This window comes from Pseudoalteromonas sp. CST2 (genome assembly GCF_028599385.1).
GTDB lineage: Bacteria > Pseudomonadota > Gammaproteobacteria > Enterobacterales > Alteromonadaceae > Pseudoalteromonas > Pseudoalteromonas atlantica.
The window spans coordinates 1-57,671 of the sequence record NZ_JAQREO010000019.1 but is presented as its reverse complement, the minus strand read 5'-3'; the positions used below and the strand labels follow the sequence as shown (position 1 = coordinate 57,671).

Below are 57,671 nucleotides of genomic sequence, written 5' to 3'. Positions count from 1 at the left end.
GTTTGCGCCACACTTTAAAACTACCCTTTGAAATATGCTCTCGCATAAACACGACCAGCTGTGAATAATTAAGCCCGTATAACTGCTCTATAGCCTCAAAGGGGGTTCTGTCTTCCCACGCCATTTCTATAATTCGCGATTGCTGCTCTGCGTTAAACATGGTTATCTCTTAAAATTTAAACTTATACGAGAAGAAAAAATACATAGATCATCACCTCAAAACCGAATATCGCTGTATAATAAACACACTAACATAAGAAAAAATCGGATTTACATTTATGCGCACATTACTGCTGCTTTTAGCTTTTAGTTTTTCTTCGCTATTATTAGCAGCGCCTAATAATACGCTGCGCTGTGCAACTACCCATTACCCGCCTTTTACAATTTATGACGATAAAACACATACCTTTACAGGCATAGATATAGACTATTTAACTTTTATAGAGCGTAATTTGGAAGTAACCATTGAGCTGGTGCATTTACCGTGGGCTCGTATTAAAAAAGAAATGAAGTTAGGTTACTACGATTGTTACTTTGCGCTGGCAAATAATACCGAGCGTGCGCAATATTTAGAATTTACCACTGAGCCACTACACACCACCCAATTTGGTTTATTTAGCACAGAAAAAGCAAACCTTAATAATGACTTATCAAATTCACGCATTGCTATGCTAAGAGGCGTTAAATTACCCAGTGTACTGACAAAAGAATACAAGATTAAACAAAGCAACTTTATGCATTCACTCTCCACTAAAGCCACGTTTGATTTGCTTGATAAACAGCGTGTTGACTACGCTATAACTAATTATCAAGCCGGCTTATGGTACTCAAAAGGCTATAAAAACATACATGCTAAGCAGCTTGAAGGCTATGCCCTACCTGTTTATATTGCTTTTAAGCATGGCGTGGTCGACACCACACTCGTTGATGAGCAAATAAAACGCTATAAAGCGCAATTCGGTGTGCATTAATAAGGTAGGCAATGTTAACTAAATTACCAAATTGGGTTGAGTACGGCGCGTTTACACTCGCCTTTATTGCTGGCATTGTTAACGCTATTGGGTTATTAGGGTTTGAGCATCAGGCTATTTCGCACCTTTCGGGCAGTGTAACGCTACTTGGCATTACATTAATGAGTAACATCTCTAGCGCACTATTGCTATTGGCTGTAGTCCTGAGCTTTATGCTTGGCTCTGCCCTTTCTGGTTTTTTACTTACCGGCGGCTCGTTAAAGCTGGGGCGCCATTACGACACCCTATTATTTATTGAAGGCCTATTGCTGCTTTTAAGCGCCTATTTACTCAGCCGCGCCCATGTTTATGGCATTACGCTTGCCTCTGCTGCCTGTGGTTTACAAAACGCCCTTGCCACTAACTACAGCGGCGCAGTAGTGCGCACCACTCATTTAACCGGTATTTTTACCGACCTAGGTTTAATGATAGGCAAAGCGCTAAAAGGTGAACCCTTTGATACCCGCAAAGGCGTAATATTTATACTTATTATTGCCGGCTTTTTATTAGGTGGAGTGTGCGGGTTTATGCTTTATGAGCACTTAGCCCTACTTGCTTTAACCGTGCCCGCTGGGGCTTGCTTTATATTATCGCTAACTTATCGGGTATATAGAATACGCGCACTTTAACGCAACCGGTTTAAAAACTGTTTAAAACACCTTACCATGGCGTTAATAAAGCGTTACTCACCTTAAAGGAATGTATGAAACCTTATATTTTGCCGCTGTTATTGCCTCTCAGCCACGTTGCAATTGCTGATAATAAAAACGATGATGCAATAGAAACCATAACAACCACCGCATCACGTACAGAAGCACTGGCTACCCCCTATCCACTTACTATTAGCACCTTATCTGAAGCGCAGTTAAATAGCATTGCGCCTACTCATGTTGAAGAGTCGTTACAACGTATTGCAGGTGCTAACGTACAGCGCGGAAATGGGCAAGAATACCTACCGGCCCTTCGCTCGCCGGTGCTTTCGGGCGCGGCAGCCTGTGGCGGCATACTAACCCTTGAAGATGGCATTCCACTGCGTGCTGCAGGCTTTTGTAATATTAACGAGCTATTTGAAGCGCATAGCGAAATGGCGCAGCGCATAGAAGTACTCAAAGGCCCCGGCTCTGCACTTTATGGCTCAAATGCTGTGCATGGTGTTATTAATGTAATAACGCCCGATACCACGCAAGGCGGTGGATTAGTCGGGCTTGATTATGGCTCATACGGATATGCCCGTTATAAGCTTCGCGCTGGGCAAGACTACGGCAACAGTGGTATTGGCATAAACGCCAGTGTTACCGACGATACTGGTTACCGTGATGATGAAAGCGTTAAACAGCAAAAAATAAATATTCGCCACCGCTTTGAGCACTCAAACCTATTGCTTACCTCTGGCCTTACATACACAAATTTAGATCAGCACACTGCGGGCTTTATTACCGGTTTTGAAAGCTATAAAAACGAAGACATAGCACAGCAAAACTTTGACCCCGATGCATTTAGAAAAGCCCGCTCATTTAGAGCGTGGAGCAACGCCCAGTGGCAATTAAAAAACGGCAATGTGCTTTCTATTACGCCTTATGTGCGCGACCAAAGCATGGACTTTTTTAAGCATTTTTTACCTGGCACCCCGCTTGAAACCAACAGTCAAACAGGCATAGGTGTGCAATCGCTTTATCAACATAACTTGCAAAGTAATGTAAAAGTAAACCTAGGGCTTGATGGCGAATACACTCGCAGCGATTTTACTCAAAGCCAAAACGAGCCAACTCAAGGCTCTGCATTTTTAGTAGCCACAGTACCGCAAGGCAAACACTACGATTACGACGTAAACGCAACTCTATATGCGCCGTTTGCATCAGTTGAGTGGCAATTAAATAAATGGTTTATTAGCGCCGGCCTCAGGTATGAGCATATGCAGTACGATTACACTAATAATATGCTCACAGGGCGCACAACAGAAGACGGCACAGAATGTGGTTTTGGCGGTTGCCGTTATAGTCGCCCAGCCAGTGGTAAAAATAGCTTTAGCAATACCTCACCTAAATTTGGCGTGAGCTACAAGGCCAACAAAAATAATACGCTATACGCTAACTTTTCGCGTGGCTACCGAGCGCCGCAAGCGGCAGAGCTTTACCAATTACAACGCGAACAAACCACCGCCGATTTAAACCCCGAAATAGCCAATAATGCCGAGCTTGGCTTAAAAGGATATTACAGCAATGTAAGTTACGCATTGGCTGTGTATGCTATGAGCAAACACAATACTATTTATCGCGATAGCGACTTTTTTAACGTTAATGATGGCAGTTCACGTCACAGAGGTATTGAACTTGAAGTAGATTATGCATTAAGCAAAACGCTTAACTTACAATTTGCAGGTACACATGCAAAGCACACGTATACCAATAATCAGTTAATTAATGGGCTAAATATAAACGGTAACAACGTAGACACCGCGCCTCGCAATGTGGCTAACCTTGATTTAACTTGGCAAGCCTTTAATAACCTAGCGCTTGCACTGCAATGGCATAGCGTAAGTAGTTACTATACCGACCCAGAAAACCTACATAGCTACGAGGGGCATGATATTTTAAGCTTACGTGCAAAGTGGCAAGTTACCAATAATTTAGAAGTGCTTGCACGTATAATTAACCTTACCGATGAAGCTTATGCAGAGCGTGCTGATTACACCAGCTTTACTGGCGATAGGTACTTCCCGGGTAAACCACGTAACGCCATGCTTTCGGCTACGTACACGTGGTAAAACCATGTATGAAGGTTAATTTAAATCGCCCATATATTTAGTGGGCGATTTTCCCATTACCTTTTTAAACATAGTTATAAACGCACTCACCGATTCGTACCCCAATAATGCCGACACTTGCTGTACACTTTGTCCATCTGATAGTGCTTGCAGCGCTGTAATTATATGTAATTGCATTCGCCACTTACCAAAGGTCATACCGGTTTGCTTTTTTATAAGCCGTGCCAACGTACGTTCGGTTAAAGCAAAATCGTGTGCCCATTGCACAAGGGTTTTACGATTATTTGGCTGTGCGAGTAACTGCTGCCCCATAGCTTGAATAACCGCATGCTTAGATAGCACAAAGTCGAGCGGCTGGGCGGGCATTTCAATTAATAAATCAAACAGTACCTGAGCTAAACGTGCTGTTTTAGTGTCTTCATTATAGGCTTGGTGTTCGCTTGCTAGTTTTAGCATTAAACTTTTTACCAGCCCCGTTATTGCTAATGTACAGGTATGCTGTGGCATGCCGTGCTTATTGGCATCAATAAATACAAAACACAATTTGGCGTTATCAGATGCGCGATTGCTGTGTAAGGTATTTGCAGGTACCCAAATAGCACTGTGCGTTGGCACCATCCACATTTTGTTAGCCGCTTCGCAGGTAACATAACCATCAAGCGCTAAAATTAGCTGCCCCTTAGGGTGAGTGTGTAACGGGTATTCTTTGCTGCCTTGCGCGGTATCTACTTTGGCAATTATAGGCTGTGCCATGTGCTCGTAGTTTTGTAGGTATCCCCACCCTTTAGGCTCAAACATATTTTGTCAGTTTTTAGTTATTTAATGTCAGTATAGCTAAATTATAATACTGCTGATTTGTTTATACTAGCGCCAATAATTAGCTAACTTATTTTGTAATAATGACTCAAACACCTCACAGTAATGCTGGTATGTCGCGCTTTTCAAGCGTATTACTTGTTATAGGTATTTTACTTATTGCTGCCAATTTACGTGCGCCTTTTACAGGGGTTGCCCCTGTGCTTGAACAAATAATTGCGCATTTTAATTTAACCGCTTCGCAAGCAGGCTTTATTACCACCTTACCGCTAATTGCCTTTGCCATTATATCGCCTATGGCTGCAAGCCTGGCTAAACGCCAAGGGCTTGAGCGCACATTGTTTTTTGCTGTATTTTTAATATTACTGGGTATTGCCGCACGGGTGGTTAATTCATCCATTATGCTCTTTGTAGGCACAGCCATAATAGGCGCAGGTATTGCCATAGCTAACGTATTGCTACCAAGTATAATAAAACGCGACTTTGCGGAAAAAGTGGCGGTAATGACCTCTGCTTATGTACTCACTATGGGCATTGCCTCGGGTGGCTTTTCAGCATTAGTTTATCCGCTTAGCCAATATGAAGGGTTAGGCTGGCAGTTTGCATTAGGGGCAAGTGCACTGATTACAATTACCACTTTAATTGTGTGGATGGCGCAATTAAATAAACACACAAAACCGGCACAAACAGCACAGGCCTCAACACTTAATAAAAGCGTATGGCGCTACCTACTTGCTTGGCAAATTACCTTGTTACTGGGGCTAAATTCATTTTTAAATTACATCATTATTACTTGGCTGCCTAGCATACTCACCGAAGCGGGCCAAAGCGCAACGCAAGCAGGCGCGTATCATGGTGCTTTTCAAATTGCGACCGCCATACCTGGGCTTGTGCTTATACCTTTACTAGGAAAATTAAAAGATCAAAGTGCGCTTAGCTTTATACTTGCATCACTGAGTGCGTGCTGTGCGCTAGGGCTACTTTATATGCCAAGCTTTGCATTAGTGTGGACGCTACTACTTGGCTTTAGCTCGGGGGCGTGTTTTATTTTAGGGCTGTCGTTTATTAGCCTACGTACCGATAACTCCACGCAAGCGGCTTCGCTTTCGGGTATGTCACAAAGTATTGGCTATTTGTTGGCGGCTATTGGCCCTATGGTAGCTGGGGCGCTACATACAAGTACCGGCAGCTGGAGTGCGCCGCTTTGGTTATGTGCAGGTGCAGGTGTGTTATGTGCTACATGTGGATGGTTTAGCGGCAAAAACACCACGCTTAATAATAGTTAACTTACTAGCTGCTGTAACCATGAAAACAAGCCCGTTGCTGGCTTTTTAGCGGGGCGATGCTTTTGCTCAAAACGCTTATTAGCGGCTTGACGTTGCTCGCGGCGCAGCTGTGCTAAATTAGCTTTTGCAGCAAAACGCAAACGCTGCTCTTGAGTTAGTTCGTCATTAAAGTTAATAGCTGACTTTTTAACTGCTCGGCTACTTTTCGGTGAACTACACATATTTTTCTCCAAATGACTGTCTTATAAATAGACAGTCATTTGGAGAAAAAAATTTCACACAAATTTAAAGCGCAACGTTATCTTTATAAAATTACGCAACCTAAAATTACTTACACCAATCGTGTTAAGTTATTAGGCATTTATAGCGACAGATAAATAGCGTGATAACAAGGCATGAATATCGACATACAGTTGTTCTACATAAGAAATTTACAACGCTGTTAGCGCTCTATTTAGCACGTTAGAATGATTAAATATTTAAGTCGATTGGTATTATACAGCACCAATACACTCTACTTCTACTAACGAATCAAGGGCTAACGCGTTTACTGCAAATGCACTACGTGCAGGATACGGCGCACTAAAATATTGCGTATAAATAGCGTTAAACGCTTTAAAATCATTAATATTGGTAAGCATAACAGTGCACTTTACAATATTGCTCATGCTGTAGTTATGCTGCTCTAAAGTGCGCTTAATGTTTTCAAGGGTTTGCTTAGCTTCACCTTCAAAACCACCCGCTGCTAACTTACCGGTTGCAGGGTTAATCCCTATTTGCCCCGACATATAAAGCGTATTACCGGCTTTTACTATTTGCGAAAATGGTAAGTTAGGATTAGCTTTGCCTGTATTTAAAAAGTCGACATTACTGGGTTTTGCCTGCGCAAAACTCGTCAGTAGTACACTTGCTAATAAGGCTGTTTTTGTCAGTGTTTTCATTAATAGCCTACCTGTTTATTTAGGCGTAGTTTCAAAAGCCGGCACTTGGTGTAAATCGTTTAGCCATGTAAGCGTTGATTGCGACCAAATTTGCGCAGCTGGGGTAAACTCATCACGCTGATCAACTGCCCCTATGCGCAGGCCGTACACTCTATCGGCTTTTGCTTCGTTGGTTGCGTAAAGTGTAGTGCCGCACGTACCACAAAAACCTTGTGCGCGTTTATTACCGCTTTGTGCTGTTTTAACATACTCTTTTGGCTCGCCTTTAGTAAATACCACCGAGTTTGGCTCAGCCATAATTACGGCTCTAAATGGCCCACTCGACATGCGTTGGCAATCGCTACAATGACATACAAGTACGTTATTATTTTGCGACTGAGCTTGGTATTTAATTTCACCACAATAGCAGCTTCCGGTAATTTTCATTTTACTCTCCTTGAGTATGTTTAAAGGTGCTTAACCTAAATAAGCTAAAATAATTTTAGGTAGTTCTTGCGCGTATTGCTGCGCCGATAAATCACAGGCTATCGCAGGGGTTAAATCGTGATACAGCACTTTATCAAGCAATGAGCTGACAATTAAAAATACTGCAGTACCTGCCGCCGTTTCGCTCACTTTGGTATCTGTTTGGCTAATTAGTTGCGCTAACCGCTGATAAATTACTCGCCTGTTTATGTGTTTATCACTGCCTAATAACTCACTGTGTAAACGCGAATTTAAATGCAGGGTTCTAAATACCCCCTGCTGTGATGATAAAAACACATAGGTTTTATGGCATAAAGTGTTAACTACATCGTCTAAGTTTTTATAGTGCTGCGCCTCAAGCTCACTTACCCAGTTATCTAATGCAATACCAAAGTCTTGATACAGCATAGGCAGCAGCGACTCTTTATTTTTAAAGCGACGGTAAAACGTACCTACCGACACCTCGGCGTAATCGGCCAGCTCTTTTATACTTATGTGCTCAAAAAACTTACTTTTTAAACTGTGATGCAGCGCTTTTACTAGTTTTTCTTGGGTTTGTTGGCTGCGTTGTTGCTTAGGCGCCAAAAAAGGGTGTTCAGACATAAATTCAAACATGTTGAGTTGTAAACGCACGTACTGTGCAGCTTGTTAATATAAACAACAATACCCAGCCAACAATTACATTACTCGCTGGGTAGTTATGTCGTTATTTTTGGCTATTTAAATAATCTACCGCTAATTGGCTAAGCGCTTTGGTACCCACTTTAAACGATGACTCATCGGCGTAAAAATAAGGTGAGTGGTTACTTGCTACCGTTTTTAAGTCTTGTTCTGCAGGCGTTCCACCTAAAAATACAAATACACTGGGTATTTCTAGGGCATAAAACGAAAAGTCTTCTGCGCCGGTTATTTTACCCATTTCTTGCACGTTTTGTTTACCGGCTGCTTTTTCAAGGCTAGGTAACATTTGCGCAGTAAGTTCAGGGTTATTAACCGTTACTGGGTAACCTTCGTGAATATGCACATCGGCCGTTGCCCCTGATGATTTAGCAATATGTGTAGCGGTTGTTTTAATATTTTCAAAGATTTGCGCGCGATTATCCATATCAAAATTACGAATAGTGCCAACCATTTCAACTTCTTCAGGAATTATATTATTACGCACACCACCGGCAATTTTACCAAACGACACAATAGCAGGCTCTTTGGTTATATTTACTTGGCGGCTAACAATATGGTTAACGCCCGTTACAATTTGCGCAGCGGCAGCAATAGGGTCAACGCCTGTCCACGGTGCTGAGCCATGTGCTTGGCGACCATGTACAGTTATTTCAAAGCGATCGGCACTGGCCATAAACGGCCCACTTCGATAGCCAATTTTACCCGTATGTAGGCTCGATGTAATATGCAGACCAAAGGCTACGTCAGGTTTGTATTTTTTAAATATACCTTCTTTAAGCATTAGCTCTGCACCGCCCTCTTCGCCTAAAGGTGCGCCCTCTTCAGCAGGCTGAAACACAAACATGATGTTGCCATGCAATTCATCTTTCATATTTGCTAATACTTCGGCTGCGCCCATTAGCATAGCTACGTGCGTGTCGTGGCCACAAGCGTGCATTATGCCTACATCAACGCCACGGAAGTTTGTGGTTTTGGTTGATTTAAATGGCACATCTGTTTTTTCTGTTACCGGTAGTGCATCCATATCGGCGCGTAGCATTACTGTAGGGCCAGGCTTTGCGCCTTTTAAAATACCAACAACACCGGTGTAAGCAATATCGGTTTGTACTTGCATACCTAACGACTTTAAATGTTTAGCCACAATGCCTGCGGTACGCGTTTCGCGATTACCAAGCTCAGGGTTTTGGTGAAAGTCGCGTCGCCATTCAATTACCTGCTGCTCTACATTTTTAACGTGTTGTTCAAGGTTTGCCTGCGCGTTAAACGCACCAAGTGCAGCAAAACCTAATGCCACTGAGAGTAATGATTTTTTCATCCTGTTTTCCTTTATTATTTTAATGAAGCCCAACAACCGATTTAGTGTTATCGAAAAGTGCTGTTGAGTTATAGCCTACACCATTTTTAAATACAGTTTCCATATTACGGATAGCCGACGCATCTTTAGCAAAGTCGCCATTAACAATAACCAAGTCGGCATGTTTACCTACTTCAATACTACCTATTGTATTTTGCTTATTTAAATACTGCGCTGCATTTAACGTAGCTATTTTTATTGCTTGTGGCTGCATAAACCCAGCCTCTACGAGTAATTCAATTGCACGTTGGTTGGAAAAGCCAGCAATAACGCCGCCATAACCTGTTGGGTCGGTGCCCAACATTAATTTACCACCAGCGGCTACAAACATTTTTTCTAGCTGCATCATTTTTTTAAATACTAAAGGCCAACTAGATTCGCTCTGCTTTGCTATTTTTTCAAAGCGCGACTCGTACTGATCACGTACTTGCGGTATTAATGCATCAAGTGCTTTTGGGTAGGCTTTAGGGCGACCTTTAGTAAAGGTTTCAAATACAGTAAGTGTAGAGGTAAGTACTACATTTTTAGCCACTAAGTAATTTATTAGACTCGTTACTTCTGGCGAGTTTATATCTAACTCAACAAACGATTGCTGTACGTCTTTATTACTTGGGCATACATCTTTTTGTTTGTTTTTAACAAAGTCGGTGGCGGCAAAAAAGCCATGTTCTAGGTTATCAATACCTAAAGCGGCTGCTTCGCGGTATGTAACTGAACATAAATGAGCCGTTACTTTGTTATTTTGCTCGTGCGCTTTTTTAATAACAACATCAAGCTCATTTTGATTAATATGCATATACGCTTTATATGAGGTAACCCCCTCTAAGCCCCAGTAGTCCATCATTTTTTTAGCATCGTCTGCATCGCGTAGCGACTTTATTTTTAAAATAGGTAAACCGGGGCCATTTAAATACGGCGCCGTTACATCTATATCTGGGCCTAAACTTTTACCTGCGTTTATATCATCTCTTAATTTTAAATCAGCATATGGTGCAGTGGTGCCAGCAGTACGAATTGTGGTTGCACCGCCTGCTAAATATAGGCGAGGAAAGCTGTAAAGCATTTCGGTGTAATGAGCCTTGCCAGTTGGATAAAACATGTGCTCATGCATCATCACCAATCCCGGAATTAATGTTTTTCCACTACCGTCAATAATATTCACACCTTTAGCGACGCCTACTTCTGCTGTGGCGCCTATATTCACAATTTTATTTTTATTTATTACAACCGTTTGATTAGTTTGTGCCGGTTTGCCGGTGCCATCGATTAACGTGATATTTTTAATTGCATAACGCCCCGCTTGATAACGTACAAATTGCTCATCAACTGCATAACTTGTAAAGCTAGTTAAAGCGCAAGCAATTAATAATAAAGATTTTTTAATTTTTTTAAATGCGTACATAGATATACTCATAGTGTGTGCTCATCTTGGCAGAAGACATTACTATAAATGCACCACCTAAAAATGTAAATCAGGATTCACATTTTAATTCATCATACTTTAATAAATCTTTTTTACTGTACTCTTTTTAAATTACACGGAATGACCATGAAAAATCGAATCGCTAAAAAGCACGTTTTAAAATCAACATTGGCACTGACTATTGCACTCGCATTGAGTGGCTGCGACATTGATGATGACGATAATAACGACCCTGTCGTTGTAGAAACACCAGAGCCTGCACCGGTTACTTTGCGCGTGATGGAAACAACCGACATACACATGTATTTATCTAACTACGATTACTTTGCACAAGCCCCCTCAGAAACCTTAGGGTTTGTTAATACCGCTACCCTAATTAAAGAAGCCCGCAATGAAGTGCAAAACAGTGTACTTGTTGATAATGGTGATTTAATTCAAAACAGCCCGCTTGGCGATTACGAAGCGATTGTACGTAAAGACGATATTTTAAATGGCGCAACCCATGTGGCCTTTAAAGCAATGAACTTGCTTGATTACGATGTTGCTAACTTAGGAAACCATGAATTTAATTTTGGCTTAGAGTTTTTAGATGCCACATTAAGTGGTGCCGACTTCCCGTATATTAATGCCAATGTATACGTTGATGATGGTGATGATGACGACAGCAACGATGAAAACCGTTACACCCCGTACTACCTTCAAGATAAAACCGTATTTGATATAAACGGCAACGAACAAACAATTAAAATTGGTTACTTAGGCCTTACCCCACCGCAAATTATGCAATGGGATAGCGCGCACTTACAAGGTAAGGTCATTGCAAAAGATATTGTTGCTACTGCTGAAAAATTCATTCCACAAATGAAAGCACAAGGCGCCGATATTATTATTGCCATTCCTCACTCTGGGTTAACAGCCAGCGCCCAAGAAGACCTTGCTGAAAATACGGCCCTTTACCTGTCTAAAGTAGATGACGTAGATGCCATATTGTTTGGTCATAACCACCGTTTGTTTCCGGGTGATTCGTCGTACGATGACTATGAATCGGCGGGTATTGATAACGTAAACGGTAAACTTAATGGCGTACCGGCTGTTATGCCTGGCTTTTTTGGTAATAACTTAGGGGTTATTGATTTAATTGTTGAGCCAAACGATGAAGGCGGCTGGGAAGTAACCAGCTCAAAAGTAGAAACCCGCGCCATTAGTGGTACAGATGAAAACGGCGACTTTGTTGATTTAGCTGCTGTAGATACCGATGTAGCTGCCGCAATTGAGCTTGAACACCAAGCAACGATTGATTGGGTGAGCGAACCATTTGCTGAAATTTCAAATCCAATTTATAGCTTTTTTGCTTTGGTGCAAGACGACCCGTCAATTCAAATAGTATCAGATGCACAAATAGCGTGGGGTAAAGCATTTATTCAAGGCACTGAGCTTGATGGCTTACCCGTGCTTTCGGCAGCAGCCCCTTTTAGAGCTGGCCGCAATGGTATTGAAGATTACACCAATGTAAAAGCAGGCGATATTACCTTACTAGATACCGTTAGTTTATATGTGTTTCCAAACACTATTCGTATGGTAAAAGTAACAGGTAGCGATGTTAAAGAGTGGCTTGAACGCTCTGCGGGTCAGTTTAATCAAATTGATGTAAACAGCAGCGCTGAGCAAAACCTACTCGATACCACCTTTCCTACTTTTAACTTTGACATTATTGACGGCGTTACCTTTGAAATTGACGTCACTCAGCCAAAACGATACGACAACGATGGCGTATTAATAAGTGAAAACAATTCGCGAATTACTAACTTGCAATACCAAGGTGAAGCGATAGATTTAGAGGCAGAGTTTTTAATTGTAACTAATAACTATCGTGCATCGGGCGGCGGTAATTTCCCAGCGATTGACGGTACTAGCCGTGAAACATTTGAAGGCCCAGATGAAAACCGCGGTGTGCTGCGTAGTTATATTATTAGCGAAGCCGCTAAAAGTAGCACGGGCAGTATTGACCCTTCGGCCGATAATAACTGGCGCTTTAGCACCGTGACCACCAGCACAGAGCTAAACGTTGTGTTTAGAACATCACCGCTTGATGAAGTAGCTACTATAGCACAAACACTCCCTGCAGTTGCGCCTACCTCACCACTTAAAACAGACGAAAATGGTTTTGCGCTATACACCATAGATTTAAAGCAATAACCTTTAAGGCATAAAAAAGCCAGCTTAGCAGCTGGCTTTTACTTAACCTAAACCCTTAATTATTTAGCAATATACACACTATAGCTTAGCCCTTTTAAAGTGACCGTTAACTTGCCATTTTGTTGCTCAAGTTGCTCGGCAGCTACAAGAGGCGAAAAGTGTTTATACGGGCTATTAAACTCTATTGTTTGTGGCGTTTTTTCGCTATTAAACACAATAATATACGCCTGCTCTGCACCTTTTACTGTGCGTGAAAACGCAAACATGCCAGTGTTTTTAGCAAAAAATAAGTCGTTGTATTCACCGCGGCGAAGCCCTTCGTGATTTTTTCGTAACTTACTTAATTGCGCAATAGTTTTAAATAATGGGTGCTGCTGGTTAAAGTTATTATCGGCCGTTGTTTGCGTGGTGCCTATAAGGTTATTGTCGTTATAGCTTGCAACATTTGATGCAAACATATCTTCGCGTGCATCAATATCGTGGCCATCGCCTGTAAAACCTTGTTCATCGCCATAATAAATAACCGGTATACCGCGAGATAAAAACATAAATGCATGCGCTAATTGGCTGCGCTTTAATTTAAGCTCATCACTTTCGTGATCAAATGTTTGGTTTATAAATAAGCCAGGTCTGCCCATGTCGTGGTTCCCTAAAAAGGTCATAAGTAAATCGGCTTGGCTGTCTTCATCTTGGTATAGTGAGTCTTGTGCAAATAGCTCGCTAATGGCGCTTGGGTTCTGTCCTTTAAAAAACACATCGGCCGCTATTTTTTGAAATGCAAAATCAAGCACCGATGGAATTTTACCTTCTGTAGTAAATACACTTAGGTTTTTAGGATTAGGGTCGTACACCTCACCAAACACATGAAAATTTGGAATCCCTTGCGCTTTAGCGTAATCAATAATAGCGGGTGTAAATGTTTGCCAAAACTCGAGATTTACATGGCGTACGGTATCGATTCTGAAGCCATCGGGCTTAAACTCTTTTATTAAATTTTGATAAATATCGACCATGCCGCTCACCACCTGCGGATGCTCTGTTTTTAAATCGTCTAGGCCGTTAAAATCACCATTAAGTGAGCTTTCACCACTAAAGGTGCTGTCGCCTTGGTTGTGATAATAATCGACATTGTTTAGCCACTGTGGGTACTTAACATTTTTTAAGTGCTCAGGAATAAATGGGCTATACGGCTTAGGGTTATTTAGCGCTTTATACTCACAATGCGTTAAACCTGCTTTAAATTGACCGTTTGGCATGTGGCATTCGTCGTAACGAATAATATCGGCTGTGTGGTTAGTAATAATGTCAAAAAATACTTTAATGCCTTTTTTATGAGCTGCATCAATTAGCTTTTTTAAAGAAGCATTCCCACCAAAATGCGGATCTATTTCGCTAAAATCGACAATCCAATAACCATGGTGCGCAACACCGTCTGATTGAATCGCTTGGTTGCGTAATAAAGGCGTCATCCAAATTGCTGTAACCCCTAGCGCTTCTAAATAGTCGAGCTTTTGTTCAATGCCTTTTATATCTCCACCATGAAAACCACTGGTGGTTGTTAAATTTAACCCACCAGCCGAAATAGCATGCTCATTGCTGCCATTATCGTTTTGCGGATCGCCATTATTAAAACGATCAGGTAATACAAAATAAAATATATCGTCGCGTACATCGCGCTGTAAATAATTATCAGTGCTTGCAGTGTTTGCGTTATCGGCCGCTGGTGGCTGATTACTTTTACAGGCCGTTAATGTCACCACAGTGCTTAGTAAAAATGTTGTTAGTGTGTTTTTTATCATTTTAGTGCTCCTTTACTAAACTATGGCAACTCGCAACCTTTTACACTTTCGTAAAGTGCATACCAATGAGCGGCCGTTAATTGTATTTTGTTTACTTGTGCACACGCTTTAATACGCGCAGTGTTAGTAGTCCCTATAACAGATTGAATGTTTGCAGGGTGCCTGTTTAACCATGCCAGTACAATGGCTTCTGCACTTGTTTCGTACTGCGCAGCTAAGCTTTGTACTAATTGGTACGTGTTTTTAATACGGGTTTCAGCGCCGGTTATATCAGCACCCGAAAACAACCCTTGGCATAAACTTCCCCACGCCTGCAGCTGTATATTTTCGTGCTGGCAAAACTCGATTAAGCCCGGCGTAAAGTTAATATTTGCGCCTTTCGCGTTACCAGCATATATGCCCTCTTCAACCCAGTCATTTTTTAATAAGCTCATTTCTATTTGATTCAAAATAAGTGACTCTGACAGGGCTTGTTGAATGGCTTTTATTTGATGTTGCTGCATATTAGACACCCCTAAAAAACGTACCTTGCCTTGGCTTTTTAGTTTTTTATAAGTGCTAGCAATTTCCTGAGGGCACATGAGTGGGTCGGGTCTGTGCAGAATAAGTACATCTAAGTAGTCTGTTTTTAGCTGCGCTAAACTTTTATTTACACTTTGCTCTATCCACTGTCCTGAAAGGTCATAACGCTTTGGGCCATGCTCATCTTCAAAGCGAATACCGCATTTAGATTGAATAATTAACTTATCACGGTCGGTGCGCGTTTTTAAAACTTCACCAAATGCCTGCTCTGCTTTACCAAAAGTATAAATATCAGCATGGTCAAAGTAATTAATGTTATTTTCAAGCGCTGCCTCTACTACTGTATGTGCTTGGTTTATATCGGCTTTGGTTATTGGGTTGTTATTCCAGCCACCACCCAAGCCCATACAGCCATAAATAAGTTCGCTAGCATTGGGTATAAATTGAGAAATAGTTTTATTGGTCATGAGTTATCGGTATTAAAAAAGAGTGACTTGTAGTTTACCGATTAAATTATTCAACTAAATACTAAAAATAAAACTCATTATTTGCTATAACAAACAATAAAAACACAGTGCTCATTTAAATGCTGAGAGAACATAAAAAATTTGAACGGTTATTTTTGTTTAACGAAGTAGCCAAACACTTAAGCTTTTCAAAGGCAGCTTTAGCGCTTGGGATCTCCCGAGGGTATTTGTCTGAGCAAATAAAAGCGCTCGAAAAAGAATACCAAAGAGCTCTACTTATTCGCACAACCCGCAGTGTAAAGCTCACCCCGCAGGGAAAGCATGTGCTTAGTTGTATGGGAAATATTAAAACCACATTATTAGAGCTTGAACGAACCTTAGCCCATGAACACGAGGCTATTGCCGGCAACATTAGAATTACCGCGCCGAGCCAATTTACCAATAGATACCTGCTAACTATTTGCGAGCAATTTAACCAAGAGTACCCTGATGTTAAATTTAATATAGACTGCAGCTACACCCCTCACAATTTGATTCAAAGCAATTACGATATTGCATTTAGATCAACCCTTAATCCGCCCCAAAACATGATTGCCAAAAAGCTATTTAGTTATAAACAGGTGTGCTGTGCCTCGCCTAGTTATATTGCTAAAAATGGTGAGCCAAGCGACGTTGAAGATTTATTAAAGCATAGCTGTTTAACCAGCACGCAATTTAGCCTGTGGCATTTTTCCGATAGGGCCATTGAGCTTGAAGGAAAGCTAAGCATTAACGATAACCACATGCTTAAAAACCTTGCACTGCAAGGTCAAGGAGTTATATACACCCCGGAGTATTTAGTAGATTTAGAAATTAACGCGCACACTTTAAAGCCGCTATTAACGCAGTTACAGTATCCGCAATCTGATGTGTATTTAATTCACCCTCAGCTAATTAACGAATCAGCACGTATTAGCCATTTTATTAAATTTACCACTAACTGGTTTAGAAACTAGCTTACCAATTACTTTGATATTGAGATAACTGGTTTACTAAATAATCTACTAAAGCTTTAACAGTTGGGCTTAACGATCGTTGAGACGGATAAAGTAAATTAATAGGCAGTGGGCTTGGCGCGTATTCACTTAGCACCTCTACCAGCTCACCGCTTTTAAGCGCTTGGTTAACGTAAAAATTAGGTAATTGCGCTACACCTTGGCTTGCTAAAGCAAACGCTTTTAAACTTTGTGAGTCGTTAACCTCTAAACTACCTGAGACTTTTACAATGGTATTCTTACCATCAAGCCTATAACTCCAACGCTTCGCGTTAGCGACAACCGTGTTTATAAGGCAATTAAAATTTTTTAGATCATATTAAAACAATTAAGCCTATTTCAGCACCTGAAAAATAAACATCTTTACCTACCTAACTAATTAAGTGCTAGGATAATGGCTTGAAATACTGATAACTTGCAAACCTAACTATGAATTTAAATCAGCTCGATCTAAACCTTCTTATTATTTTAAAGCAGCTTTTAAACGAAAAACATATTAGCAATACCGCCTTAACCTTAGGCATGAGCCAACCTTCTATAAGCCGCTCGTTAAGTAAATTGCGCTCCTTGTTTGACGATCAATTATTAATAAGAATGGCTGGAGGGTATGAGCTAACACCAAAAGCGCAATCAATTCAGCAAGACCTAAATTCTATTTTAAATATGGTAGAAACACTGGTTAACAAACAAACCTTCGACCCTAAAACCAGCACTGCCACCATAAAACTGTTTGGCCTACCGCCGCAAATGCATTTATTTATAAAAACAATAATTAAAGATGTTCGCGAGCAAGCGCCTAATATCACCCTTGAAATAGACACCCTGCCTAAGCCGCAGTTTTCTGATTTGCTTAAAGGCGATACGCACTTTGTGATTACTGGCCACAAGCCCGCTAATTCAGAGGGTAAGTTATATCAGCAACCGTTGTTTGAGCGCGAGTTTAAATTAGTAATGGCTCGCTCCCACAGGCTGGCTAAACAAGAATTAAGCGTTGATTTATTGCGTGATTGTAATTTTGGGCAAATATCAATTCAGGGTGAAAAAGCATTAACTATTGCACAAAACTTTGCCGCGCTAGGCATTGATAATATAGCGACGCCAATACGCTTAAAAAACTTTTACAGTATTGGCAGCATTGCTGAAAACACTGATTTAATATTTTATGTGCCCAATCATTTTGCTGCAGATGTGTGCCAACAGCATGACGTAGTTGCCAGAACCCCGCCCCCAGAGCTTAGCTCAGAGTATGCACAAGTGGCTTTATACTGGCATCAACGCCACCATAATGACCCTGTATGTCAATGGTTTAGAGAGCTTGTAAAAAATAAAGTATTTGAAGTTTAAATAACTGTTATTCATGTAGGGTATGTATTTTAAATTGCCATTTAAGGCGGTGACCGGTTTAATACGAATCATTCTTAATAATATTAAAATTAGATAAACATACTCACCATGAAAAACACGCTCCCATTTAATAAGCATGCGCTTAACGTTGTTATTGGTACTTTGTGTACTGGTATGTCATTCATAAGCTTAGCGGAACAAGCTCCCGATACCTCAGAAACCATTGAAGTATGGGGCACAACAATTACTAATGACTCGCTATTACAAGACGATATTGAAAGAAAACAAGCCAACCATTTAAGTGATTTACTGCGTGACCAAGCTGGTATTGACGTAGGTGGCTCGCACTCTATTGTACAAGGTATTAATATTCGTGGTGTTGACGATTTAGACCTCAACATTACTGTTGATGGTATTAGCCAAAACAATAATATGTTCCACCACTCAGGAAACTTACTTATTAATGCTGATATTTTAAAAGCAGTAGATATAAAAGTAGGGACTAACTCGGTGCTAACTGGCGGCCTTTCTGGTGGTGTAGCCTTTGAAACCAAAGATGCTAAAGATTTACTAGAGCCAGGTGAAGATTTTGGCGCGCGCTTATACACAAACTTAGGTACTAATGATTACGCAGGTGGCTCTGCTGCGGTATATGGTCAGCTAACCGACAACATAGACGCCCTTGCCTACTACACCTACACCGACAGAAATAACTTTGAAAACGGCAATGGTAAAGAAGTTACAGGTAACGAAGGCCGCACGGTAGATGGCATATTCAAGCTCGGCTGGGATGTAAACGAGAGTAACCGTTTAGTGTTCTCATACGACAGATATAACGATGAAGGCGATTACTACGTAAAAACCAACTTTGGTGCAGGCTTTGCTGAAGATTCAGACGCGCAAACAGAAGATATTGACTACACACGTACCAGCACTTCACTTGCCTACGAGCTAGATAAAGGCGATGCCATTACCCTACGCGCTAGCGTTTATCGCAACGAACTAAGCTATATTGCACTAGGAACTGAGGGTAACTCTGAGCATACGGGCTACACTGCCCTTGCAACATCTAAAATTGCACTTGCTGGGTTTAACCATACATTACGCTACGGCGGCGAAGGGTATGAGCAAGTATCAAAACGTATCAAAAACCACGTACAAACCAATAAAGACACTGCCGACTCTCACGCTATTTATATTGAAGACGAAATCGCTGTAACCGATCAGTTATTTGTAACCCCTGGCGTGCGTTACAACTACTTTAAAGTAGACATGTACTCAGCCGGTACTAACGATTCGTTAGATAAATCGTGGAACGAGTTAACGTTTGGTTTAGCGGCTAAATACCTAATTAACGATAACTGGAGTGTTAACGCAAGCTCTACAGAGCTGTTTCAAGGTCCTGGCTTGCGCGAAAGCTATGTTGATTACAGCACTAACTTTGATAAAGACCTAAAAGCAGAAACCGGTGTTAATAACGCCATTGGTTTTGCCTTTAAAGATCAAAACATTATGGGCTTAGACTCATTTGGTTTTTCATTAAACCTGTTTAAAACCCGTATTGAAGATTACATAGACAACTGGGCAATTGGTAAAGGTCGCCCAATTGGTACCTATGAAAACTCGGGTGATTACGATATAGATGGTTTTGAATCAACGCTTTCACTGCGTAAAGCGCTATTTAGTGCGCGTTTAAGTTACTCTAAGTCAGACTCTGAACAACTAGAGACAGGCGAGCAACTGCGTTATGAAGTAGGTGATAGCATTTCACTAAACCTTGGCTACGAAGTACCAAAATACGACTTGAAATTTAACTGGACCAGCCTAGTTAACAGAACTGATGACTCAGTATCAAGTGGTGCTGATATTCATAAAGTGGGTTATCAGGTTCATAACATCAGTATGCAGTGGCTACCAAGCCAGCTTGAAGCACTAAGCATGACCTTAGGTGTTGAGAATATTTTTGATAAAACATATTACTCTCACGCCTCATACTCAAGCGACACAGTGCAAGATTACGAAGCGGGTCGTAATGTTAAATTAAGCGCGTCTTACGTTTTTTAATTTAATAATTTGCGCATGATTTAAGGCTCAATATTTTATTGAGCCTTTTGCTGTTTAAGGGGGGTGTACCTTAAATAGTATCAACCATACCAATCCGCAATAATACTTAATCACTTTTAGGGGCTAAACGTGTCGCTATCTGCGTTAAAAAACTCTCATTTACGACTGCATGGATGCAGAAGATAGAGCAATGCAGGAGCAATTGTCGAGAACAACTAAATAGCGAATTTTTTGCCTTGCTATCAACACATTTTTCCATCCTCAAAATAGTTCACTTAATTATGCGGATTGGTATTATAAATAAATTATTTCAGGGTCAATAATGTCTGATTGGAAACAAAACTTACAAAAGTTCCGTTATGTAATGGACACCTTACTGCTTATTAGCTTTATGCTAGTAAGTGCACCTCAAGCCACTGGCATCCCTTTACACGAATGGTTTAGCCTATTTTTTATTATCCCTTTTGTTATTCACTTACTACTGCACTGGGATTGGGTAACACGCAGTTTTGGCCGTTTATTGGCCAATATAACAGCACGTGAGCGTTTTAATATAGTGTGGGATTACCTACTTTATTTAATGATGTTATTAGTGTTTGTAAGCGGCTTTTTAGTGTCGGTGGCTCTACTACCCGCACTTAATATTAGTTTAAACATTCAAGACTTTTGGTCGAAAATACATCACGATTCAGCCACCTTTATTATGCCCATGCTAGGTGTGCATTTAGCGCTTAATTTTTCTTGGATAGTAAAATTGACTAAACGCATGTTTGCCAAGGAGGCTAAATAATGAAGCACCTAAAACAACAGTGGAAAACCCGCACCAGCATTGTGTTAGTTGTATCTGTTTTAGTGAGCCTTTTACTGGTTAGTTTAGAGCTCACCGATTGGGCCGCACAAATAAATCAGCAGGGATACTCCCACGGTGCAGCTGAGGGTGAAAAGCCGAAAATAGCCCCTATTTTGATGTACATTTTACCCTTTGTAAAAGAGCTTATTTTAATAGGCGTACCTATGTTACTTACTTTAGGGATTGCTAAACTCTTAGGCTTAATAAAAAGGGTGGTTAAAAACAAAGTCTGAATACGAATGCAACACGTATCAAAAACCGGCGTTTATAGATACATTGCTAAGTTAGTATGTCTATAAGCGCAGGTATTTATGAGTTATAAACCAAGTAATTACACACTCCAACACATCACTTTTCTACTTTGCACATTAATTATAGGTGCTGTATTAATAAGCTTTAAAGCTAATGCCGAAAAGGCAATTCCTTTTCAATCCCAATGGCTAAAAAAACATTATGCTGAGCGTATAGCCCATTTTAAGCTACAACCTTTACGCAAAGGCGATATTGTTTTTGTTGGTGATAGCATTACAGAGCAAGGGCTAAATTGGAGCATTCGGTTTAACGACCTACGCGTAAGAAACCGCGGTATTAGTGGCGATATGACCTACGGTGTTTTAGCGCGTTTAAACGAATTAAAAGCAGCCCCGCCTAAAGCTATATTTTTAAAAATTGGCGTTAACGATATTTTTAATTACCATTATATAAAGCAAGTTAAAGACTTAGCGTCGGTGAGTGAAAATATCGAAAAAATAGTGACTCAGCTCAATGACTCACTCCCAAACACACAAATTTATGTACAAAGTATTTTGCCCGATCATCGCAATTTTATTACGCAAATGGCGCAAACAGTTAACCAACAAATTAAAGCAATTGAGCACGCAAACTTTACCTATATAGACTTACACACCGCATTCTTAGGCCCTCAAGGCACGCTTAATGAAACGCTCACTACCGCTGGCACCCATTTAAACAAGACAGGTTATGACCTTTGGGCTAAACAACTTGCATCAATAATGAAAACCTTAAAATGAAGAGTTTATTAATTGCTATATTAATGGCGGCAAGCTTTACGTGTGCAGCCAGTAAAGCGCCTGTAAAAAGCTACCCTAACGGCGCGACTAAAGCTGTTATTTTTAGCTACGATGATGGCGTTATACAAGACAGAAAGCTCGTGGAACTATTTAATAAGTACCAGGTTGTTGGCACATTTAACTTAAACTCAGGTTTATTTGCTAAAAAGCTACCGTGGATGAAAGCCTTTACCGGTAAAGAGGGCGAATATATTAAACAAAGTGAAGTAAAAACACTTTATAAAGGCCATGAAATAGCAAGCCACAGTTACTCACATCCGGGCTTTGCGGGCTTAGATACAGCAGAATTAAAATTACAATTAGCCCGCGATAAGCACATTTTATCGCCCATAAAAGGCAGCCCCTTACACTCTTTTGCATACCCTTTAGGCTCTTACGATAAAACCGCTATGAAATTAGTAAAGCAAGCGGGCTTTACTAATGCCCGAACAGTAAACGACACTCTTAATTTTGAGCTCCCTACCAACTACATGGCATGGAACCCAACCGCTCACCACTCAAAAGCAATGCCATTAATAGAGCAATATATTGCGCTTAAAAGCAATAAGCTCACTGTAATGATGATTTGGGGTCATTCGTGGGAATTTGATAAAAACACAGTAAATAACAACTGGGATTACGCCCAAAAGCTCGTTCAAACAATCTCAAATAAAGATGATATTTGGTATGTATCGGCTGGAGAGTTCATCGCGTTTTTAGAGAATAAATAAGCGTGCGCAGTGCTAAATAAAGCTCATATAAGCCCATTTAAATGTAGTAAGCGTAATTAGCTCATCCTTGATGCAATATCCATCGTTAATCCATTAACTCACTTCGAGTAACTGCGAAACTTCGTTTCGGTTCACTCTCACCTAGCGGGCGAACTACCACTGATATTAGCGCCACTCTGAATGGCCTCGAGTCCGTCCCAACACAAATTACAGACATAAAAAAACCCTAACCAATTTGGTTAGGGTCATAAAAAGTGGTACCAGCGGCCGGGCTCGAACCGGCACGCCTTTCGGCAGGGGATTTTGAATCCCCCATGTATACCAATTTCATCACGCTGGCGTCATTTTTCTTTAACCTTCTAAACACGAGAAGATAAAGAAAAACCACTTTAGAGCTCAGGATTATTTATGTGCCTTCGTCTCTATGCCAAGCATTATACAAACAATAGGGGTGGCAGCAAGCGTTTTATGACATTAGCCTGATCAACCGCTTAACATTTAGACAGCCTGTGCAAAATGTCGTTTACTGGTTGAAGTATTAAATACAGCTAATAATAACACAAAGGTATATCACTGAACTATAGCGCTTAGTATTTGTGAGCTTTTTTGCTAAACTAGCGCGCATATTAACAGTGAGAGTGTATTTATGTCGGGTGAGTTTCCACGAGCTGGTTTTTGGCGTCGTTTTGCGTCGTTAGTTTATGATACGTTAGCTATTATTGCGTTTGCTATGTTAACGGTTGTGCTCTATTTGTTTGCCGTACAAGGGCTTATTTCACTTGATGTTATTAGTTTAAATGGTGCTGAAGATGTATCGGCACTTATTCAAGAGTCACTGCTGCTGTCGAGTATTCGAAGTGCCTTACTTGTTATTGTTACTTTAGTATTTTTTGGCTATTTTTGGACTAAAAGCGGGCAAACTATAGGCATGCGCGCATGGCGTTTAAAAGTACAAACTAGTGAAGGAAGCTTAATTAGTTGGCCGCAGTCTATTGTTCGCAGCCTAAGCGCCCTGCTTGGTTTAGGTAACCTTGTGGTATTAATTGATTTTAAAAACAAAAAAGCGCTGCAAGACTATGTCTCAAAAACTGAGGTAATTACTCTTACAAAAGAAGAAAACAAACGTATTTACCGCGAGCTAGATTAATACCCATTTATACCAATGCGCAATAATACTTAATAATTTTGCGGGGCTAACTTGTCGCTACCTGCGTTAAAAATTCTCATTTACGACTGCATGGCTGCAGAAGGTAGAGCAATGCAGGAGCAATTGCCGAGAACAACTAAATAGCGATTTTTTATGCCTAGCTATCAACATGTTTTTCCAGCCTCAAAATTGATCACTTAATTAAGCTGATTGGTATTAGTTTTTGAATAACGCGTTATAAAAACTAAAAAGGTGACCATAGGTCACCTTTTTAGTATTAAATAAGCGCTTATAACGGCTATACCCGCTTATTCATCATGTACGTAGCAAAGCCTATAAATAGTATACTTGGCAGTACCGCGCCTATAATAGCGGGTATTTGATAAACCATTACCACAGGGCCAAATATCTCATTTATTAAGTGAAATACAATTCCCGTTACTACACCCATAATGATACGCGCACCCATGGTAACGGTACGTAACGGGCCAAATATAAACGACAGTGCAACCAGTAGCATTACGGCAACAGACACAGGCTGCATTAGCTTACGCCACAAGGCCAGCTCATAGGTGCTGGTATCTTGCTCATTTTGCTGTAAATACCCTAAGTACGACCAAAGCCCTGTAAAGGAAAGCGACTCAGGCTTTACCGATACAACACCAAGCTTTTCGCCCGTTAATTGCGAAGGGTAAAACTCTTCATCAATGTGTTCACTGCTTATTTGCTCATCACTAATATGAACCTTGTTTACATCGCGTAATAGCCAACCTTCATCACGACCAATGGCCACTTTAGCTTTGGTTATTTGAGTTAAATCAAGTGACTTATCAAATTGATACATGTGCACACCGTTTAAACGGCCGTTTTGATCTACATCTTCAATATTAATAAAGTTGTTGCCATCTTTAGCCCATACGCCTTTTTGTGCATTGAATACATCGCCGCCATAAATTGCCTGATTACGCATTTCTTTGGCGTGTTGTTGCGCCTCTGGTGCGCCCCACTCACCAAGAGCCATCATACACACAGCCATAAACACGGCGGTTTTCATTACCGAGCCTATAATTTGCAAGCGCGACATACCCGCAGCTTGCATTACCACCAGCTCACTGTTTGAAGCCAGTGCACCTAAGCCTGTTAAGCCACCAATAAGCGCCGCCATCGGGAAGAATATAACTAAATCGCCCGGCATACTGTAAAAGGTGTAAAGCGTTGCGGTCATTAAATCGTAACTGCCACGACCAACCGACTTTAGCTGATCAATAAACTTAATTAATGTACTAATCCCTACTAGCACCAACAAAGCAAATCCGGTGGTTTGTAAAATGCTGCGGCCTAAGTACCAATCGAGTGTTTTCATCATGCGCTTAACTCCCGTTTTGTTACAACGGCTTTAAGCCAGGCCCCCAATGGGCGACCTTTTATAATTAATAAACTACCTATAAATAAAGCGCTTAAGTGAATCCACCACAAACCAATTGAAGGCGGTATTTTACCATCTTCTACGGCAAATTTTGCAGCATTGAGTAAGATGAAATAACCTAAGTACAAGCTAATGGCTGGCACTAATTTAGCAAATTTACCTTGGCGAGGATTAACCACACTTAGCGGTACTGCTATTAACGTTAGTAACGGAATAGAAAGCGGTATTGCAATACGCCACTGCCACTGGGCTATAGATTCAGAGGTATTGAGTGGCAATAGTTGATTAGTAGGTATTGCTTCTAATTTACGGCGCTGATGCTCTATTTCTTGCTCGCGTATTTGTACGCTGTAGCCATCAAACTGCGTTAAATTAAGCGCCGGTGTTTTGCCATCGGTTTCGTAGCGTTTGCCATCAGTTAGCACTAATTGTTGCTCACCGTTTATTGCCTCTACCACCACGCCTTGTTCGGCATACACTAAACGTGCAAGGTCATCTTTTTCGGTATCCGGCAGCTGCGCTACAAATACTTTGTTAAGCTCTTTACCGCCGTTTTCAATGTTATGAATAAACACCACGGCTTTTTCATTACCGGTTTGTTGAAACCGCCCTGCCCTTAACGCAGATAAACCCGCATCGGCTTTGGCTTGCTCTTTTAATTGGTACTCTTGCTCACTCGCCCACGGCGCAAGGTACATGGTGAGAGAGGCTGCTAATATAGCCAAACCCACACTCGAAATTAAAGTAACGCGTACCACATACCACTCACTCACCCCACAGGCTTTAAGAACGGTCATTTCGCTGTCGGCGTAAATGCGGCTGTAGGCTAAAATAATTCCCAAAAATATACTCAATGGCAGGATCAGCGAAGCTAATTGCGGCAATTTAAGCGCAATCATCGATAATACTAACTTGGCAGGAATGCTCCCTTCAGAGGCATCTCCTAAAATAACCACAAACTTTTGTGACACAAAAATGGTCATTAAAGTTAAAAATACGGCGACCTGCGATTTTAAAACCTCTGCGGTCAAATAACGAAAAATAAGCAATGCTCGCCCCTGTTAAACATAGAATTTCACTACAATAGTGATAATTTGATAATAAAGTAGCTATTTTACCCAGTTTTATCTGGTAAATAAGTCGTTATTATAAGCTAACAAAATTAATTATCCTACCTAAGTGCACGATATATTGTTGCATTAGTAGCCCTTAAACATATAAAGTTCAATTACACAGTAAGAGTCAGAAAAAATCAGCTAAAATTAAGATTATCTCTACATAAGTTACGTAGCGAAGACTAGATTTTATTTTTTTAGCCCCAATTAATAACGTATATGACTCACAACCAGGAGTAACAATGGAATTTAACGTAAAAAGTGGTAGCCCAGAAAAACAACGCAGCGCGTGTATTGTCGTTGGCGTTTACGAACCACGTAGGTTATCCCCCATTGGTGAACAACTCGATAAAATCAGCGATGGTTATATCTCAAATTTACTACGCCGTGGCGACCTAGAAGGTAAGCCGGGGCAAGTGTTATTATTGCATCATGTACCTAACGTTTTAAGCGAGCGCGTATTGCTTGTTGGCTGTGGTAAAGAGCGCGAGCTTGATGATAAGCAATATAAGCAAATAATTTCTAAAACAATTAATACCTTAAACGAAACCGGCTCAATGGAAGCGGTGTGCTTTTTAACAGAGCAACACGTTAAAGGTCGTGATACCTACTGGAAAGTTCGCCAAGCGGTAGAAACAACACAAGATTGCCTATACACATTTAACCAGCTAAAAAGCAAAAAAGTAGACCCTCGTCGTCCACTTCGTAAAATTGTGTTCAACGTACCAACGCGTCGCGAGCTGACCATTGGTGAAAGCGCTATTGAGCATGGCTTAGCCATTGCCGCAGGTAGTAAGCTATGTAAAGACGTAGCCAACATGCCACCCAATATTTGTAACCCTGCTTATTTAGGCGAACAAGCGCAAGCGCTGGCTAGCAATTTTGACAACATCACCGTTGATATTATTGGCGAAGAAAAAATGGCCGAACTAGGTATGAACTCGTACTTAGCAGTTGGTCGCGGCAGTGATAACGAATCGGTTATGTCGGTTATTAACTACAAAGGTGCAAGCGATGAGCAAGCGCCTATTGTGCTAGTAGGTAAAGGCCTAACGTTTGACTCGGGCGGTATTTCAATTAAGCCAGGCGAAGCCATGGATGAAATGAAATACGACATGGGCGGCGCAGCCGGTGTAATTGGCGCTATGCGCGCACTGGCACAAATGCAGCTGCCTATTAACGTAATTGGCGTTTTAGCCGGCTGTGAAAACATGCCAAGCTCTAACGCGTATCGCCCTGGCGATATTTTAACAACCATGTCGGGGCAAACCGTAGAAGTGCTTAATACTGATGCTGAAGGCCGATTAGTATTATGTGATGCGTTAACTTACGTTGAGCGTTTTGACCCAGATACAGTAATTGACGTAGCAACACTAACAGGCGCATGTATTGTTGCCCTTGGTGCACACGCAACAGGTTTACTGTCAAACCACAACCCACTTGCGCATGATTTATTAAAAGCGTCTGAGCAAAGTGGCGACCGTGCATGGCAGTTACCACTGTGGGATGACTATCAAGATCAACTCGATAGCCCATTTGCTGATTTTACAAACTTAGGTGGGCGCTCTGCTGGTACTATTACCGCAGCGTGTTTCTTATCTAAGTTTACTAAAAAGTATAACTGGGCTCACTTAGACGTAGCCGGTACCGCGTGGCGCAGTGGCGCTAAAAAAGGTGCAACGGGTCGCCCTGTTCCTATGCTTACTCAGTATTTATTAAACCGAGCGGGTGTAAGCGAAGCTACGCACGACTAATAGCCTAATTAACCTGAGCCTTATTTAGAAAAGTCACTCAGCAGGTATTTTTAGCGCTAACAGCATTAAATTTATTTGCCATAAGGCAAAAATATTTTAACCAGAGCTTAGGTTATTTAACTTGTATTAAGGCGCCATTTGGCGCCTTTTTTATTGCTGTAATTATCTGTGTATTAATTGAAGCAAACCCCGTTATATGGCAAAATCTGCCTCTTAATTTATGTGTATCAACTATGTGCACATTCAATGTCATGGGAAACCCCGATACAATGAACATGAATGCTCAATTTTTCGTTCTAAAGCAACAAGATGAATCTAAAGCGCAGGCTGATGATCATTTTGCTTTAGCAGCTCAAATTGCCGCAGAGCAGTATCGATTAGGGCATCGTGTATTTATTTTTGTAGATAACGAACACACCGCCTATGCCATTGACGAAACCATTTGGGCATTTGATCCCGACAGTTTTGTGCCGCATAACCTGCAAGGCGAAGGCCCTAAAGCCGGCGCACCAGTAGAAATAGGCACCACGCCTCCTGTTGGCAAACGTAACGTTTTAATTAACTTAGCTAATAACCTGCCTGATTTTATTAGGCGTTTTAGCCAAGTTTTTGATTTTGTACCAGTAGAGTCTGTAGCTAAACAAGCCGCTCGTGAGCGCTTTAAAAAGCTGCGCCAACTTGGTGCCAATATCAGCACGCAAGAGATTAATAGCTAGCCGTTTAGGATAAAGCTAACCAACTAATTTAAGTACTTATTTAAGGTTCTGTGTAATGGATAAAACCTACAATCCGCAAGATATTGAACAGTCGCTATACCAAGACTGGGAACAAAAAGGCTACTTTAAGCCATCTGGCCAAGGCGTACCGTATTCGATCATGATCCCGCCGCCAAATGTCACCGGTAGCTTGCACATGGGCCACGCCTTCCAAGATACAATAATGGATACCCTTACGCGTTTTAAGCGTATGCAAGGTAACAACACATTATGGCAAGTAGGTACTGACCACGCGGGTATTGCAACGCAAATGTTGGTTGAGCGTAAACTACACGCTGAAGAAGGTAAAACACGTCACGATTTAGGCCGCGAAGATTTTATTAATAAAATTTGGGAATGGAAAAACGAATCTGGCGGTACTATCACTAAGCAGCTTCGCCGTCTTGGCGCATCGGTTGATTGGGACCGTGAACGCTTTACGATGGACGATGGCTTATCTGAAGCGGTTAAAGAAGTCTTTGTACGTCTTCACAAAGAAAACCTAATTTACCGCGGTAAGCGCCTAGTAAACTGGGATCCAAAATTACACACCGCTATTTCAGACCTTGAAGTTGAAAACAAAGACAAACAAGGCCACATGTGGAATTTGCGCTACCCACTTGCTGATGGCGTTAAAACACAAGACGGCAAAGACTACATTGTCGTAGCAACAACACGTCCAGAAACCATGCTAGGTGACTCAGGTGTTGCAGTAAACCCAGATGACGAACGCTACACAGATTTAATTGGTAAAGAGATTTTACTGCCTATCGTAAATCGTCGTATCACAATTGTTGCAGATGAACACGCTGATAAAGACAAAGGCACGGGTTGTGTAAAAATCACCCCAGCACACGACTTTAACGATAACGAAGTTGGCAAGCGTCATAAAATGCCAATGATCAATATTTTCGATAAAAACGCTGCTATTCTAAGCCAAGGTGAAACATACACCTTTGACGGTAAAGAACTTGAGTTTGATGCGCCAATTCCTGAGCGCTTACACGGCCTAGACCGTTTTGCTGCACGTAAAGCGATTATCGCAGAATTTGAAGAACTTGGTTTACTTGAAAAAATCGAAGACCATGCGTTAACTGTACCTTACGGCGACCGCTCTGGTGTGGTCATTGAGCCACTCCTTACCGACCAATGGTATGTACGTGTTGCGCCACTTGCAGAACCTGCAAAAGATGCCGTTAAAAATGGCGACATTCAGTTTGTGCCTAAACAGTACGAGAACATGTACTTCTCGTGGATGAACGACGTACAAGATTGGTGTATTTCACGCCAGCTTTGGTGGGGTCACCGTATTCCAGCTTGGTACGACAGCGAAGGCAACGTTTACGTTGGCCGCGATGAAGCTGAAGTACGCCGCGACAACAACATTGCCGATGATGTTGCGCTAAGCCAAGACGAAGACGTACTTGATACCTGGTTCTCATCTGCGCTTTGGACGTTCTCAACGCAAGGTTGGCCAGAGAACACGGATGATTTAAAAACCTTCCACCCGTCTGACGTGTTAGTAACGGGCTTTGATATTATTTTCTTCTGGGTTGCGCGTATGATCATGATGACGCTGCACTTTATAAAAGACGAAAATGGTAAGCCGCAAGTGCCGTTTAAAACAGTGTATGTTACTGGCCTAATACGTGATGACAACGGCGATAAAATGTCTAAGTCAAAAGGTAACGTACTTGACCCACTAGATATGATTGACGGCATCGAGCTTGAAGATTTAGTACAAAAGCGTACTGGCAACATGATGCAGCCTAAACTTGCCGCTAAAATCGAAAAAGACACGCGCAAAGTATTTGCAAATGGTATTGAAGCACACGGTACCGATGCGCTTCGCTTTACCCTTGCAGCAATGGCATCAACCGGTCGTGATATCAACTGGGATATGAACCGCCTAGAAGGTTACCGTAACTTCTGTAATAAACTATGGAACGCAAGCCGTTACGTATTAATGAACACAGAAGAGCAAGATTGTGGCTTCAACGATGCACAAAAAGAGTTCTCATTAGCAGATCGTTGGATATTAGGTCAATTTGAAGCAGCGGTTAAAACCTACACTGAGCACCTTGATAACTACCGCTTTGATTTAGCCGCTAACACACTTTACGAATTCACTTGGAACCAGTTCTGTGATTGGTACTTAGAGCTGACTAAGCCGGTATTATTTAAAGGCAATGAAGCACAGCAACGTGGTACACGTAATACACTCATTACGGTACTAGAAAGCCTACTGCGCTTAATGCACCCAATGATGCCATACATTACCGAAACTATTTGGCAGCGCGTTGCACCACTTGCAGGGCTTGAAACTAAAGGCACCAGCATCATGGTACAGGGCTTCCCTGTTTATAATGAAGCAAACGTTGATGCCCAAGCTATGGACGACTTAGAGTGGGTTAAACAGTTTATTTTAGCAATTCGTGTTATTCGTGGTGAGATGGACATTAGCCCTAGTAAGCCACTTAACGTGTTGCTAGCTAACGCATCAAGCGATGATGTGCGCCGTATTAACGAGAACGAGTCATTTATTGCCTCGCTTGCTAAACTTGAATCGTTCACCCTGCTTGAAAACAAAGACGATGCACCAGCGTGTGCAACATCCTATGTTGGCAACCTTGAAATTATGATCCCTATGGCGGGCTTAATTGATGTTGAAGCAGAGCTTGCACGTATAAACAAGCAACTCGAAAAAGCAGAAAAAGGCCTAGCCCAAGTGCAAAACAAGCTGGCTAACGAAAAGTTTGTAAATAACGCACCAGAAGCAGTACTTGCAAAAGAAAATGCTAAATTAGCTGAATTCACTGATGCCAAAACCAAGCTACTTGAGCAAAAAACTAAAATAGAAAGCTTATAATTTTAGTTGCCTGCTAAAGCAATTTAGCAGGCATTAAAAAAGCCGCTCACTGTTAAAGTGAGCGGCTTTTTTGTGCCCTGCGATTAACCACAAGGCACAGCTACATTAAAACTTGTAGTTGTACTGAGCGCCAACAAGTACAGCGTGACCTTTAGACTCAAAGCCCCACTCACTGCCTGACTCATCAGCTTCAGTAAATGTTTGTGTTTTACCACGAATAATACTTACACCTAAATCAACATTTGATTGCGTGTCGATAGTGTAGTTACCACCAAACGAGAACCAAAAACGGTCTGTATCAGGGATAGAGATAGACAGGTGAGTTTGCGATACTGGCGACTCATCAAACGCTACACCTGCACGAAGTAGTAAGTCTTCGTTGTATTGATAATCTGTGCCGATAGAGTAACGAAACGCATCGTCAAACTGTTCTTGCTTTTCAAACGGTACAAACTTATCACCAGTTGGTAACGTCACTTGTGCTTCTAGTGACTCAAAGCTGCTCCAACCTGTCCATAATACGCTGTAGTGTAAGCCTAGTTTTTCATCTAACTGGTGAGAACCAGAAAACTCAGCAATAGCTGGTAACGTTAGCTCTACAGAACCTGGTAGTTGTGCACCACCAGTGCCGCCTACTACTACTGGTAAGTCATTTGAGAAATCACCTTCAAATGTGATGTCTGTTTCGCTGCGGTAGTTAAAACCAAAACGGCTATTTTCGTCTAGTTGGTACATTAAACCAACGTTTAAACCTAGGCCTGTGTCGTCACCTTGAAGGTTTACTGCATCAGCACCAAAATCAAAGCCGCTTGTATTAGCGCCTACTTTACGGATTACGGTTGCATCTGCATAAATGTAGTTTAAGCCAATACCAAAGCTAAATTGTTCAGTTACTTTATAAGCAACGCTTGCATTAAGGTTAACAGTGAAAATTTCTGTCTCGCCTGCAATTTGGCCCGCTACGTAGTCATCGTTAAACTCTGTAGATAAACCAAAGTTAGAAAACGCGCCAAAACCTAGTGATACTTTATCGTTATACGGCATAGTAAAGTAAGCGGCAGGTACTACTGCGCTTGGTGCTATGCTGTCATCATCTAGGGCACTTGGATCAATACCGTTATTGGTTTGCGTCCCTTCTAAGCTCACATCTGGAATTACACCAATAGCAGCAACACTAAGTTGCTTATCTTTAAATAAAGTCATTAATGCAGGGTTGCGAGCAACAACAGACGCATCATCTGCGATAGATGCTTCACCTGCGTATGCACGGCCTAAACCTGACGCGTTTTGCTCTGCTAATTGAAACGCGGCTGCAAAACTATCAGCCGAAACAAATGCAAGCGAAGCTGCAATAAGAGTTTTAGAAAATTTCATTGTTGTGTCCTTAACCAAACAAGCGTTTGGGTATCTATGTGTTGTTATTAGGATTTTAAACTTGGCTACACTACCTTAATTTTTTATAAAAAACTGTAACAAAGCGACAAAAAACACCAAAAAACACGTTTTTTAACTACATTTTAACAACTATTTAAAACTCATCGGAGCAGAAATGTGTTATTAGAGCTTATACTCTAATTGTAATTAATTATCATTTAGATTGACTTGTAATTCCCTGCATTTTAAACTCATTACAAAATCACAAAGGAAGCAAATAGGTGATCATTTTACTTATTATTGCAGGGCTCATTTTTTGTGGCGCCAGTGTGTTTTGTTTTTATAAAGCAAACTATTGTGCCTGCACACAAGCCGGCCAATGCGATAACCCCGTAAACCATTACTGGTTAGGGGCCATGCTAAATGCATTAGTGTCGTTAGCTTTTTGCTGTATTGCACTGCATGTGCAGCAAGGAACATTATTATGGCTAACGTTAATGGCCAGTTGTTTTTTAGGCGCTTATATTTCTGCTAAGCGCGAAAAACTCAAGCGTTGTAAAAAAGCTAATTCAACAAGTGCTCTTTTAACAAACGAGCCAAATTAATTTGATAGTCGAGTGGCTTGATACTCGACACTATTTTAATACTTTGATCAGGTTCATTTAAGTCTAAGTCTTTAGGGGTGACGTGGTGCCCATGCTTAGCATTATAAAATAGCTTAACTTTAGGCTTGATGGGATTTGATTTATTGCCCTCGAGCACGAGAGCTAATCGCTCATTAGTTAATTTAACAATAGTGCCTACTGGGTGCACACCTAAACATTTAATAAAGTGCTGTACTAGCTCTGCATCAAATAGCTCTTTGTTAGCCAACAAATAACGCAGCGCATTAATGGGTTCATCCCCTTCTTGATGCGGTCTATCGGCTGTTAGCGCATCGTACACATCAACAATTGCCATAATGCGCGCTGGGCGGCTAAGCTTTTCAGCTGTAATACCACGCGGATAGCCTGAACCATCTAATCGCTCATGGTGGTTAACTATCATGTCGAGTATTAGGGGGGTAATGCCTTTTTCACCTTTAACCAAGCCTAAACCTTGAGCCACATGGCGTTTAATAATATCCATTTCGCTGCTAGTGAGTTTACTTGGCCTAGAAATAATCCCCTGCGGGAGTTTAGCTTGCCCTAAGTCGTGAAGTAACGCGCCCATAGCAAGCTGCTGCACGGCTTCTTCTTTGTATCCTAAATATTTAGCAAACACGGCGGTGAAAATAGCGCAGTTAATCATGTGGCGCCAATTGTAGCTATGTTTGTCTTTTATGCGGGTTAAAATGGTCATTGCGCTGGTATTTCTAAATACCGAGCTGACTATATCGTTAGCCATTTCATCAATCACCTTTAAATTAACCGACAACCCTGTGGTTACATCGCCATACAAAGCTTGCAGCTTGCGATTATGCTGCTCAAAGTTGATGCTGGCTTTGGCAAATTCTTGCTCAAGGGTAATCGCAGGTTTTACAACGGGTGGCTTTGTTTTACTGCTTGATGTGGTGCTCTCTTGTGAGGGCGCACTCTTAGGTTTGTACTTATCGGGTATGGCGGCATCGCCTTTGGTAAAGTCGATAAGCAGCTCTAAAACGCCTTCGGTTACTAAGCGTTTTATAATTGCCTGGTTTCGCACTAAGCCACTGGTTTTTATTTTTATACTGTTGAGCCCTTCATGCTGTTTGGTAACACTGTCAACAAACATACCTGGGGTGAGCTCTGAAATGGGTAACGCGATGAGCATGGCAGAAGCGTTTTCTACAATTAAATATGCCTACTAAATAGCATTGTTTAACCCTAAAAGTCTACTTTTTGAGTTGAGGGCAATACCATATAACTATAAAGGACTACTAAAATGAAGGTAGACGTAAACAGGAAAACAATAAAAAGCAAATGGCGCTCTTGCTAGGAATCGAACCTAGAACTTAGCCTCCGGAGGGCCACGTGATATCCATTTCACCACAAGAGCACATTTGTTGCCAAAACACTAACTCGCGATATCAATGCTTTAGCACTGGCAATAATAAAGAGATCTTTAAATAAATACCAGCATCATTGAGTTATATGCCTATAAATCAAACTGTTTTTGATAAAACACTTCACAACTAGCCAAAAACAAGCTATTTATTGGTATTCGATAAAAAAATAGTAACCGTTTGGCAACATGTTCTGAATGCTTACGGATTATATAGAGGATGTAATTATGAGTTTAATGTCGACTGAGCAAGTGGCTGAGTTTTTAGGTGTAAAAGCCGAGCGGGTAAAACGCCTTGCTCGTGAGAGCTTGCTTATTGCCAAGTCTGAAGATGAAAACGGTGAGCCCCAATTTGATGCTGACGAAGTAGCAAAGTACAAAGAGCTTGCCGCGCGTTTTGGCGGGCTTTAATCTTTTATCTCGTTTAATAACTTATTTAGCTGCGCGCGTAATGTGCTTGCCTTATTATTTATGTCGCGCTGCTCATACCACCCTATACACAACACAAAAAACACCACTTTAAAGTAACGTAGCTTGTTATAAGCGCAATAAAACTCACTGGGTATTGCTTGCTGGGCGCTATATTGCTCAAGCAAAGTGTGCTCTGCGTGCGCATTTAGCTCTAAGCTAACCGCAAGTGCCGCTAAATCAAAATACACGTCGTTTGTTTGCGCATATTCAAAGTCAATCAAATACATGCCACTTGAATTTACTATTAGGTTATCTTTAACTAAATCGTTATGACAAAAGCCACTGCTGTAGGGCATATCACTAATGGCGCTTAGCGTATCTTCAATTAAGCGGCTGTGCTGTTGATATATGTTGCTATTAGCGTAATACACAAGCTCTTTTGCAATATCCATTGGCTGTGTAGCTAGAGGGTAACTATGAACGCGTGCCAATTTTTCAACTAAGTCGATGCTGTAGCTATTAGTGGCAATATCGCCACAAATATAGCGAAATGCAGCTCGCCTGTTAGCCTTATCGAGCCAAATGGGTTTAGGGCAAACGTTATGCTGGCTAAGTGCAGTTTGGGCTTGTAGCCCTATTTTAGGCCAATGCGATTTGTAGCATTTTAATAAGTAGTTTTGCTGTGCAGTTTTTATTAGGTAATTGTCGTTACTTAAACCATTCACTAATTTAGTGGTTTGTAGCACGTGCTCAGGTGCCACAAACTCACTACATAACGCGGCAATATTTGGATTACGGTGCATGCGTTATAATTGCGCTAATGGCTTAGCTTGGCTTTGCTCGTACTCTTCGTACCAGGTTTTAAATCCCCACGCGGCCATAATAGTGTAAAAAATAAATAGCGCGAGCGTTGGGTAATAGCCTTTTTCGTAATACAAATACATAGAGGCCGCATCAATAACAATCCAATACAGCCAGTTTTCGAGTACTTTTTTAGCAACCAAATACGTGGTTACCACCGCAAAACAGGTTGTAAAGCTATCTAGGTAGGCAAAATCGGCGTGGGTGTAGTTTTGCATTACATAGCCAATAATAATGGCCGCTAAGCTCGTAGCGCCTATAAGAATGGCATGGCGTTGTGTAGACCATGAGGTAATACTAATATTATCTGCTTTGCCTTTGCGCCATACCATCCAGCCAAATACAGCCATGTACATGTAATAAAAATTGAGTAGCGACTCCATAAGCAGCGCGCCATTCCAGTACATTATGGTGTAAATAAGCGTGCTAAAAAAAGCGGCAGGCCAGCACCATAGGCTTTCTTTTATTGCCAGTAATAAATAAGCAATAGACAACCCTACCGCAATATATTCCCAATGCGACATTGCTGTAAAACCACTTAAGGTTTGTGTTAAAAAATCCATGTGTGCGGTTACCGTTTTTAATACACGTTAAATAAAGGCGATTACTCTGGAGATAAATCGCCAGATAAAAACTTACAAACAAAAATAGCCTTACCAAACTCTTCGTACGAGCGTTTAATTTCGGTGTTTAGCACTTGCATTACCAAATCGTAATCGCCAAAAATTTGCGTAGAAAGCGTATTGGTGATCACTTTTAAGTTGTCGTATTCGTTTAAACGGTCAATAAAGCCCTTAATAAACGGGATGTAATCTTGATGAAGTGGGTATTTACTGATCTCTACTGATAATTTCATTTTAAACTCTACTTTTAATTATTTGATTTCAACAAATCGTTCAATGCCAGTTCAATACAGTGTAAAATTACACTCACACTCAATTAGCTGAGCTTATTATGGCACGCAGAATAACCTATACATTTAAAAACCAACCGCGCGAAATTAACTTCGCAAAAGACAAATACCACGACATGTATCAAGCTATTGCCGCTGCCGAAGGTATTGATTTAACCAACTACTTAAACATGGTACGCCAAATAGAAATGACCTCAAAAGGCTCTTCGGCTGTACGTAACTTTCGTGACCAAGAATTTGCCCGTATGGGCTTTAGTGATATTTACTTTATTAAAGAATAAATATCACTTATTAACTATCGCTGGTACTCGTAACTTACGCGCGGTGTAATATTACACAGTAATTCGTAAGGGATAGTATCGGCGCAGTGGGCTATTTCTTCAACCGGAAGCTCCGGCCCCCACATTGTAACGCTGTCGCCTACTTTAACATTGTGCTCGTTTTCGCCTATATCAATGCTTATCATATCCATAGACACACTGCCTACAATACCGTAACGCTGCCCTGAAATCATAACCGGTGTACCTTCTTTGGCATGACGCGGATAGCCATCGCCATAACCCATAGCCACTACGGCTAATTGGGTTGGTTTATCACTTTGCCAACGGCCTCCGTACCCTACTCGCTCATGGGCGGCAACATCACGCACTGCAATCACCTTTGTGGTTAAACGCATGACCGGCTTTAAATTGTGTTCTTGCCCTGTGCAGTTTGCCATTGGCGACACCCCATAAAGCATAAGTCCTGGGCGTATCCAATCACCGTGTCCTGCTGGCCAAGCTATAATACCGGCCGAGTTTGATAAACAATGTGCTTGGTCTATGCCCTTTACAAGCGTATCAAATAAGCTAATTTGCTGTGCCGTTTTAGTATTGTGCGTATCATCGGCACACGAAAAATGGGTCATCAAATTAATGGTGCTTTTAGCATTGGGTGTGCGCTGCAAGCGGCTATAAAATGCGTCAAACTGCTCAGGTGCTATGCCTAATCGGTGCATGCCGGTGTTTATTTTTAGCCAGCAAGTAATTGGCGCATCTAAGGTGGCATTTTCTATTGCTGCAAGCTGGTTTTCGTCGTGCACAATAGTTTGAAAATTATTAGCCAATAAAATAGGTAAGTCGGCTTTATTAAAAAAACCTTCAAGCAGCACTATTGGCTTTGTTAAACCGCCGGCGCGCAGTGCGAGGGCTTCATCAATTCGGGCAACAGCAAAAGCATCAGCACTATTTAAGTGCTGGGCAATTTTTACTAAACCATGCCCATACGCATTGGCTTTTAATACCGCCATTATTTTGCTATTTGGCGCAAAACGTTTTACCTGCGATAAGTTATGCGCAAGGGCGGTTAAGTTAATTTCGGCTGTGGCTAGGCGCATTAGTATTCATCATCAACTGCTGGCCCCGCGTAATTATCAAAGCGAGAAAATTGCCCTTGGAAGGTTAAGCGCACTTTACCAATTGGGCCGTTACGCTGTTTACCTATGATGATTTCGGCGATGCCTTTTTCTGTACTGTCTTCGTTGTATACCTCATCACGGTATATAAACATGATTAAATCGGCATCTTGCTCTATCGAACCCGACTCACGTAAATCTGAGTTAATTGGGCGTTTATCGGCACGTTGCTCTAGCGTACGGTTTAGCTGCGAAAGCGCAATAACCGGGCACTGTAACTCTTTAGCGAGCGCTTTTAATGAACGCGATATTTCGGCAATCTCTAAAGTACGATTATCTGATAAACTAGGTACGCGCATTAACTGAAGGTAATCGACCATGATCATACTAATACCACCGTGGTCGCGCGCTATACGTCTTGCACGTGAACGCACATCGGTAGGTGTAAGCCCCGATGCATCATCAACATACATTTTGCCTTTTTCCATCAACAGCCCCATAGTTGATGAAAGGCGTGCCCAATCGTCATCATCTAGCTGGCCAGTACGTACCTTAGTTTGGTTAATACGACCAAGTGATGCCAACATCCTCATCATAATTTGTTCAGAGGGCATCTCTAATGAGTAAATAAGCACAGGCTTGTCTTGCGTCATTGCGGCGTGCTCAGCAAGGTTCATCGCAAAGGTGGTTTTACCCATTGAAGGACGTGCTGCAACAATAATTAAATCAGAAGGCTGCATACCTGCTGTCATTTTATCTAAATCAGCATACCCAGTGCTTACACCGGTTACACCGTCTTGCGGCGACTGGTATAGCTCTTCGATTTTATCGACGGTTTTTTCAAGAATGTTATGAATGCTTTGCGGGCCTTCGGTACTTTTTGTACGTTGCTCAGCAATTTTAAATACTTTACTCTCGGCAAAGTCTAATAAGTCGTGGCTGGTGCGCCCTTCTGGGTTAAAACCAGCTTCGGCTATTTCATTAGCTACGCCAATCATTTCGCGTACTACCGCGCGCTCACGCACAATATTGGCGTATGCATCGATATTCGCAGCACTTGGGGTGTTTTTAGCTATTTCGGCCAAATACGCAAAGCCACCAATGCCTGCTAGTTGGTTATTTTTTTCAAGACTTTCTGAAATTGTGATTAAATCTATCGGATCGCCCACTTCAGCAAGCGCGGTCATGGCTTCAAAAATAAGCTTATGGGTGCGGGTATAAAAGTCCTGCGCAACAACCAGCTCTGCTACGCGGTCAAAAGCTTGGTTATCAAGCATTAAGCCACCTAAAACAGATTGTTCAGCTTCTATTGAATGGGGAGGAACTTTAAGGGTATCGACTTGCTTATCTGGTTTGGCCATAACTTCACAGTACTAAAATTGAATGGCTCTATTCTATCGACTTGGCGGGGCTGTGCAAATAGCAAAGCAGGAAATCTTTTCCTGCTTTTTGTAATCATTAGCGTTATTTAGTTCGCAGCTCAATTCGCCCGCTTATAGTATCCATTTCAACACTTGCGTTGCCACCATTGGCACTAAACTCTAAATCACTAGAAGGGCCATATTTAGCTTTAGTAACTTTATCGCTGGTAACTTTATTAATAATTTTACCGTTGGCGTGCGCTTTAATCTCAAACTGAGCCGACACGCTTTGCGGGAAGTAAAAATCAGCATCACCACTTACCGACTCATAGCGAACATCAGCCCCTTTTAGCAACTCACTGATGTGTATTTCAGCTTCGCCGTTTACAGTATTAATACGTAAGCTTTTTATGCTCGATAATGTAAAATCGATATCGCCATTTACGTTTTCTAATCGTACGTCGTTTGCGGTTGTGCTTGATTTAATATCGCCATTTACGGCACTAAAACGCAGCTCGCCACTTGATTGCCTATCGTTAATTTCACCGTTTACGGTTTCAAATTGAATATTGCCGTTTAAGTTCTGTGCGTTTACATCGCCATTTACGGTGCTTAATTTAACAGTGCCGCTAATGTCATCTACCGTAATTTCACCATTAACAACATCAACCTCAGCGCCTTTTTTAAGTGTTTTTGCAGTCACTGACACATTTACGCCAGCAAATTCTAAGCGACTGCTTTTTGGCATAAATACCGTTAAGTTAGAGCCATCTCCATTGTTACCCCACCCCAAATTGCGTGGCATTTTTACTATAAATTCGGTTTTATCGCCTGTCGTTTTAAGCTCAAATCCTTCGGCCTTGTCATCAAGCTCGCCTGAGACTTTAAATTCGTTTTTATCCCAGCCGGTTATGTTTACATCGCCACGTTGGTTTTCAATAAAAATAGTGCCGCCGCTTGGCACCTCTATTTGCTTATCTATTTTTTCGCCCGCTAAAACGCTCAGTGGTAATAGGCTTAGCCCAAGTAAAATTGCTTTCATGTTATTCCCCTATATTTGCTGCCAACGCGGTGCATGCACCTTGTTAATTAAGTCGAGTTGTTGCTGGTAAACTTGCGCCAACATGGTCAGTAATGCCTGATTTTGTGGCTCGTTTTCAAGTGCCTGTTTAATTGCTTGCTCTGCTTCTTCAAGCTCTTGTAACTGTGCTTGCCAGTTATTGGTAAGTGCATCCTGGTTTTTGTACTGCACTAATAAACTTTGCTTTTGCGCTTTAAAATAATCGCTCATAGCAGCCACTTGGCTTGGCTCGTTATTGCTCATAAATATATTTATTGCTAATAACGCCGCTGCACTGCACGCAGCAATAGCGCTCAATTTAGGCCATAATGGCGCTTTAACAGCAGGTGGCTTAGCTGTAACTATGGCGTGCTCAATGCCCTGCCAAAGTGCTTTATTGGGCGCTATGTCTTTATTTAAATTGTTTAAAGACTCGTTTAAGTAGTCATCAAAACTTTGTTTACTCATACTCGTACCACTCTTGTAATAACTGCCTTGCACGATGATATTGCGACTTACTCGACCCCACTGCCATTCCCAATTGCTGGGCTATTTCTTCGTGGCGGTAGCCTTCAATGGCATATAAAACAAACACCATGCGGGCGCGCTCTGGTAGGCGAACAATTAATTTATCTAACCCATTTAATCCTTTACAACTTTGCGCGCTTTGCTCATCCATACCGCTTTGTTCTATGCTCACAACTTTGTTTAACCAGCTTTTGTGCTTGCGTACATAACTAATCGCAATGTTGCTTGCTACGCTATATAGCCAAGTAGAAAATTGTGAGCGCCCGTCAAACTGCGCTATTTTATGCCACACCTGCACAAACACCTCTTGGGCGGCATCTTCAGCGTGCGCTTCATCGGCCAATAAGCGCAAACATAAACCGTAAACACGCTTTATATGCAGCTCATATAATGCTTTATAAGCATTTTGATCCCCCGCTTTAACACGCTCAATGAGTGCAAGGTCGCATAGGGGCGTGTGCTCGGGTTTTGTGTGTAACATCCGTGATGTCGCCTTTTAATTATTTTTATTTAAAAACGTGTATTAATGAGTGTATTGATTACTAAGACGCAAAGACAGACAAGAAAGGTTTAAACTAATAATAAAAATAGTTAAATAATTTTATATAGAGCTATTAGATGGGTATTAAAGAGGAATTTTAGATACAAAAAAGCCGCGCTAAAAGCACGGCTTTTTGGGCTTAATTAAAAATTAAGCTTCAGCAATAACGATTACTTTAATAGTAGCTGTTACGTCTGAGTGTACTGCGATTGCAACGTCGAATTCGCCAGTTTCACGGATAGTACCGTGAGGTAAACGAACTTCTGATTTAGCAACTTCAACACCAACAGCTGAGATAGCGTCAGCGATGTCACGAGTACCGATTGAACCGAATAGCTTACCTTCGTCACCAGCTTTAGATACTAAAGTAACTTCTGCTAATGCTTCTAGTTTGTCAGCGCGTGCTTGTGCTGCAGTTAACTGTTCAGCGATTTTCGCTTCTAAGTCTGCGCGACGAGCATCAAACGTTTCAATGTTTGCTTTAGTTGCAGGAACTGCCTTACCTTGCGGGAAAAGGAAGTTACGTGCGAAGCCAGATTTAACAACAACCTGGTCACCTAGGCCACCTAGGTTAGCGATCTTATCTAGTAGAATAACTTGCATGTTTCTACACCTTTTAAAAACTGTTAATCCGCTGCTTACTTATGTAAGTCAGTGTATGGAAGAAGGGCTAAGTAGCGAGCACGCTTAATAGCAGTTGCTAGCTGGCGCTGGTATTTAGCGCTAGTACCTGTAATACGGCTAGGTACGATTTTGCCACTTTCTGTAACATAGTTTCTAAGAGTAGCTAGATCTTTGTAATCGATTTGTTGTACGCCTTCCGCTTTAAAGCGGCAGAACTTACGACGTCTGAAATAACGTGCCATGAGATTAATTCCTCAAATAATTCTTTCTATATGCTGAGCATGCAAAACCAATTGGCTAAGGCCGTTACGACCTTCGTGGCGATTTAAAAAACCACTCACTTGCAATGCCTGCCCAACGTGCAAATGTTGAGTCTGTTGTTGCATTTGCTTACCACTGGCAACAACCTGAAGCCTAACGTAACTATTACGGTTAAGATCTGCTTCGGTTTGCATCGATTTATGTTCTACAACAAAAATACAATGCGGTATGCCTGCAGGGCTTTGGCTAAACTTGGGTGTTTTACAAACAACCCCCGATATAACCAGCTGATTCATATATGGGCTAACCATTACACTAACTGCTGACTACGTGCCATGCTAGGACTCAAAACAATTAAGCAGCTGGTGCTTCTTTCTTCTCTTCTCTTGCAAGAGGAGACGCTTCAGTTACTGCATTTTTAGTACGCATAACTAAGTTACGAAGCACTGCATCGTTGTAGCGGAAAGTAGTTTCTAGCTCGCTGATTACTTCAGTAGGTGCTTCAACGTTCATAAGAACATAATGAGCTTTGTGAAGCTTGTTGATTGGGTAAGCCAGTTGACGACGGCCCCAGTCTTCAAGACGGTGGATAGTACCACCAGCTTCAGTGATAGAACCAGTATAACGTTCGATCATACCAGATACTTGCTCACTCTGATCAGGGTGAACCATGAATACGATTTCGTAATGACGCATGGATATTCCTTACGGTTAATAGAGCCTTCTACCGTTTCGGCCGGTCGGTTTAAGGCAAGGAATTAATAGTGTAAAAGCCGAAATTAGCGCGCATTTTACGCTTAGATGGATAATTAAGCAAGCAGGTTTTTTAAGCTTTGATAGATAAGTGTTAAAGCTATCAGCTATCAGCTATCAGCTATCAGCTATCAGCTATCAGCTATCAGCTATCAGCTATCAGCTATCAGCTATCAGCTATCAGCTATCAGCTATCAGCTATCAGGCTGATATTAATATGCATTCGCTTTATAACAACAAGCAGAATTACGATAAATGCGTTGGGTTTGTTGACGCAAAGCTTGCTTGCGTAAAAAGCGCAGCTTTTAATTACTTACCCCCTCCATTTGCGCCTAAAATATAAACATTTACTCAAACCTAAAGCCGTGCAATTATTAAGCAACACATTATTTAATAAGGATATTTATGAAGCTCTTACTATCATTTGTATTTGCACTTACTTTTAGTACCTCTTTTTTATGCCACGCAGACACTGCTACAACCGACATAACCGTTGGTAAAAAAGTCATTTTACAATCAAAAATACTTAACGAAGACAGGCCTATCAGAATTTTCATACCTGACAATGTAAAAGACGATCAGCCGCTTTATGTTATTTATTTACTAGATGGTATTGAGCACTTTCATACGGCGTCAGGTGTTATAAAATCCTTAGTTGATTACGAGCAAATACCTAATGCCATGCTTGTTGGTATTGATACAACTAACCGCGTGCGTGATTACTTACCTAAAGTAGAAGGTGAGCCTAAAACTGAGTTTCAAACCTTTGTAAAAAATAAATGGCCCGATGCTGGGCAAACCGGCAATTTTTTAAAGTTTGTGTCTGACGAGCTCATGCCCTATATAAACAGCAATTACTCAACTAACGGCTACAGCACCTTAATTGGTCACTCTAATGCTGGTACATTAGCGCTTTACACTTTAGTTAATCAGCCTGAATTATTTAACAACTACATAGCTATAAGCCCAAATAGTTGGTGGAGTGATGAAGAGTTAAAAAATAATATTATTAAATACACTAAAAACCCTAAAGGTACTCAAGAGTTATTTATTAGTGTAGCGAGTGAAGGCGCACGTTTTTATACAGGCGCATTAAATACGTTAGTAAATTTAGAGCAACAAATGCCCACACAGCTAAAATGGGAATATAAGCATTACCCTACATTTACTCATATGGGCACTATACTGCCAGCCCTTAGCGATAGCCTAATTCACTTATTTAGTGACCTAATTTTTAAAGTGACTGACGAGCACGGAAAATTTGCCGATGTATCACTTATCACAGGTTACTACCAAGCACTGAGCGATAAGTACGGATTTGAGCTTAAAATTCCACAAGATGTGTACGTAGAGTTTGCCCACAGGCAGCAAAAGTTTGATAACACTAAAAAAGCGATAACTACACTTAAACACTTTACTCGTGATTACCCTAATGCTGCTTACTCCCACATGCGGTTATCGCAAGGGTACACGGCTGACAAACAGTTTAAAGAAGCTGTTGCTAGTATGAAACACGCACTAAAACTTGCTAAACAAAATTCGCGCGACCCACTGTTAATTGATGCACTACAAGATATGGTAAATGAAGCCCAAGCCAATTTGTAACTGATTTAACGCAAAGCGCTTTTTAACTAACGATAGTAATTACGCGCTACGCTCGTCGCGTCAGCAAGCTAAACGCCTACAGGTAAAATTAAGCTCAGTGTTAAACTTTGCATGTAGACGCTGAGCTTGCTCGCGTGAAAAGCGCAGCTTTTAATCTGTTTAAAGCCACTTAAAAACAAAAAACCGATGTTTAAACTAAACATCGGTTTTTCTTTGCTGGAAGTTAACAGCTGATAGCTAAAAACTAACTACTTTACTTTATACGTTGGGTTTCGCTTCGCTCTTCCCAACCTACGTTATTTGCCTATCGCTTCTTTGGCGAACAGGTGTTTTATTGGGCCTAGGTTATCAACGAGTGACAGCCCGACTCCACGTATCAGCTTTTTAACCGGGTTGGCTCCTTCAAATAACTCTTTAAGCCCTTGCATCATGGCTATGTGCTTTTGCGCGTCGAGCTTGCGGGTGCGCTCGTAATCGCGAAGTGTGCGGGTGCTCGCAAACTCTTTACTATCACTTGTCAGTAGCTCAATTAAATACGCGGCGTCTTTTAGGCCTAGGTTCATACCAAGCCCTGCAAGTGGGTGAATGGTGTGCGCTGCATCGCCCATTAATACCACTTTGCCGCTTACCCATTGCTGGGCGTAGCGCATTTTAAGTGGAAATGCTGCGCGTTTACTTTGCACTTCACACAGCCCGCATTGGCCATCTATGGCTGCCATTACAGCTTTATTAAAAGTAGTGTCGTCCATTGCTAACAATTCATCGCAATGGTTAGGGCTGGTAGACCACACAATAGAATGGGTGTTGTCATCGCTAAGTGGTAAAAATGCTAATGGTCCAGTTGGTAAAAACACTTGGCGTGCGGTGTTTGCGTGTGGCTCTTTGGTTTTAACCGTAGCAACCAATGCATGATGGTCGTAATCTTTAAAGCTTAGCGCCATATTAAATTGTTTACGAATAGCCGAATTTGCGCCATCGGCCGCCACCAGCAGCTTAGCAATAATAGGCTCGCCGCTTTTAAGGGTTATAAATACGTCGGACTCACTTTGGTGTATTTGTTGATACTCAGTATCAAACATCAGTGTGGCAGTGGGGTGTTGCTCTAGCTCTTTTATAAGTGCAAAACGAATAATATCGTTTTCAACTATATGGCCTAAGTGTTCAAGCTCAAGTTGCTCGTTATTAAAGGTTATTTTACCAAAGCTGTCGGCATCGCGTACGTCCATATGCGTATATGCACACGCTCGTTCTGCCATTATGTGTGGCCATACGTTTAATTGCTCAAACAGGTTTTGGCTTGCAATACTCAGCGCACTTACGCGCAAGGCATATTCATCACTTGGCGGTAATTGCTTTGGCGCGGCGTCTAGCACCACAACACTTACATTGGCTTTAGCGAGTCCTAACGCGAGTGTTAAGCCTACGCAGCCACCACCCACTATACAAACCTGTGCTTGCTTCATAAACGTGTACCTTGTTTAACTTGCCCCATTAGCTGCTTGGCCAACGGTGCTTTTAATGCGGGAAATAAATCCATTGAGAAAAGCCCAATGCTGCGCCCAAGCGCTAATACCCGTGACGAGTTTGAAAAAAGCCTAACCAGTGCGTCGGTTAAACTCATTACGGTATTTATATCGCTGCTACGCTTTTGTGAATACTCACGGGTAAACGCATAACTGCCTAACTCGTTTTTACTTGTTGCAATTAAATTACTAAGTACTTGTACATCACGCAGGCCTAAATTAAAGCCCTGCCCTGCAATGGGGTGAATAGCATGAGCAGCGTTACCAATGACTACCGTACGATGCGCTGTTAATGATTCAGCTTGGCCATATACTAGCGGGTAGCTTGTGCGTGTGCCCACTTTTGTAAATTGCCCTGCCCGATAACCAAATGCACTTTGCAGCGCGTTTAAAAAATCATTTTCGTTTAAGACTGTATGCTGATCAACGTGCTGTTGCTTCATGCACCACACTAACGAATAACGGCTATTGCTCATTGGTAAAAGTGCCATAGGGCCGTGCTCGGTAAAGCGCTCATACGCATGGTTGTTATGCCCGCCTGCTACTTCAACATTGGCTATAATAGCGCCTTGTTCATAGGGCTGAGTATTAAAGCCTAAACCCTGTAAGTTACGGGTTGGAGATTGCGCACCATCGGCAATAACCAGTAGCTTAGTATTAAGTTGCTCGCCGCTTTGTAAAGTAACCTCATTACTGTTTAGGCTTTGCTTAATAGCGCTTACGCTATCGGGGCAATAAAGTGCAATACTCGCTTGCGTTAAACGCTGATACAGTGCGCGGCCAAACGGGTTTACCTCAACCACGTAACCTAATGACGGTTTAGCAAACTCGTCGCAACTAATATGTGCTTTACCAAAGTGACCACGATCCGACACGCTTACTTTTTTTATTGCTGCTGTGTATGGCGCACGTGGCTCAAATAAATTTAACTGCTGTAAATACTCAACCGACTGCTGTGCAAGGGCAATACTTCTGTCGTCAAAACTTGGGTGGTAATCGCCCGTTACTTGGTTTGCCTCTACTACCGCAATAGTGAGTGAAGGGTTTGTTTTAGCAATGCTTAGCGCACAACTTGCCCCTGCAAGCCCGCCCCCAATAACAACGACATCAAACTGCTTAGACACTTTATTTCTCCAAGCTTATGCGCTTTTTGCACTTTGCATAAGTGCTTCTATATCGTTTATGGTTTTAGGCACACTCAGGGTGAGGTTTTCATGCCCTGACTCAGTAATAAGTAAATTATCTTCGATACGAATACCAATGCCTTTATATTGCTGCGGTGCGTTTGAATCTTCACTAATGTAAAGCCCAGGCTCTATGGTTAAAACCATGCCTGGCTCAAATGCGCGCTCAACGTTGTTTTGTTTGTAATCGCCTACATCGTGAACATCAAGGCCTAACCAGTGGCCAAGGCCGTGCATGTAATATTCTTTACAGGCACCTTTTGCCATTAACTCATCAAAGTCGCCGGTTAAAATACCTAAATCAAGTAAACCTTGAGTCATTACTTCCATTGCACGTTTATTCGCATGCGACATAAACCCGCCGGGTTTAACTTCTTCAAAAGCCACTTTTTGCGCTTTAAGTACAATGTTATAAAGCGCGGCTTGAGGTTCGCTAAACTTGCCATTTACAGGAAAGGTACGCGTAATATCAGCCGCGTAACCTTGTAACTCACACCCTGAGTCAATTAATACTAGGTCGCCATCTTTTAGCACATTGCTATTTTGCGTGTAGTGCAAAATATTAGCGTTATCGCCACTACCAACAATGGTGCCGTACGCAGGATGCGGCGCTCCGTTCATTGCATAATGATGATGCAGCTCTGCCTCTAGCTGAAACTCTGTAGCACCAGGGTGCGAATAACGCATTGCACGCATATGCCCACGGGCACTTATTTCGCAGCCTTCACGCATAATGTTTACTTCGCTTGGCGATTTAAACAAGCGCATTTCGTGAATAAGAGCACGCACATCTTTTATAGTACTCGGTGCCTGATAGCCTTTTTTAGGCGCGCTACGAAGTGTGTTTAACAAGGTAAATACTTTGGTATCAAAACTTGGGTAAGCGCCTTGTGCATAAAATAAAATCTGCTGACCGTTAACCAAATCTAATAATTGTTCAGTTAGCTCACTTAATGCGTAAGTTTCGTCGAATAAGTACTCATTTTTAGCTTTTTCGAAGCCAATTCTGCGGCCGTGCCAAATTTCGGCCAGTTTATCTTTATCAAGACAAAATAACGTACTTGGCGTATCGCTGTTATTGCATAGCACTAAAACGGCATCGGGTTCGTTAAAGCCGGTTAAGTAAAAAAAGTCGCTGTCTTGTCTAAATGCATATTCCGTATCGCGGCTACGAGTTACTTCACTGGCCGCAGGAATAATGGCCACACTGTTTGCATCCATTTTCGCAAGTAAACGCTCACGGCGTGCTTTAAATTCTGACTTTTGTATTTCAACCATGCTTTAACAACCCGTTTTATTTAGATTAATGTAGTGTTTTTTTAGGTGCTTTTTCTTTGCCAAGCTCGGCAAAACAAAGCAATGCCGATACACGTACATATTCAATCACTTCATGCAGGGCTTGGCTGTCTTCTTCGGTTTCGTCAAACATGGTATCTAGGCGTGTAATTTCGCTAAAATCGCTAATAACTTCTTTTACATCTGCCGATAACTTACCGTAATCTTTTTGCTTTAAACCAAATCCAAGCATAAACCCTGCAACCCATGATACGAGGCCATTGGCTTGATCGATGAGTGTTTCATCATCGCTTGGTAAAAATAAATCGAACGCAAAAGCTTCATCGTTAAAACTTGCTACCACTTGCTTATAAATGGTGCCGAAAAACTGCTTTAGGTCGTTGCTAAACGCTTGGCCATCATTAAATACATCGCTTAATAAGCCTAAGTATTCTTTGTCATCAATACTTAAACCACACGCTAGTAATCCGCTAATTACGCCGTGCGCTTCTGCCGGTGAGACAAAAATTTCGTTTTTTTCTAAAAGCAGCTGGGCTTTTTGGTAATCTGGTAAGTCGCTCATGTTTATATCTTCGCTTTGCTAGTTAAGGCAATGCTACCACTCGATAAAAAGCAACTCCAATTAATTGTATGATCCTGCTCAAAAAGTAGCATGATAAGTAAATAGCGAGTTACCAGCGGGCAAAAACTGCTCGAACGGTTCAATTTTTTACGTTTGGGGTTTAAGGAATGGATTATGTCTTATATACTGAACTTGTTCCCTGGGGTGCCGGAGTTTGGTTAAGTCCCTGAGCCGATAAATTTTATACCAGGATTTCTGTTCGTCTACTATTGTGCAAGCTCGGCATGTACCGAGAAGCCTACGGTAGACCGCAGCTTTCCGCCCTGAAACCTTCTGGTTTCAGGACTGACGCCGGACACCGCACACTTGGGGAACACTTTTCTTATTTTTCTGTTTTTGCATTTTTTGCTACACCCCTGTTTTTAAATACCCTTTATTACCTTTATAAATTTTTAGCAAAAAAAAGCTGCAATTGATATTAATCAACCACAGCTTAGTCCTAGAACACATTTCGTTATTTATCTAAACCAGCTTTGAAAACGCTCCATCAGCATATAGTTTACTGGCACTAATATAAGCGTAATAAACGTAGCAAACACAATACCAAAGCCAAGGCTTACTGCCATTGGAATTAAAAACTGTGCTTGTGTAGCCTTTTCAAATAGTAGCGGCATTAAACCAATAAAGGTGGTTAAACTTGTTAGCATTACTGGGCGAAAACGTGCAGCCCCTGCAAGTTTAACCGCATCAATAATTTTGCCGCCTTCACTGCGTTTTTTATTAATAAAGTCGACCAACACAAGTGAGTCGTTAACCACCACACCAATAAGTGCCAACATACCAAGTAAGCTCATAATGGTTAACTCCATCCCCATAACCCAGTGCCCTATTACAGCGCCTATCATGCCAAACGGAATAACGCTCATTACAATAATTGGCTGCATGTACGATTTAAGCGGTATCGCTAATAGTGAGTAAATAATAAAAAATACAAATAACAATGCCCAAGCAAGCGAGCCAAACGACTCTCTTTGCTCTTTAGCTTCACCTTCTAGCTTGTAATCAACACCTGGGTATTGCTGCATTAATTCATCTAAATACTCAGTTAGGTCGGCTTGCAGCGCGGTCATGTTGGTATTGCTTTTTTCTATGTCGGCAGTCACGTTAAGTGTGCGGTAGCGGTCTATTCGGTTAATCGTAGATGGGCTTTGCCCTGCAATTAATGTGGCTACATGCGAAAGTGGCACCGAGCCGCCCGTGGGCGTAGTAATAAGTATATTTTGTAAGTCGGCTACAGAGCGGCGCTCTTCAATAGGTAGGCGTACCATAACACGTACATCGTCACGCCCGCGTTGAATACGCTGCACCTGCGAGCCAAAAAACGAGTTACGTACTTGGTTTGCTACATCAACTCGGTTTAATCCCAAAGCAAAGCCTTGCTCGGTAAGCTCTATTTGCAACTCTTCTTTACCATCAGACATGCTATCGGCAATATCAAATACGGTTGGGTAAGTACTTAAGCGCGCTTTAACGCTTTCGGCAATTTTTTGTAACGTATCGAGCGATGTACCACTTAGCTGCACATCTATAGGGTCTGAGCTGCGTCCTATTTCGGCCCTAAAGGTTACGCTTTCGGCGCCAGGAATAATCCCTATTAAATCTCGCCACTCACTTACCAGCTCGCGTGAGCCAATGTCTGAGTCGCGGCTCTCTGCAGGGGTTATTTCAAAGCGCACACTGCCTGAGTTAGACACGCCGCCACGGCCACCGGTTGAGGCTAAAATATTTAATATAACGCTTTCGCCGGTATCTTCATCGCGGTATTTGTCTTGCAATAACTGCGCTTTTTGCGACATATCCATTACATACTTATTGGTAACTTCAAACGGCGTGCCTGTTGGCAAGGTTAATGTTACTCGTACGGTTTCGCTTGGGATACGCGGAAAAAATACAAACTTAGTCCAACCACTGGTTATTAAAGTTAAAATTATAAAAAACACACCAACAAACAAACTCACCGTCGCTAATTTATAGCGCAATGCTTTAGCTAAAATAGGCTGATAGTATTTTAAAATAGCGCTTTCAAATCCGTCTGCAAAACGCTGCTGAAGTACTTCAAGCTTTGATGATTTTGTTTTTTGATTACGTAGTTTTATGTACTTTAAATGTGCTGGCAGCACAAACTTAGACTCAATTAACGAGAACAGTAATACCGGAATAACCACCACCGGAATTTGTGCAAACAAGGCGCCCCGTGCGCCTTCAATAAACGCTAAAGGTAAAAAGGCCGCTACGGTTGTTAGTACCCCAAAGGTAACTGGTGTTGCAACTTCTTGCGTGCCTAAAATGGCAGCTTGTTCGCCCGACTCTGCGGTTTTTAAATGAGTATAAACGTTCTCCCCCGTTACTATGGCGTCATCCACCACAATACCCAGTACTAAAATAAAGCCAAATAAGCTCATAATATTAAGGGTTACACCAAAGATAGGCATCGCAATAAATGCGCCCATAAACGAAACAGGAATACCAATAAACACCCAAAATGCGATGGCTGGGCGTAAAAATAGAGTTAGCAAAGCCAGTACCAAAATGCCCCCTTGAAGGGCGCTGCTGGTTAGCGTAGCAATACGGCTTTTTACAACTTGAGAGTCGTCATCCCAGTAACTTAATTCAAAACCTTGTGGTAACGAGCTTTGCTTGGACTCTATGTAGTTTTTTACATCATCTGCGACATCTATCGCACTTTGCGGCCCTATGCGGTATACATCTATAAAGGCGGCTTGTTTACCATTAAAGCGTGTACGTACTGGGGTCTCTTCAAAGTCATCATTAATGTTTGCTATATCACCTAAGCGTATTACTGTACCGTCGCTCTGATTTTTAACTACAATGTTTGCAAATTCATCTTTTCGGTAAGCTTGCCCTTTTGAGCTTATAAGTACATCGCCCCCTTCTGTTTTTAAATTACCAGCCGAAATATCAGAGCTCGACTTAGCCACAGCGGTAGATATTTGCGCAAGGGTTAAGTTGTATTGGCGTAGTGTATCTTGGCTTACTTCTATGGCGAGCTCGTAATCGCGTACACCACTTAGCTCAACCTGCGTTACATTCGGAAGGCGTAAAATATCGTCGCGTACTTGCTCGGCGTATTCTAAGGTTTCTTTTTCACCGTAATCGCTCGCTACGGTAACAGCTATTACTTCGCGTTTTCGTTCGGCAAGCGCCACAATAGGCTTTTCAGCATCGGCCGGAAAAGTGTTTATAGCATCTACACGGCTTTTTATATCGGCTAATAACTCGCGCGGGTCGTAGCCACTTTCTACTTCTATGGTCACCGACGCAGAGCCCTCTGATGAGCGGCTAGAAATTTGCTCTATACCTTCTAAATCTTGAACGGCTTCTTCTATTCGAATGGTAACCCCTTGCTCTACATCCTCAGGGGTTGAGCCGCGCAAAGTAACGCTTACACTTATGCGATCTGTTTCAAACGATGGAAACACCTCAAGCGGTATTTGACTCGATAAACTAAATAAACCCGATAGCAGTAACGTAATAAGCAATAAATTGGCTGCTACATGGTTTTTTGTAAACCAAGCAATCATGGCTTATCTCCTTGTGCAGCGCGGCGTTTTTGTATTAGCTCTTCAACACTAATTCCCATTTCTTGCGCTTTTTTTTCTAGCTGCTCACGCGATGGACGCTTACCTTTGCCTGCGCCATTTGGGCCTTTTGCTCGCATATTTTGCGTATCGGTTTCGCCTAAAATGCTTACTGCTGTGCCTGAACTTACTTGCCCAAGCGGTGTAATTACTAACTTATCGCCTGCATTAAGGCCTGTTTTTACCATAGCTTGTGTAGCATTTTGCCATGCAAGCGTAATGTTTTTACGCTTTAGCAGCCCCTCTTCAACCACATACACGTAGCTGCCTTGATAAATAGTACTATTAGGGATTATTAACGCATCAGGCACTGTTTTACCGCTAATTTGCGCAGTGATGTATTGCCCAATTTTAATTGGGTATTGGTTATTAGCCGTGGCTTTGTAAGGGTCATTTATTTGCGCAACAATATACAATTGCTGTGCACCTTCATCGATAGCGCCTTCAGTACGTATTATTTGCCCTTGCCATGTTTGCTCGCCCACTAAGTCAGATTTAAACTTAACGAGTGAGCCGGCTTGGTTTTTACTGCCATCTCTGTATTGCTCTGGCAAACTAATATACGAAAGGTCTTTATTTTTAATTGGTAAGCGCACTTCAACGCTGTCTATGGCATAAATAGTTGCAAGTTCTGTGTTTTCGCTTACCACTTGGCCAAGGTCTACATTACGACTAAGCACACGCCCAGCGTAAGGCGCTGTAATTTGGGTACGCTCTAAATCAAGCTGTGCTTTTTCAAGTGCGGCTTGTGCTGAAAGTACTTGTGCTTGTGCAGCCGCTAGTTGGGGCTCGCGAAGTACTAAGCTGTTCGCTTGAGATGAGCCGCCTAAACGCTTCCAATCAGTAATTGCTTGTTGGCCGCGGGCTTTTTCTTCTAACAAACTTTGCTCTGCAGTAAGTAATGCTGCTTGCGCCGATTTAACCTCAGCCTGATGATCTCTATCGTCTAGCTGTAGCAGTACATCGCCTTTTTCAAAAAAACCGCCCTCTCTAAAATCATCACTTACTTTATTAATTTGCCCAGATGCTTGAGCAACTAACAAACTTTGAGTACGCGGCTTTACCGTGCCATAGCTATCGATAAAAATTAAGTAATCTTGTGGCTCAATCTTTTTTACCGATACGCTCACCGTGGCTTTAGGAGGTGAGCCAAAACGTTTTGCTTCAGGTGGATTACCCTTAATAAACATAACAATTAAAATGGTGGCCACCACCACTACGGCTGGGATTAAAAGTTTTGCTGATTTAGTTTTCATCGTTATTGCTCTTAGGTTCGCTTGTTGGGGCGTTAAAATCGCCGCCAAGGGCAACGTATAGGTTTATTCGGTTAGCAATTAGCTGGTTTTTTGTTTCAATGAGTGAGCTTTGCGCATCAAAAGAGCGCGACTGGGCATCAAGCACAGTAGTGTAAGTTACTAAGCCGCTTTGGTACTGCTCAAACGACAGTTGCTCTGCTGCAAGGGCGTTTTCTTGCGCCTCTAGCGTGCTTTTATAACTGGCTTGCAAGGATTGCTGCTGAGTAATTGCGTTTTCAACATCGCTGAATGCATCGTACAAGGTATCTAAATATGCTTGTTCTTGTTTTTGTGCATTTAAGCGTGCAATTTCTTCATTTGCTTTTAGCTGGCCACCATTAAATATTGGCGCAGAAATACTGCCTAATAAAGACCACGCTAAGCTTGATGGCGAGAATAAATCGCTCACTCTATCGGTGCTATCACTCACGCTTGCTGATAAGTTTAAACTAGGGAAACGCTGTTTATGTGCATAGGCTAGGCCTGCATCGCTTACTAATAGCTGGTACCAGCTTGCGCGCAATTGAGGCTTGCGTGTAATTAGCTCAGAGGGAATACCGGTATTAATTGGCGAAAGAAAAACTGGCAGTTCAACCTCTGCTGATATATCGCCTTTGGGGTAGCCGCCTAATAAGCGCTCTAAAGAACGCGACGCGCTTACAAGCGTGGCTTGTTGATTAGCAATACGCGTACGCTCGTTATTAAGCTCATTACGGGCTAAATATACATCGAGTGCTTCATTAATACCTTGGCGGTAGCCCGATTCAATAATATCTAAGTTTTGCTGTGCGTTTTCTTCTCGACGTTTATATAAATCGAGTAACTGCTGGGCGGTTACTAAATCAAACCAGCCGGTGACAACATCAGCCACCAATTGCTGCTTAGCTTGCTCAAAACTAGCTTGTTGCGCTAAGTAGTTTAGGTTTGCTTGGCGTTTAGCATCAGATAACTTACCCCACACATCTACTTCATAGCTTAGCTCTAGCGTGACAGAGCTGGCATTATCATAACTTACAGGTCTATTGTCTTTACTGCGCCTAGTTTGCGCAGATAAATCAAGATCGGGCCAAAGCGCAGAGCCTGAAATTATTAATTGCTGCTTTTGTATTTGTACATCGTAGGCACTTTGCAGCAAAGCCTGATTATTATTAAGTGCTTTATTAACAAGGTTTTCAATGTAAGGATTTTCTAAGGTTTGCAGCCATTGCTGATCTACTGCAAGTGTCTTTTGTGCTAAACCATGTTGCCATGTCGCTGCAATGTCGCTGGGTGCTTGCTCGCGCTGCTGAGGGTTTAGCGTACCTGCACAACCGCTCAACAATACCAAGCTAAGAGCCAATAAAGTTGGCTTAGTTTGCCAAATCATAGTTAACCTAAATTACTGCCATTTATGAATGTAATTCAAGCACTTTGGCAAATTTTGCTCAACTTACTTTACATAACATTACATACGTTGCGATGAATTAACATAATAGTCAGTTATTATAAAAACCGGCAGGTAATTTGGAGGGTATTTATACAAAAAAGCAAATAGCGTGTAATACACTATTTGCTAAACGGGATAAGTAATATTGTTAAACACAAGCCTTTAAATTTCTTTAACGAAGCTCATATATTGCTGCATATCGCCAACAACTGCTTGCGCTAATAATTCGCTTGTTTTTACTGCGTACGGCTGCTTAAAGTGAATATCCCACAACGCAGATTCACTGCGCCAATGTTCATAAACAACTAATGTATCGTCGTTATTTTCAATACTATATAAATCAAACACTAAGTTACCAGGCTCCTGGCTGCGCGTTTGCGTTACATGAGTTTCGAAACGCTCAATGACTTTATTTTTAAAACTTGGCTTAATCTTAAAAATAAAAAACACAATACATATATCATCTTCAGGGTTAACAACTTTTGTATTACGCTCATGCAGCGGAGCTGGCACTGTATTTTCTAATAACATGACCTGTGGCGCCGATTGGCTGATTTCAGGCAGCGCATTTAATAACGTTTGTGTGTAATCTTGTGCGCCATGGTAATCAACTGCATTTTGATCTTCAAAACGCTCATAAGCAAAAAAGACGCCTGGCTCGTTTTTATCCTGATATAAACGCATCTCTATAAGACCTGTTTCGGCTTTAGCGCCTTGCTTGTCTTCTTCTAGTAGCGCTTTAAATTGTGCGATGTGCTCATCTTTAATATCAAACTTAACAATTTGCGTGATCATAATTAGCTCCAGCTTTAAATTACTTATACCAATACGCTTAATTAAGTGATCTATTTTGAGGCTTGAAAAACGTGCTGATAGCTAGGCAAAAAAGCCGCTATTTAGTTGTTCTAAATAGGAACTTTTAACGCCGGTAGTGACACGTTTAGCCCCGCAAAATGATTAAGTATTATTGCGGATTGGCGTTATTAGGGCTAAAGGTACCCTGCACTTTATTAACCTCAGATCTGCATAAGAATTAAAGTCGAGTCACTTTTATACTCGGCTTTTTAGTCTGAAAAGTATAGGCAATTAATCCAGCCATTAAATTAACCATAAATGAGATGCAGCTGCGGTGCCTT

Annotated in this window: 54 protein-coding genes, 2 tRNA genes, 1 other RNA gene and 2 pseudogenes (1 of these 59 running past the window's edge); 21 read left to right on the top strand and 38 right to left on the bottom strand. The window is 41.6% G+C overall.

Annotated features, from left to right (window positions below):
- Positions 1 to 160, bottom strand: partial view of a TIGR03643 family protein gene (locus PSH41_RS18605; RefSeq protein WP_054983514.1) — the 5' portion only. Its footprint begins 89 nt before the window's first position; 160 of the gene's 249 nt are visible here — the first part of the coding sequence; it begins with the start codon at positions 158 to 160; the stop codon falls past the left edge of the window.
- A 118-nt stretch (positions 161 to 278) separates the two neighbouring features.
- On the opposite strand from PSH41_RS18605, the gene PSH41_RS18600 reads away from it, so the two are divergent.
- From PSH41_RS18600 to PSH41_RS18590, 3 genes are all read left to right on the top strand, one after another.
- Complete coding sequence (locus tag PSH41_RS18600) at positions 279 to 971, top strand: substrate-binding periplasmic protein (RefSeq protein WP_273589837.1); 693 nt, start codon at positions 279 to 281, stop codon at positions 969 to 971.
- Positions 972 to 982: 11 nt separating this feature from the next.
- Positions 983 to 1,639: a YoaK family protein gene (locus PSH41_RS18595; protein WP_096740070.1), complete on the top strand. Its 657-nt coding sequence runs from the start codon at positions 983 to 985 to the stop codon at positions 1,637 to 1,639.
- Positions 1,640 to 1,713: 74 nt separating this feature from the next.
- Positions 1,714 to 3,774, top strand: a complete 2,061-nt coding sequence (locus tag PSH41_RS18590) for a TonB-dependent receptor (RefSeq protein ID WP_096740071.1) — start codon at positions 1,714 to 1,716, stop codon at positions 3,772 to 3,774.
- 15 nt (positions 3,775 to 3,789) lie between these two features.
- Here PSH41_RS18590 and PSH41_RS18585 read toward each other — a convergent pair whose 3' ends face one another.
- A complete protein-coding gene (locus tag PSH41_RS18585) occupies positions 3,790 to 4,572 on the bottom strand; it encodes an AraC family transcriptional regulator (RefSeq protein WP_096740072.1) in 783 nt (260 codons plus the stop codon).
- 101 nt (positions 4,573 to 4,673) lie between these two features.
- Here PSH41_RS18585 and PSH41_RS18580 point away from each other — a divergent pair, with 101 nt between their 5' ends.
- Positions 4,674 to 5,876 (top strand): MFS transporter, encoded by a 1,203-nt coding sequence (locus PSH41_RS18580; RefSeq protein WP_257125118.1) that lies wholly within the window; start codon positions 4,674 to 4,676, stop codon positions 5,874 to 5,876.
- Here PSH41_RS18580 and PSH41_RS18575 read toward each other — a convergent pair.
- The 6 genes from PSH41_RS18575 to PSH41_RS18550 all read right to left on the bottom strand — a co-directional run bounded on the left by PSH41_RS18575 (position 5,873) and on the right by PSH41_RS18550 (position 10,731).
- The gene (locus tag PSH41_RS18575) at positions 5,873 to 6,097 is read right to left on the bottom strand and encodes a hypothetical protein (RefSeq protein WP_004588490.1); all 225 of its coding nucleotides are present in this window, start codon (positions 6,095 to 6,097) and stop codon (positions 5,873 to 5,875) included. The genes PSH41_RS18580 and PSH41_RS18575 overlap by 4 nt on opposite strands.
- A gap of 273 nt (positions 6,098 to 6,370) precedes the next feature.
- On the bottom strand, positions 6,371 to 6,817 hold the full coding sequence (locus PSH41_RS18570) for a RidA family protein (RefSeq protein ID WP_064386364.1): 447 nt from the start codon (positions 6,815 to 6,817) through the stop codon (positions 6,371 to 6,373).
- Between the two features lie 15 nt (positions 6,818 to 6,832).
- Positions 6,833 to 7,243, bottom strand: coding sequence for a GFA family protein (locus PSH41_RS18565; protein WP_029771733.1), 411 nt, complete (start codon positions 7,241 to 7,243; stop codon positions 6,833 to 6,835).
- A gap of 30 nt (positions 7,244 to 7,273) precedes the next feature.
- Entirely contained in the window at positions 7,274 to 7,915 is a 642-nt protein-coding gene (locus tag PSH41_RS18560; RefSeq protein ID WP_264391025.1) for a TetR/AcrR family transcriptional regulator, read from the bottom strand.
- 73 nt (positions 7,916 to 7,988) lie between these two features.
- Entirely contained in the window at positions 7,989 to 9,278 is a 1,290-nt protein-coding gene (locus PSH41_RS18555; RefSeq protein WP_273589838.1) for a M20 family metallopeptidase, read from the bottom strand.
- 19 nt (positions 9,279 to 9,297) lie between these two features.
- Positions 9,298 to 10,731, bottom strand: a complete 1,434-nt coding sequence (locus PSH41_RS18550; RefSeq protein WP_273589839.1) for an amidohydrolase family protein — start codon at positions 10,729 to 10,731, stop codon at positions 9,298 to 9,300.
- Positions 10,732 to 10,866: 135 nt separating this feature from the next.
- Here PSH41_RS18550 and PSH41_RS18545 point away from each other — a divergent pair, with 135 nt between their 5' ends.
- Positions 10,867 to 12,936 (top strand): bifunctional 2',3'-cyclic-nucleotide 2'-phosphodiesterase/3'-nucleotidase, encoded by a 2,070-nt coding sequence (locus PSH41_RS18545; protein ID WP_273589840.1) that lies wholly within the window; start codon positions 10,867 to 10,869, stop codon positions 12,934 to 12,936.
- A gap of 59 nt (positions 12,937 to 12,995) precedes the next feature.
- On the opposite strand, the gene PSH41_RS18540 is transcribed toward PSH41_RS18545, so the two are convergent.
- Entirely contained in the window at positions 12,996 to 14,735 is a 1,740-nt protein-coding gene (locus PSH41_RS18540; protein WP_054983528.1) for an alpha-amylase family glycosyl hydrolase, read from the bottom strand.
- A gap of 20 nt (positions 14,736 to 14,755) precedes the next feature.
- Positions 14,756 to 15,724 (bottom strand): aldo/keto reductase, encoded by a 969-nt coding sequence (locus PSH41_RS18535; protein ID WP_273589841.1) that lies wholly within the window; start codon positions 15,722 to 15,724, stop codon positions 14,756 to 14,758.
- Positions 15,725 to 15,879: 155 nt separating this feature from the next.
- Here PSH41_RS18535 and PSH41_RS18530 point away from each other — a divergent pair, with 155 nt between their 5' ends.
- Positions 15,880 to 16,719: a LysR family transcriptional regulator gene (locus tag PSH41_RS18530; RefSeq protein WP_337944729.1), complete on the top strand. Its 840-nt coding sequence runs from the start codon at positions 15,880 to 15,882 to the stop codon at positions 16,717 to 16,719.
- Position 16,720: 1 nt separating this feature from the next.
- On the opposite strand, the pseudogene PSH41_RS18525 reads toward PSH41_RS18530, so the two are convergent.
- Positions 16,721 to 17,062 (bottom strand): annotated as a pseudogene (locus tag PSH41_RS18525) (LysR substrate-binding domain-containing protein); the annotation flags it as partial.
- A gap of 125 nt (positions 17,063 to 17,187) precedes the next feature.
- Between PSH41_RS18525 and PSH41_RS18520 the strand changes: the two are divergent.
- The 6 genes from PSH41_RS18520 (at position 17,188) to PSH41_RS18495 (ending at position 22,817) form a co-directional block, all read left to right on the top strand.
- The gene (locus PSH41_RS18520) at positions 17,188 to 18,102 is read left to right on the top strand and encodes a LysR family transcriptional regulator (protein WP_024031645.1); all 915 of its coding nucleotides are present in this window, start codon (positions 17,188 to 17,190) and stop codon (positions 18,100 to 18,102) included.
- 108 nt (positions 18,103 to 18,210) lie between these two features.
- The gene (locus PSH41_RS18515) at positions 18,211 to 20,166 is read left to right on the top strand and encodes a TonB-dependent receptor domain-containing protein (protein WP_273589842.1); all 1,956 of its coding nucleotides are present in this window, start codon (positions 18,211 to 18,213) and stop codon (positions 20,164 to 20,166) included.
- 322 nt (positions 20,167 to 20,488) lie between these two features.
- Positions 20,489 to 20,956 carry a DUF4405 domain-containing protein gene (locus PSH41_RS18510; RefSeq protein ID WP_273589843.1) on the top strand — a complete coding sequence of 156 codons (468 nt, stop codon included), beginning with the start codon at positions 20,489 to 20,491 and terminating at the stop codon, positions 20,954 to 20,956.
- A complete protein-coding gene (locus PSH41_RS18505) occupies positions 20,956 to 21,249 on the top strand; it encodes a hypothetical protein (protein ID WP_138577629.1) in 294 nt (97 codons plus the stop codon). The genes PSH41_RS18510 and PSH41_RS18505 overlap by 1 nt, the downstream gene beginning before the upstream one ends.
- Before the next feature lie 78 nt (positions 21,250 to 21,327).
- Positions 21,328 to 22,047: a GDSL-type esterase/lipase family protein gene (locus PSH41_RS18500; protein ID WP_273589844.1), complete on the top strand. Its 720-nt coding sequence runs from the start codon at positions 21,328 to 21,330 to the stop codon at positions 22,045 to 22,047.
- Positions 22,044 to 22,817, top strand: a complete 774-nt coding sequence (locus tag PSH41_RS18495) for a polysaccharide deacetylase family protein (protein WP_273589845.1) — start codon at positions 22,044 to 22,046, stop codon at positions 22,815 to 22,817. Before PSH41_RS18500 ends, PSH41_RS18495 begins: the two co-directional genes overlap by 4 nt.
- 255 nt (positions 22,818 to 23,072) lie before the next feature.
- On the opposite strand, the gene PSH41_RS18490 is transcribed toward PSH41_RS18495, so the two are convergent.
- Positions 23,073 to 23,157: transfer RNA gene (locus PSH41_RS18490), tRNA-Leu, on the bottom strand.
- 306 nt (positions 23,158 to 23,463) lie between these two features.
- On the opposite strand from PSH41_RS18490, the gene PSH41_RS18485 reads away from it, so the two are divergent.
- Positions 23,464 to 23,964 (top strand): RDD family protein, encoded by a 501-nt coding sequence (locus PSH41_RS18485; RefSeq protein ID WP_029771767.1) that lies wholly within the window; start codon positions 23,464 to 23,466, stop codon positions 23,962 to 23,964.
- A gap of 298 nt (positions 23,965 to 24,262) precedes the next feature.
- Here the strand turns inward: PSH41_RS18485 and lptG are convergent, their stop codons facing one another.
- On the bottom strand, positions 24,263 to 25,330 hold the full coding sequence (lptG, locus tag PSH41_RS18480; protein ID WP_031289389.1) for an LPS export ABC transporter permease LptG: 1,068 nt from the start codon (positions 25,328 to 25,330) through the stop codon (positions 24,263 to 24,265).
- Positions 25,327 to 26,439: an LPS export ABC transporter permease LptF gene (gene lptF / locus PSH41_RS18475; RefSeq protein ID WP_024031637.1), complete on the bottom strand. Its 1,113-nt coding sequence runs from the start codon at positions 26,437 to 26,439 to the stop codon at positions 25,327 to 25,329. The genes lptG and lptF overlap by 4 nt, the downstream gene beginning before the upstream one ends.
- A 308-nt stretch (positions 26,440 to 26,747) precedes the next feature.
- Here lptF and pepA point away from each other — a divergent pair, with 308 nt between their 5' ends.
- The 3 genes from pepA to PSH41_RS18460 all read left to right on the top strand — a co-directional run bounded on the left by pepA (position 26,748) and on the right by PSH41_RS18460 (position 31,883).
- Entirely contained in the window at positions 26,748 to 28,259 is a 1,512-nt protein-coding gene (gene pepA, locus PSH41_RS18470; RefSeq protein ID WP_004588473.1) for a leucyl aminopeptidase, read from the top strand.
- 269 nt (positions 28,260 to 28,528) lie between these two features.
- A complete protein-coding gene (locus PSH41_RS18465; protein ID WP_024031635.1) occupies positions 28,529 to 28,975 on the top strand; it encodes a DNA polymerase III subunit chi in 447 nt (148 codons plus the stop codon).
- A gap of 55 nt (positions 28,976 to 29,030) precedes the next feature.
- On the top strand, positions 29,031 to 31,883 hold the full coding sequence (locus tag PSH41_RS18460) for a valine--tRNA ligase (RefSeq protein ID WP_273589846.1): 2,853 nt from the start codon (positions 29,031 to 29,033) through the stop codon (positions 31,881 to 31,883).
- A gap of 105 nt (positions 31,884 to 31,988) precedes the next feature.
- Here PSH41_RS18460 and PSH41_RS18455 read toward each other — a convergent pair whose 3' ends face one another.
- On the bottom strand, positions 31,989 to 33,257 hold the full coding sequence (locus PSH41_RS18455) for an outer membrane protein transport protein (protein WP_273589847.1): 1,269 nt from the start codon (positions 33,255 to 33,257) through the stop codon (positions 31,989 to 31,991).
- A gap of 281 nt (positions 33,258 to 33,538) precedes the next feature.
- Here PSH41_RS18455 and PSH41_RS18450 point away from each other — a divergent pair, with 281 nt between their 5' ends.
- The gene (locus tag PSH41_RS18450; protein WP_029772472.1) at positions 33,539 to 33,862 is read left to right on the top strand and encodes a hypothetical protein; all 324 of its coding nucleotides are present in this window, start codon (positions 33,539 to 33,541) and stop codon (positions 33,860 to 33,862) included.
- Here PSH41_RS18450 and PSH41_RS18445 read toward each other — a convergent pair.
- A complete protein-coding gene (locus PSH41_RS18445) occupies positions 33,822 to 35,048 on the bottom strand; it encodes an HD-GYP domain-containing protein (RefSeq protein WP_273589848.1) in 1,227 nt (408 codons plus the stop codon). The two genes, PSH41_RS18450 and PSH41_RS18445, sit on opposite strands and share 41 nt — an antisense overlap.
- Positions 35,049 to 35,198: 150 nt before the next feature.
- Positions 35,199 to 35,273, bottom strand: a tRNA-Arg gene (locus PSH41_RS18440).
- Between the two features lie 234 nt (positions 35,274 to 35,507).
- Between PSH41_RS18440 and PSH41_RS18435 the strand changes: the two genes are divergently transcribed.
- Positions 35,508 to 35,690, top strand: coding sequence for a hypothetical protein (locus tag PSH41_RS18435; protein WP_024031630.1), 183 nt, complete (start codon positions 35,508 to 35,510; stop codon positions 35,688 to 35,690).
- Here the strand turns inward: PSH41_RS18435 and PSH41_RS18430 are convergent.
- From PSH41_RS18430 to PSH41_RS18420, 3 genes are read right to left on the bottom strand one after another with little or no spacing between them, the layout of a single operon-like run.
- A complete protein-coding gene (locus PSH41_RS18430) occupies positions 35,687 to 36,493 on the bottom strand; it encodes a phosphotransferase (RefSeq protein ID WP_273589849.1) in 807 nt (268 codons plus the stop codon). The genes PSH41_RS18435 and PSH41_RS18430 overlap by 4 nt on opposite strands.
- Before the next feature lie 3 nt (positions 36,494 to 36,496).
- On the bottom strand, positions 36,497 to 37,114 hold the full coding sequence (gene pnuC / locus PSH41_RS18425; protein ID WP_004588465.1) for a nicotinamide riboside transporter PnuC: 618 nt from the start codon (positions 37,112 to 37,114) through the stop codon (positions 36,497 to 36,499).
- 41 nt (positions 37,115 to 37,155) lie between these two features.
- Positions 37,156 to 37,407 carry a hypothetical protein gene (locus PSH41_RS18420; protein WP_004588464.1) on the bottom strand — a complete coding sequence of 84 codons (252 nt, stop codon included), beginning with the start codon at positions 37,405 to 37,407 and terminating at the stop codon, positions 37,156 to 37,158.
- A 98-nt stretch (positions 37,408 to 37,505) separates the two neighbouring features.
- Here PSH41_RS18420 and PSH41_RS18415 point away from each other — a divergent pair, with 98 nt between their 5' ends.
- Positions 37,506 to 37,745, top strand: coding sequence for a DUF2960 domain-containing protein (locus tag PSH41_RS18415; protein ID WP_004588463.1), 240 nt, complete (start codon positions 37,506 to 37,508; stop codon positions 37,743 to 37,745).
- A gap of 14 nt (positions 37,746 to 37,759) precedes the next feature.
- Here PSH41_RS18415 and alr read toward each other — a convergent pair whose 3' ends face one another.
- The 9 genes from alr to rpsF form a co-directional block, all read right to left on the bottom strand.
- Positions 37,760 to 38,839, bottom strand: coding sequence for an alanine racemase (gene alr, locus PSH41_RS18410; protein WP_273589850.1), 1,080 nt, complete (start codon positions 38,837 to 38,839; stop codon positions 37,760 to 37,762).
- Positions 38,839 to 40,218 (bottom strand): replicative DNA helicase, encoded by a 1,380-nt coding sequence (gene dnaB / locus PSH41_RS18405; protein ID WP_004588461.1) that lies wholly within the window; start codon positions 40,216 to 40,218, stop codon positions 38,839 to 38,841. Before dnaB ends, alr begins: the two co-directional genes overlap by 1 nt.
- Before the next feature lie 103 nt (positions 40,219 to 40,321).
- On the bottom strand, positions 40,322 to 41,260 hold the full coding sequence (locus tag PSH41_RS18400) for a DUF4097 family beta strand repeat-containing protein (protein ID WP_273589851.1): 939 nt from the start codon (positions 41,258 to 41,260) through the stop codon (positions 40,322 to 40,324).
- A 9-nt stretch (positions 41,261 to 41,269) separates the two neighbouring features.
- A complete protein-coding gene (locus PSH41_RS18395) occupies positions 41,270 to 41,746 on the bottom strand; it encodes a hypothetical protein (RefSeq protein ID WP_273589852.1) in 477 nt (158 codons plus the stop codon).
- Positions 41,739 to 42,287 carry an RNA polymerase sigma factor gene (locus tag PSH41_RS18390; RefSeq protein WP_004588458.1) on the bottom strand — a complete coding sequence of 183 codons (549 nt, stop codon included), beginning with the start codon at positions 42,285 to 42,287 and terminating at the stop codon, positions 41,739 to 41,741. Before PSH41_RS18390 ends, PSH41_RS18395 begins: the two co-directional genes overlap by 8 nt.
- Positions 42,288 to 42,497: 210 nt before the next feature.
- The gene (gene rplI, locus PSH41_RS18385; RefSeq protein ID WP_004588457.1) at positions 42,498 to 42,950 is read right to left on the bottom strand and encodes a 50S ribosomal protein L9; all 453 of its coding nucleotides are present in this window, start codon (positions 42,948 to 42,950) and stop codon (positions 42,498 to 42,500) included.
- 35 nt (positions 42,951 to 42,985) lie between these two features.
- A complete protein-coding gene (gene rpsR, locus PSH41_RS18380; RefSeq protein WP_002962753.1) occupies positions 42,986 to 43,213 on the bottom strand; it encodes a 30S ribosomal protein S18 in 228 nt (75 codons plus the stop codon).
- Between the two features lie 12 nt (positions 43,214 to 43,225).
- On the bottom strand, positions 43,226 to 43,543 hold the full coding sequence (gene priB / locus PSH41_RS18375; RefSeq protein ID WP_004588456.1) for a primosomal replication protein N: 318 nt from the start codon (positions 43,541 to 43,543) through the stop codon (positions 43,226 to 43,228).
- Between the two features lie 43 nt (positions 43,544 to 43,586).
- Positions 43,587 to 43,928: a 30S ribosomal protein S6 gene (rpsF, locus tag PSH41_RS18370; RefSeq protein ID WP_004588455.1), complete on the bottom strand. Its 342-nt coding sequence runs from the start codon at positions 43,926 to 43,928 to the stop codon at positions 43,587 to 43,589.
- 462 nt (positions 43,929 to 44,390) lie between these two features.
- On the opposite strand from rpsF, the gene PSH41_RS18365 reads away from it, so the two are divergent.
- On the top strand, positions 44,391 to 45,590 hold the full coding sequence (locus tag PSH41_RS18365) for an alpha/beta hydrolase-fold protein (RefSeq protein WP_273589853.1): 1,200 nt from the start codon (positions 44,391 to 44,393) through the stop codon (positions 45,588 to 45,590).
- Positions 45,591 to 45,886: 296 nt separating this feature from the next.
- Here the strand turns inward: PSH41_RS18365 and PSH41_RS18360 are convergent, their stop codons facing one another.
- Genes PSH41_RS18360 through PSH41_RS18345 form a run of 4 tightly spaced genes read right to left on the bottom strand, consistent with a single transcriptional unit; the run spans position 45,887 to position 50,155 of the window.
- A complete protein-coding gene (locus PSH41_RS18360; RefSeq protein WP_054983835.1) occupies positions 45,887 to 47,053 on the bottom strand; it encodes an FAD-dependent monooxygenase in 1,167 nt (388 codons plus the stop codon).
- Positions 47,050 to 48,237, bottom strand: coding sequence for a 2-octaprenyl-6-methoxyphenyl hydroxylase (ubiH, locus tag PSH41_RS18355; RefSeq protein ID WP_273589854.1), 1,188 nt, complete (start codon positions 48,235 to 48,237; stop codon positions 47,050 to 47,052). The genes PSH41_RS18360 and ubiH overlap by 4 nt, the downstream gene beginning before the upstream one ends.
- Before the next feature lie 15 nt (positions 48,238 to 48,252).
- On the bottom strand, positions 48,253 to 49,575 hold the full coding sequence (gene pepP / locus PSH41_RS18350; protein WP_273589855.1) for a Xaa-Pro aminopeptidase: 1,323 nt from the start codon (positions 49,573 to 49,575) through the stop codon (positions 48,253 to 48,255).
- Positions 49,576 to 49,600: 25 nt separating this feature from the next.
- The gene (locus PSH41_RS18345) at positions 49,601 to 50,155 is read right to left on the bottom strand and encodes a UPF0149 family protein (RefSeq protein WP_004589599.1); all 555 of its coding nucleotides are present in this window, start codon (positions 50,153 to 50,155) and stop codon (positions 49,601 to 49,603) included.
- Positions 50,156 to 50,348: 193 nt separating this feature from the next.
- Here PSH41_RS18345 and ssrS point away from each other — a divergent pair.
- A non-coding RNA gene (gene ssrS, locus PSH41_RS18340) (6S RNA) lies at positions 50,349 to 50,532 on the top strand.
- 141 nt (positions 50,533 to 50,673) lie between these two features.
- Here ssrS and PSH41_RS18335 read toward each other — a convergent pair.
- The 5 genes and pseudogenes from PSH41_RS18335 to PSH41_RS20145 all read right to left on the bottom strand — a co-directional run.
- Positions 50,674 to 53,757: an efflux RND transporter permease subunit gene (locus PSH41_RS18335; RefSeq protein ID WP_004589597.1), complete on the bottom strand. Its 3,084-nt coding sequence runs from the start codon at positions 53,755 to 53,757 to the stop codon at positions 50,674 to 50,676.
- A complete protein-coding gene (locus tag PSH41_RS18330) occupies positions 53,754 to 55,070 on the bottom strand; it encodes an efflux RND transporter periplasmic adaptor subunit (RefSeq protein WP_096042230.1) in 1,317 nt (438 codons plus the stop codon). The genes PSH41_RS18335 and PSH41_RS18330 overlap by 4 nt, the downstream gene beginning before the upstream one ends.
- Positions 55,060 to 56,475, bottom strand: a complete 1,416-nt coding sequence (locus PSH41_RS18325; RefSeq protein ID WP_273589856.1) for a TolC family protein — start codon at positions 56,473 to 56,475, stop codon at positions 55,060 to 55,062. Before PSH41_RS18325 ends, PSH41_RS18330 begins: the two co-directional genes overlap by 11 nt.
- 222 nt (positions 56,476 to 56,697) lie before the next feature.
- On the bottom strand, positions 56,698 to 57,330 hold the full coding sequence (locus PSH41_RS18320; protein WP_273589857.1) for a putative quinol monooxygenase: 633 nt from the start codon (positions 57,328 to 57,330) through the stop codon (positions 56,698 to 56,700).
- A gap of 238 nt (positions 57,331 to 57,568) precedes the next feature.
- Positions 57,569 to 57,671, bottom strand: a pseudogene (locus PSH41_RS20145) (IS982 family transposase); the annotation flags it as partial.

Bases quoted from the DNA above. Each gene is read 5' to 3' on its own strand.
- pnuC (WP_004588465.1), bottom strand. From the start codon at position 37,114: ATGGATTTTTTAACACAAACCTTAAGTGGTTTTACAGCAATGTCGCAT.
- PSH41_RS18600 (WP_273589837.1), top strand. From the start codon at position 279: ATGCGCACATTACTGCTGCTTTTAGCTTTTAGTTTTTCTTCGCTATTA.
- PSH41_RS18545 (WP_273589840.1), top strand. From the start codon at position 10,867: ATGAAAAATCGAATCGCTAAAAAGCACGTTTTAAAATCAACATTGGCA.
- PSH41_RS18320 (WP_273589857.1), bottom strand. From the start codon at position 57,330: ATGATCACGCAAATTGTTAAGTTTGATATTAAAGATGAGCACATCGCA.
- PSH41_RS18400 (WP_273589851.1), bottom strand. From the start codon at position 41,260: ATGAAAGCAATTTTACTTGGGCTAAGCCTATTACCACTGAGCGTTTTA.
- PSH41_RS18430 (WP_273589849.1), bottom strand. From the start codon at position 36,493: ATGCACCGTAATCCAAATATTGCCGCGTTATGTAGTGAGTTTGTGGCA.
- PSH41_RS18460 (WP_273589846.1), top strand. From the start codon at position 29,031: ATGGATAAAACCTACAATCCGCAAGATATTGAACAGTCGCTATACCAA.
- PSH41_RS18365 (WP_273589853.1), top strand. From the start codon at position 44,391: ATGAAGCTCTTACTATCATTTGTATTTGCACTTACTTTTAGTACCTCT.
- PSH41_RS18570 (WP_064386364.1), bottom strand. From the start codon at position 6,817: ATGAAAACACTGACAAAAACAGCCTTATTAGCAAGTGTACTACTGACG.
- PSH41_RS18535 (WP_273589841.1), bottom strand. From the start codon at position 15,724: ATGACCAATAAAACTATTTCTCAATTTATACCCAATGCTAGCGAACTT.
- PSH41_RS18580 (WP_257125118.1), top strand. From the start codon at position 4,674: ATGACTCAAACACCTCACAGTAATGCTGGTATGTCGCGCTTTTCAAGC.
- PSH41_RS18420 (WP_004588464.1), bottom strand. From the start codon at position 37,407: ATGAAATTATCAGTAGAGATCAGTAAATACCCACTTCATCAAGATTAC.
- PSH41_RS18520 (WP_024031645.1), top strand. From the start codon at position 17,188: ATGAATTTAAATCAGCTCGATCTAAACCTTCTTATTATTTTAAAGCAG.
- rpsF (WP_004588455.1), bottom strand. From the start codon at position 43,928: ATGCGTCATTACGAAATCGTATTCATGGTTCACCCTGATCAGAGTGAG.
- PSH41_RS18455 (WP_273589847.1), bottom strand. From the start codon at position 33,257: ATGAAATTTTCTAAAACTCTTATTGCAGCTTCGCTTGCATTTGTTTCG.
- pepA (WP_004588473.1), top strand. From the start codon at position 26,748: ATGGAATTTAACGTAAAAAGTGGTAGCCCAGAAAAACAACGCAGCGCG.
- alr (WP_273589850.1), bottom strand. From the start codon at position 38,839: ATGCGCCTAGCCACAGCCGAAATTAACTTAACCGCCCTTGCGCATAAC.
- rplI (WP_004588457.1), bottom strand. From the start codon at position 42,950: ATGCAAGTTATTCTACTAGATAAGATCGCTAACCTAGGTGGCCTAGGT.
- PSH41_RS18515 (WP_273589842.1), top strand. From the start codon at position 18,211: ATGAAAAACACGCTCCCATTTAATAAGCATGCGCTTAACGTTGTTATT.
- PSH41_RS18585 (WP_096740072.1), bottom strand. From the start codon at position 4,572: ATGTTTGAGCCTAAAGGGTGGGGATACCTACAAAACTACGAGCACATG.
- PSH41_RS18550 (WP_273589839.1), bottom strand. From the start codon at position 10,731: ATGAGTATATCTATGTACGCATTTAAAAAAATTAAAAAATCTTTATTA.
- PSH41_RS18415 (WP_004588463.1), top strand. From the start codon at position 37,506: ATGGCACGCAGAATAACCTATACATTTAAAAACCAACCGCGCGAAATT.
- priB (WP_004588456.1), bottom strand. From the start codon at position 43,543: ATGGTTAGCCCATATATGAATCAGCTGGTTATATCGGGGGTTGTTTGT.
- PSH41_RS18565 (WP_029771733.1), bottom strand. From the start codon at position 7,243: ATGAAAATTACCGGAAGCTGCTATTGTGGTGAAATTAAATACCAAGCT.
- PSH41_RS18575 (WP_004588490.1), bottom strand. From the start codon at position 6,097: ATGTGTAGTTCACCGAAAAGTAGCCGAGCAGTTAAAAAGTCAGCTATT.
- PSH41_RS18445 (WP_273589848.1), bottom strand. From the start codon at position 35,048: ATGCTCATCGCGTTACCCATTTCAGAGCTCACCCCAGGTATGTTTGTT.
- PSH41_RS18595 (WP_096740070.1), top strand. From the start codon at position 983: ATGTTAACTAAATTACCAAATTGGGTTGAGTACGGCGCGTTTACACTC.
- PSH41_RS18485 (WP_029771767.1), top strand. From the start codon at position 23,464: ATGTCGGGTGAGTTTCCACGAGCTGGTTTTTGGCGTCGTTTTGCGTCG.
- PSH41_RS18465 (WP_024031635.1), top strand. From the start codon at position 28,529: ATGAACATGAATGCTCAATTTTTCGTTCTAAAGCAACAAGATGAATCT.
- PSH41_RS18325 (WP_273589856.1), bottom strand. From the start codon at position 56,475: ATGATTTGGCAAACTAAGCCAACTTTATTGGCTCTTAGCTTGGTATTG.
- PSH41_RS18335 (WP_004589597.1), bottom strand. From the start codon at position 53,757: ATGATTGCTTGGTTTACAAAAAACCATGTAGCAGCCAATTTATTGCTT.
- PSH41_RS18555 (WP_273589838.1), bottom strand. From the start codon at position 9,278: ATGAAAAAATCATTACTCTCAGTGGCATTAGGTTTTGCTGCACTTGGT.
- PSH41_RS18330 (WP_096042230.1), bottom strand. From the start codon at position 55,070: ATGAAAACTAAATCAGCAAAACTTTTAATCCCAGCCGTAGTGGTGGTG.
- PSH41_RS18345 (WP_004589599.1), bottom strand. From the start codon at position 50,155: ATGAGCGACTTACCAGATTACCAAAAAGCCCAGCTGCTTTTAGAAAAA.
- PSH41_RS18590 (WP_096740071.1), top strand. From the start codon at position 1,714: ATGAAACCTTATATTTTGCCGCTGTTATTGCCTCTCAGCCACGTTGCA.
- lptG (WP_031289389.1), bottom strand. From the start codon at position 25,330: ATGATGAAAACACTCGATTGGTACTTAGGCCGCAGCATTTTACAAACC.
- PSH41_RS18395 (WP_273589852.1), bottom strand. From the start codon at position 41,746: ATGAGTAAACAAAGTTTTGATGACTACTTAAACGAGTCTTTAAACAAT.
- PSH41_RS18435 (WP_024031630.1), top strand. From the start codon at position 35,508: ATGAGTTTAATGTCGACTGAGCAAGTGGCTGAGTTTTTAGGTGTAAAA.
- dnaB (WP_004588461.1), bottom strand. From the start codon at position 40,218: ATGGCCAAACCAGATAAGCAAGTCGATACCCTTAAAGTTCCTCCCCAT.
- pepP (WP_273589855.1), bottom strand. From the start codon at position 49,575: ATGGTTGAAATACAAAAGTCAGAATTTAAAGCACGCCGTGAGCGTTTA.
- PSH41_RS18390 (WP_004588458.1), bottom strand. From the start codon at position 42,287: ATGTTACACACAAAACCCGAGCACACGCCCCTATGCGACCTTGCACTC.
- rpsR (WP_002962753.1), bottom strand. From the start codon at position 43,213: ATGGCACGTTATTTCAGACGTCGTAAGTTCTGCCGCTTTAAAGCGGAA.
- PSH41_RS18495 (WP_273589845.1), top strand. From the start codon at position 22,044: ATGAAGAGTTTATTAATTGCTATATTAATGGCGGCAAGCTTTACGTGT.
- PSH41_RS18540 (WP_054983528.1), bottom strand. From the start codon at position 14,735: ATGATAAAAAACACACTAACAACATTTTTACTAAGCACTGTGGTGACA.
- PSH41_RS18510 (WP_273589843.1), top strand. From the start codon at position 20,489: ATGTCTGATTGGAAACAAAACTTACAAAAGTTCCGTTATGTAATGGAC.
- PSH41_RS18500 (WP_273589844.1), top strand. From the start codon at position 21,328: ATGAGTTATAAACCAAGTAATTACACACTCCAACACATCACTTTTCTA.
- PSH41_RS18360 (WP_054983835.1), bottom strand. From the start codon at position 47,053: ATGAAGCAAGCACAGGTTTGTATAGTGGGTGGTGGCTGCGTAGGCTTA.
- PSH41_RS18505 (WP_138577629.1), top strand. From the start codon at position 20,956: ATGAAGCACCTAAAACAACAGTGGAAAACCCGCACCAGCATTGTGTTA.